This is a genomic window from Puniceicoccales bacterium (genome assembly GCA_031283585.1).
Classification (GTDB): Bacteria; Verrucomicrobiota; Verrucomicrobiia; order Opitutales; family LL51; genus JAIRTH01.
Genome location: JAITBP010000007.1, coordinates 1 through 57,671 on the forward strand (window position 1 = coordinate 1; position 57,671 = coordinate 57,671).

Consider the following 57,671-nt stretch of genomic DNA (forward strand, 5'->3'; position numbering starts at 1 on the left):
AACCAGCTGCCACGGTTAAGCCTCCAGTTGCTCCATCAACTACGCCATCACAGCCAGTTGCTAATCCAAGGCCCATAACCATCGATATTGTAAAAAATTTCGTTAGTAAGTGTACCTATGTCAATATAACCAATATAGAATGCGAGGAACTGAAAGAATGTGAAAAATCTATAAATGAAAATAAAGATGGCCCACAAATATTCAAGGCCACATTAAAAAATAATACTGAACCCTTTATTATAAAATCATCCAATTTCTCCAAGGGTGACAGTGGTTTTTTTGGATCAACGCGTATCATTGACGCTTTAAATAAACCAGGAAATGATATGAGAAATAGCGCAGATTATAAATATCCTACTAAGTTTGGGTTACTCAATAAAAGTAACCCTAACGACATCATTATTGTTAAGCTATATGAAAACATTGATAATTCTGATGCCGATCTTAACCCAAACTACGACACCGTGTTGCAGTTTATGCCCATGGCAAAAGGAAAACCTGTTTCCCGTATATTATATAATGAAGGCAATAATTTAAGTAACGAAAGCGTAGATACACTTATGAAAATTGGCAGAAAAATTGGTAGTGCCGTAGGCGCTATGCATAAAAACGAATTTAACCATGGTGATTTACACCTTGGTAACATATACTACGATGAGGTTAGCGACAGGATCAGTATAATAGATTTTGATACTTCTAGGAACGATGATATCAAAAGCCTCTTTTATGGATTATTTGGTGATCTTGAGGATAATAGAAATAAAAATTTTAATCCTACAGCATTCATTTGCGGGTTTCTAGATGAATATTCAAAAATAAATAAGCCCCTCAAATATGAGGCCTTATTTAATAGTGTTGGCAATACAACATTTCTTTTTGTCACTGCAATATATATTTGCACGCATAAATTCATTGCTCAGCCTAAATTTAAAAAAGATTCAATAGAATTTTATTCAAAAACCGGACCCGATGGTAAATATCCCTGTTTTAATGCTAGCCTTGCATATAAAATGTTATTCAAAATGGACTATAATTATGGCGATAAATTAGATTTTTTTAAAAAGCATAATGATGCCAATAGGAATAGTGTAGCATCGGCATTCTATTTTGGGCTGCAAATGGTGAATGCGATTGAACAGCGCAACCTAAGTATAGAAAAGACAATTGCGATATTAAATAGTATTGCTGCAAGAACATCCGCAACTGATATTAATAAATCCGATGTTATGGCAAAGCTGGTTAGTGATTTCATTAATCTGGCTAACAACTAATAGCATTAAAGATCAACGCTAAATTGGATGGGCCTCAACAGTCCATCCAAGTGCTTTATCAATCAATTTATAAAACAAGGACAAATACCTACAAATCTAGCAGCCTCTGGCGGAGAGAGAGGGATTCGAACCCTCGGTACTATTACTAGTACACAGCATTTCCAGTGCTGCACAATCGGCCGCTCTGTCATCTCTCCATTACCAGTAAACAAGTGAGGTTTTCAGCCAATGGGTCAACACGAAAACTCTCGAAATAAAAGTAATTAATATCAACCAAAAAATCCGTAAAATTATACAGAATAGGAATCGATAAGTACAAAGATAGCGCACTTAAGTACATTGCAATCAATGGGTTTCTTTAGGTATCCATCGGCACCATAACTCATACATCTACTGGCCATACTTTCAACGGTATAGCCGCTAATACATAAAAATGGTATTTTTTTAAAAAATCCTGTGGTCGAAAACCTATTTAAAAAGTCGAATCCATCAAAATTTTCCATAATCATATCGCATACAACAATGTCTGGCATTTCATTACTGAGACTAACCAGACCATCTTCACCACTTTCGGCCTTGACGACTTCGAATCCACTAAGTCTGAGAAACTTAGTTTGCGTATCTAGAAAAATTTTATCATCGTCTATAAATAAAACTTTGCTACTCGATTTCATCAGATGATACGATCTGATTGTATACAGGAATACGAACCGTAAATGTGGAACCAACGTTTTCTGAGGTTTTTAACGTCACCGTGCCTTTATGTAATGCAACACATTGCCTTATCATAAACAATCCTATGCCTATACCAGATCTATTGCCAATATTTGAACACCTATGAAACAGGTCGAATAAATGCTTAACCTCGTTTTTCGGAATGCCAATACCCTGATCTACCACTTCTATGCTAAGAACCCCATCACTAACGTCAATGTGCAACTCAACTTTTTTGTCGTCTTCGGAATATTTTAACGCATTGCTCAGCAAATTGGAGGCTATATGATATATCAACGTAGGATCGAGCACAAGGTTATATTTCTCGCCCACATTGCTTATCATCACCACACGATTGTTATCAGATACATTATCCACATCCCTTATTACATCATGGAGTAAGGCCACGATATCGACCAGTTTGGCATGAAACTTTATCTGATTGCTCTGCATCTTCCCGAGCAACAAGATGTCATCCATCATCTTGGTCATTCGAAGGATACAGTCAGATATATTTTTTAAACTCTCGTCGACCTCCTGCCTATTCAACCGATCTCTAAAATTAGCAATCAAGTCAGAAGACGCTTTTATAGTAGCCATCGGCGTACGGAATTCATGAGATATCAACCCAACAAAAGCACCTTTTGTCATGTTTGATTCGCGCTCTCTACCAAGATTACACTTGAGATTAGCCACGACCACGCACTGATATACAATAACAACTATGGCCAGAAAAAATAAAAATAAACAAAGATCGAACATACTACGTACCAACGATATATGAAATTAGAGATATCACCTGCTGATGGTTATCAAGGATAATATCCATGCTTAAAATCTTTAACATTTTTTAATCAAACACCGAACCAATAATACTCCGCATATAATTCTACCAGTAGCGATCAATAACCAACTATCTATCTATCTCTGTTCCAAAATCTTGAGAATATTACTTTGATCAGAAATACGCTCGATATATTTTTGTGAAAATTCGTCAAGCAAAATTTTTGTGTTATCCGGGGCATTTTTATTCCAGAACGGCCCCTCCATTCTGTATATATGCTCAATATCGACATTTCTGTTCCAAATCGGGTAATAAAATACCATGGTTACGGCATTTTCTGGCCAATTCCGCGGAACGATGCCAGGACAAATGTTCTGTTTCTGAACTTTACAGTCAAAGGAAACCAAGGTATCGATGGGAAGAGTGCCGTAATTATCGAAATCTAAGAACCTATCAATCAGAAACAATGAGTGATTTTTTAGCTGTTGATATTGCTTTCCGCTGGCCATTACATGATCAAGCCACCCGGGTAAAAAACCGAGTTTTATAGCTAGCTTTGAAACAAAAAATTCATCGCATAACTCAAAATACACCGAATAGTCCGAGTCGTTTTTCGCTCTAAAATTATCCACGTAGGCTTTCAGAATCCCGGCGAAGCCGCTTGTCAAGGCATCCAGGTCATTAAATCCTTTATTAAAAGTCGCATCCACAGTAATGACAACGACATCCTGTGGCTTGATACCGTGATCCCTTGTTTTACTCAGCATAATTTTTGGGACCAATTTACCCACCGGTTCACTTGTTCCATCCTCATGGACAAAGTTTATGCGTATGTCATTGCAGATCAAAGTACTTCTCGCAGCTTCCAGTTTTCTGATCAAACTCTCCGGAGAGGATTTGCTGTCTAGTCCATCTATCTCTGTGGCCAACAAACAGGATCTGGGCAAATCAACTTTCAGGTTGCTCATGTCCTTGAGCGCGTTATATAATACGGGCAAAATTTTTTTTTCTAAATTTTCTAAAGAATCCATCGAATCCATTACGGGCCACCCAGCTAGGAACTAATCATACAAAAATTAGAAGCCCGGTCAAGACTTTGTCCAGGCAAGGCATGGGGCAGCCAGGGAACTAACATTTCCATTGTATTCCCTAGAATCATCACTGGTTTTGCTCACCGAAACGGCTCTCCTTGGTCGGGATGACTGGATTCGAACCAGCGACCTCTACGTCCCGAACGTAGCGCTCTACCAGACTAAGCTACATCCCGAAACCAAAACATTTGGTGCCCGGGGCGGGACTCGAACCCGCACGTCCTTACGGACAAAGGATTTTAAGTCCTCAGCGTCTACCATTCCGCCACCCGGGCAATGCGCCGTGAATGATGAAAATTCATCGGCACTTGCAAGAATTTTCACAAACAAGTTTCGAATGGCTAACGCTTCCTCTCGAGAAAAGATTTGACCAGCTCATGACATTCCTCTGCCATGACATTGCCACGCACCATCGGCCGATGATTAATTTTATCGATCAAACCGAGATCCACAGCACCACCGAGGCATCCCATTTTTTTATCACCGAGGCCAAAAATCACCTCGCCAATCCTGGACATCACCACCGCACCGGAACACATTGGGCAGGGTTCCTTTGTCACATAAAGCTTGGTTTCATTAAGGCGCCAATCACCTATCACTTTGGCTGCCTGCGTAATAGCCAACATCTCCGCATGGGCAGTCGGATCCACAAGCCTGCACACATTATTGTGAGCCGAAGCGATCACCTGACCATTGAGAACTATCACCGCACCTATCGGAATCTCGTCCTCCTGCCAGGCCTCTATGGCTTCGTTGTAAGCCAACGACATAAAGTACACATCGTCTTTTTTAAGCTGGGATAAAAATTTTTTCTTAAAAGGGCAGTTTTCCATCACAATAGCAACGCCCCGATCCAACCTAAAACTATGACCGGGATATTAAAATGTATGAACGCCGGAATCGTCGTATCCCAGATGTGATCATGCTGGCCATCGGCGGCAAGACCCGAAGTTGCACCCAGCATCGTGTCCGACACCGGAGCGCCGGCATCACCGGTAATGCTTGCGGCAGCAACTATTGTAATGGTCGCTAAGGGACTGAATCCCATTTTCATACATAACGGTACATAGATGCTCGCGATGATTGGAACGGTGGAAAATGAAGAGCCGATACCCATGGTTATGAGCAGCCCGATCATCAACATACCAAACGAAACAACGGCCTTTCCGCCGGTTGAGCCAGCTGCAAGCCAATTTACCAACTCACCGATATCTCCTGTGGTTCGAATGACAGCGCTATAACCAGCCGCAGCTATCATTATAAATGCCATCATTGCCATCATCTTAAACCCTTGTGTAACAACATTATCGGCATCAACCCAATGGACAACACCGCCCACCGAAAAGACCAAAAAGCCAACCAAGGCACTGGCAATGGTACTCCTCGTATATAGCTGGATAATCAATGAAACAACCATCGCAATGACCGATACCAGGACATTTTTCAATGAACCCTCTTTTTCATTGGGACTACATCGGCTATCGTTCTTTATGACGTTGTATTCACGTGGCTTACAATACATCAGCCAGGATGAAATCAGACCAACAATCATACCCAACATCGGGAAAACCATACCAAGCATAAGCTCTTTCATCGACACATCCAGACCGTTCAGGTTGAGGTTATGGAGCAAAATATTATTCAAAAAAATGTGTCCAACTCCATAGGGCACAATCATATAGGCCACAATCAACCCAAAAGTTATAACGCAGGCCACCAGGCGGCGATCGATTTTTAACATTGAAAACACACCAAGCAATGGAGGTATCAATATCGGTATAAAAGCAATATGGACCGGAATGACATTTTTTGATAGAATCGACATCAGGCCGATGGCCACCAGCATGACTACTTTGAATTTTGTGCGCTCGGCGTCTTTCGAAGAAGCATTTTTTGTTTTTACCGACAGAATTATTTTATCCGCCAGCATCACCGGAATCCCGGAGTGGGCCACCGCCGCGGCAAATGCGCCTAGCATGGCATAACTCAGGGCTATTTTTGCCCCATCGCCAAGGCCATTTGAAAAAATTTCCAGGGTCTTTTCAAAGCTGAATCCATCCACCATTCCGCCTATTAACGCACTGGCAGTCAAAGAAATAACGACATTCACCCGGGCCATGCTAAGAATCAGAACCAGCATAACCGATAGAATGACGGCATTTGTCAAAATCATCAGCTGGACAGGAAGATTTTTGGCCCAAAAGTCAACCAGTTCCTTGACTATTACCTATTATAATATGAACCTTATCCCGCGAATACTGTCACAACCACCCAGTCCGCCTAGCCGGGAAAGGATCGCCCTGGTCTCGAAACTCAACTCGCTGCGAATCACACTGTTATCAACTTTCACGATCAGCGTACCATCGGGTAAAATCCTAACCGGAGAACAACAGCTAAAATATTTATTCCCGATAATAAAAGCCCAGCTATCCACTAAATTGTTATTTATTGACCTATTAGCGTGCTTCATGAACTTGGCACAGACACGCTTAAGTGCATTATAGACCAAGACCTCCTCACGAAAAAATGCCTGGGACTGATCCGTCGGTAGACCACGAAAATCGGCGATCAGATTGTTAATTTTCCTAGAAAATTTCATAAAATCACTGAAAAAATTTTATGGCTTTTCTCAGCCTGGCCAGAACATTTTTTTTCCCAAGGACGGATAGCAATCTGTAAAAGCTTGGGCCAATGGACCTTCCAGAAACAGCAAACCTTACCGTATGGATATAGTCACCGGTTTTAACATAATGGGTCTTCGCCAACGAACCTATGAGCTCCTCCAAATTTTCCTTGTAATACTCCGTTGTGTTTACAATACCATCGATCACTTCGCTTATCCTCTTCTCCGGATTGAACTTAACTAACTTTTCCCTGTCCGCATCATTAAATTTATAGTCATCAGAAAAGAAATAATTCACAAAATTTGCCAGCTCTTCAAAGGAACGAACCTTCTCCTGACAAATGGACAAAACATCAAAAACATATTCTCTATCAGTGGCTTTCGTAACAATGCCCTGGTCGAGCAGTATCTGGGCCCCCAGATCGCAAAACTCCTCCACCGGCATGGCCCTTATGTACTCTGAATTTATATGGGCCAGTTTTTTTTCATCAAACCTGGCATTGTTTTTATTGACGTCCTCCAGCCGGAATATTTTTATAATTTCTTCAATCGGAAGGATTTCCAGGTCATTCTTTGGAGCCCAACCTAGCAGACATAGATAATTTCTGAGCGCCGCCGGGAGGAACCTTCTTTTCTCATAGTCTTCAACCAGCGCACCCGCATCGCGCTTACTCATCTTCCCCTGGCCATGCTCCTTCAGAATCAACGGGATATGGGCAAAATGCGGAACCTCAGCGCCAAAAGCTTTAAAAAGCTCAAGGTGCTTGCTTGTGTTGGACAGATGATCCTCGCCACGGATCACGTGGGTAATCCGCATGTCTATGTCATCGACGACGTTAACAAAATGGAAAACCGGTGATCCGTCGGACCTGAAGATAACAAAATCCCTATCTTCTTTGCGGGTCACAGGTCCACGAATCAGATCATTTATGACCTGCGGCTCGCCGGAGATTTTGAAATAAATCGCTCCATCCTTGGTATAGGCGCGGCCACTCAGCCTGAGCTTCTCAAGGTATTTTTTGTATATTTCCCCCCGTTGGCTCTGGAAATAGGGGCCAAACTTCTCCACCGCCAGCGGGCCTTCGTCCCAGTTCAATCCCAGCCACCGCAGTCCGCTAAATATAACATCTACAGCTTCTTGCGTATCTCTGTCCGCATCGGTATCTTCTATTCTCAGCACAAAAGTGCCACCTGTATGCCTGGCATACAACCAGTTAAAAAGCGCCGTCCTGGCACCACCTATGTGCAAAAACCCCGTCGGACTCGGGGCAAACCTAACACGTACACTTTCCATCGATATGCGGCCAGAGTATGTATCGATATCTGCTCCATCGCAAGAAAATATATAATAATTATTGATATAATTTTACCAATTTGTTCTTAAAATCACAAAACTGCATATTGCGTTGAACCCATTCGCTGGCGGATTTTGACAGGGACTTGGTTTCGTAACTACTCATACTTACAAGTTCTTGCAGAACAGAATGCACATCCTCAGGCTTGGAAACAAGACGACAAAATCGCTCACCGGCCAGGTCCTGGTAGATATCATTCCCCTTTGATACCATCGCCGGAATGCCCCTTGCAAGAGCCTCGACCAGAGAATAGTTGAAGTTTTCATGCCGAGACAGCGAAATATAATAATCTGCCATCGCAAATATCTCCTCTTTCATCTCCAGGTCCGCAAAGCCGGTACACCGGACTTTAACACCGCACTTTTTGGCGATGGCCTTACACTGGTTAATCGATATATCATCCTCTGGTCCAACAAGAAACAAAACAACTTTCAGGGGAAGCCCGGCCAGAGATTTTATAACATCAATGGGGTTTTTGACCCTATTTAGCCGACCAAGGCACAATATAACCCTATGGCCTTTCTCGATCCCATAGCTAGCCCGAATTTTTTGCCTTTTTCTGCGCAACATCGCCCATTTACTTTCAAAAAACTCCGTTGGCCAGTACAAATCCGTGTAATTCGCATCCTGAAAAAATTTATTGGCATTGGTCCTTTCGGTCCTGGTCGCGCAGATCACATGCCTTGCGTTGGCCAGAAATTGCTTACCAAATATATTGAGCCACAGACTCTTACGCATACCTCTATGGGCCCTGACAACTTTATCCAAGGCCCCATGCAACACTATATTGTAGGGTATCCCATAGTTCTGGAACACCCTATAAACAAAATGACAATGAAACCTATACAGACAGTGGCAGGTGATAATTTTTGCCCTGTTTGCAACATACTCCTCGACTTCTGCCAACCTGGTTCTAGCCACCTGGGCAAATGCCCTGCCAAAGAAGTTGTCATTCGTCCTGACCTGATAAATCTCTTTGGCTATCAATTGGGACCTATCAAAGGAATTTTCTCTGGAAAACACTACAACCAAACCACCTAGCGCTGCGGTAAAATGATTCACGCTTGTGGTCAATCCACCATCATTGCGCGTAAGACCTACACCAACAGACACATGTTCAGCTGAATATATCACAATAATTTACAAATAGACCACATCCTAATGAAATAAGCAGATACAAAAACCGTTATCTTCTAGGCCCCATTGACTCATTTATTTCTAATCTAGTGCTGTTGATAATTAGGATCCTTTCTGCCGGTACTCCTAAGATACTCAAATGTATTTTCACTGCGGACTAAAGAGCGATCGGTACAAAGTGCGCCGGTATAACCATTCCTGGAGACTTCTCTCAATGCAACTCCCCAGTGGCTATTGGCCATGTCCAGACAAATAAATATTGGATGCCCTTCATTGATAATACTCCAAAGCTTAATATTGGCATCTACCCATTTGCCAAAAAACTCATTCCAGGCCTTTTCAAACCTAATTCTATTGGCATTTATACCTTTCCTTACTTTAGGCATGGCGGGTATATCATATATATTGGTCCAATTTTCGAAATATTCATCAAGAAAACTACTACGGGCATCATTGAATTCATCCATGTCACATCTAATGCCGGTTGCTCCATAAATTATATTTCCAAGTGGATATCTAGTTTCAAGCAGTCCAAACGATGTATCAGCGCTATATTGAACACCATTCCACTCATGATTAATACCTTGGGAAGTTTGTACACACTTAAAACAGTAACATGTTACTATCTTTTTGTTTTGACGATCGCTGTCGACAATACGACACCTATAAGCCATTCCATCGGTATCAAATACACACAACATGTCATCACCAATGACTGATGTAACTATCGGTCTATTTATCGCCATGGCAATGCGAGCACAAGGAGCCAATTGTGCTGATTCATCGCCATATCCGACCATACCATTATCTAACCAGTAATCGTAGTCTGCAGTCTTATAATCAGGAATATTTGGCCAAATAATCTTTCTTATCTCAAGCATATCCTCCCAGGCATAATAACCTTTTCGCGGGCTTCTACCGACGGCTATGGCCCAGTAGCCACAGTCGCCATAAGGTGGCACATCGTATATTGCCCGACCAAAATTTTCCACTAGTGGAGAATTTATGTGGGTATTATATCTATTGAATTTAGATGGAGCTTTCTCTAAGATTACCCCCCATTCATTAACATATGTTTTTTGATCATTTGGATCAGCATAGCCATTATAACCTAGCCCAATCAACAACAATAAAAATATACTCAATTTTTTAATAAAACCATTATTCATTTTAATTTTCCTTGTTTATTGTTGTATTTATTATGTAAAGTTTTAATAAAAGGAAAGAAAACTATATTCTTCTGCGTATAATTGATCGCCTCTTTTTGGCCTTACGCTTCCTGATGTCAATGCGACGGTTTTTTTTAGTTTTTTTTTTACGGATCAGCCCATCGCTTTTGTGCTTTTTGGGTTTAGATTTACCAAATCCTTTAGCTTTTTTTCCAAAAACCAACATATTACCATTGCGCCTTCTGCCTCTGACTCGACCAGTTGGGTTTCTGTCTGTCGTCTTTCTAAAGTCAGTTGGGTTAGCACTTTTGTGTTTTCTGATAACAATATGGTGGCCAGTTTTTAGATTACCACTATGAGGTCTCTCCACGGGGACTTTGACAATCGCAGTATCTAAAGTGGTTTTGTAATTACCATCGGAATCATTGCGTAAATTACTTCGTGGATTAAAAGCTGAGTTTATATTTCGATTTTTGTTAGGATCAATATTAATTTTGGTAAGTGATTCCAATTTATTTGTGGTGCGAATTGTCTTATTATCTGCACAAAGCAATCCGGTTTTGCCATTTATTGTAACTTCTTTTAATGCTGCCATCCAGTAAGCACCCTCAATGTAAATGAATATTGCATCTTCACTGCTGATGGCAGATTGTAACTTTTCATATATAGGTATTTGTTCTTTAAAAAACTTGACCCAGGCATCTAAAAAATCAGGATTAAAGTCAGAATCCTTACGATTGCCATTTTTTATAAATGTCTGATAGGCATAGTTAAGCAATGGGTCCATCAGGCTATATCCATTGCCATCGATTCCAGGTACAGTTTTTTTTGCTTCATTTGTTAACCACTTATCCAGAATTTCTCTGTCGAAAATTTTCTCACAGTGAAAAAAATAATCTGTAAAAATCCTGTTAATATCACAATACCTGGATTTACTGCCACCGTACAGCTTTTGAATTAATTCAATCTTCGCATTTGCATCAGAACTACTACATTTAACCCATTTTAAATTAGTAATCGGTCGCTGCCATTGGTCATATTTATAAAGAAAATTAACTATACGAACTTTACCATCAGGACAACATACATAACCTGTGACAGTATTATTAAAATTATTATAACCACCACTTATTGTACTTAAACAAATTATTGGCCTCTTAATATGTCTAGCAATGTCTATACAATCGGTGTTACCCAGCCAATAACTGTTAGGCGAGGTTATATTATCAGCTAGATCTGGATGAACAATATTTCTTATGCTAAGCATATCCTCCCAGGTATAGCGACCTTTTTTCGGGTCTTTAGCAATGGCTATGGACCAATATCCACAATCACCATAATGTAACACGTCGTATAGAGTCAGTCCAAGGCCCGATATGATAGACTCATGGTTGGACATTCTTTTACCACGTTCATTTAAAACCCTTTTATATTTGTTTCCATTTTTATCAGTGTATATGTCTGTCACATCTGGATCACCGTAGCCGTTACAGCCTAGGACGATCAATGACAGCAGCCATATATTTAGTTTCTTAATAACAAAGAATTTTTTACCTGCTCCCATCCTGTTTTGATTATATAAAAATTTTAGTAAAATAACAGAAATATATGCATATATTTACTTTTTATATATCCTATAATAATAATGAAATTACCGTATTATTCGTTTAGGAAAACGACTTCTGTGCCGGATAAGAATTTTTCTTTTTTTATTGGTTCTTCTTTTTTTTCTACTAATTCTTCTCTTTTTTCGAGTTCTTCTCTTGGCAATAAATTTTCTGACCCGACGACTTTTCCTAAATCTCGCATTCACTTTGCCATGGCTCCTACTGCGTTGCATAATTAGGTAACTACTACTGCCGGACTTACCGCTATAGCTGTATCTCGATGCAACTGGCCTAGGGAAGTAACCAGGTGGAAGTATTACCTCGAATTTATTCGATACGCGGCCTAAATTATTTGGCAACCCAACTATCCAGTGAGGTCTACCGCTGACAGTACCATTACTCGGTATGTGATGGATAAGTATTACAGGTCTACCGGTAAAATTTAGGGTTCTCACAGAAGTATATACGGCACCGATGTCATTTTTATCGTAGACTATTATGCTATCCTGATTATTACTATCCTTTAACCCTGAAATAGCTAGGGTTACCCCAAGTTGCTTTGCAATCTTTCCACAGCAAAAACTGGAAGAATTCAGCCCTGAATTGGAGCTATAACAATCCGTATCATCACTAAGATTTGGATAAACAATCTTTCTGATTGCCAGGGCATCGGTACGGCTACACCTACCAATAGATGGGTTTAATCCTAGGGCGATGGCATAATATCCACAGCCGCCCCACCCACCACCGGTTACGTCGTATAGAGTAAAATTGAGATGTCTAGCCAAGGGAGAATCGCCATAGGCACCAGTCCATTTCCCAATTTCTATAAAATAGCCCCGGCAGTCGGTATACACCAACGACACAATCGATACAAATACAAATGTAACAAGCCTTCTTGTTAGCAAACTTCACCTCATGGATTGGAGCATGCTTTTGGCCTATTATTCCGATGTCAATAGAAAAATTATATTAAAAACTTCACTGTTTTCTGTTTTTACCCAAAAGCGCCTTGGAACATTACTTTCGAGATGTTATAATCGATTACTTTATCTCCGGAAAAAAATCATTCTTCCTTTTCTTTTCTTGGGACATTTTCTTCTTTTGCGCCTCTTTTTTGCCTTTTTAACATTCTTATTTGGCTCAACCAAGCGGAGAATTGACCATCATAGGCTTCCATATCTATAATACTACCATGACAAATATCGGCGAATATCATGGTAAAAACCTACAATAAGAATGACTCCATTATAATACCCGTTTCAACATGATGAGGTCATTTCTTTTTTCTTTTTCGATTTCTAGATCTTTTTCGTTTATTTCTAGACTTTTTTTTGCTATTTTTAGCTCTGGTTAATCTATCTTTTACTCTATTATGGGTGGCATTTACGGTCGATTGACTAGATGACACCGACGATGAGGCATTCGATATACTAAGTACAGACGATGGTGGCTGGTGTTGCTGATTCAGAAATAATGAATTATCTGACGATTGCTTATTTGGTGGCAGATCATCCATTCTAGACTCCAATTTTTGCGATTGAGAATTATAATCTGAAATTTTAGAGTTGAGGGTTGGGCGTATAGATGATATTTGTGGTTGCACAGGTTTTTTTTTATTATTCAGTGCCACTACCCAATGGTCACCGACGTTATGAATAAATATAGCTCCGGGTCTGGCAACAATATCCTGGAGTTTGCTATTCTCCGTAATCTGGTGATTGAAAAAATCTTTCCAGGCCTGTTCAAGTTTTGCGTGAAGTGGTTTCCCTTTCTTGGCATTAACATTAGGTACTTCGTTATCATCGGGAAGTGGTGGCGCTACATCTATATTAACCCATTTGTTGAAAAATTTTTCAGTAAAATCTTCTATAACTTTGTCCCCTGCATTTACATTGTTACCATATAATGTTTCAATTAATTCGTATTTATTACCACGCAACCAGATATCATCAACAAAAGATTTCAAACAATTTACACCAACAAGCGGTTTTCCGGTTGCATCGGTTCCATTAACAAAAATACCTCCATGGACATTATCTGGTGTATATATACTTATAGTATTTGGATCAACTTTATATATACCCATAGTATTTGGACCAACTTTCATGATGGGGTTATTTTTATCAAGACCTGAACCAACTATCACCTTATCTATGCTTGGCGCAATGTCCATGCAATTAAATATATCCAGCCACAGAGAGCCATCATTAAAATCGTCTGGGTTATCAGGATGGACAATCTTCCTTATTTTAAGCATATCTTCCCTGGTATAGGTCCCTTTTTCCGGATCATTGCCAATGGCTATGGCCCAGTAGCCGCAGTTGCCATCGCCCAACGTATTATATAGTGTCAAACCAAGTTTGGCCACAAATGGAGAATTCTGATCACCATATTCTCTAGGCTCATAATCACCGTAGCCATCACTAACCCATGTCATGGCTAAAAAAAACGCAACCAGCGTAACCCTGTTAATTAATAAATGTTTCCACATAATCCATTCCTATCCTTTTAAAGCCAAAACCCATTGGTGGTTTCCCATTCCTATTGCCGAACACACCAACAAACAGCTGGATTATGTAACTTTATTAACAAATTACAATATTTATGTTGATATTCTTATTTTGCTAGACCTGCCTGGAGCCTTTTACTGACCTGGCAATAATCGGCTATGGTAACAGAATATCGATTGACAAATATGGTTATGTGATTTTAACGAATCAAATGGTTTTTTATGGAGATCGTTAAGATATTGACCTGGATTTCTGTTATAATTTCCCTGTGGGGCTCCTATTTGAACGCAACACTTAGGTTAAAGCTATGTTACGTATTGTGGTTGTTCAGCAACATTTTTCTGCTTATTCACAACGCGCTTATAAAAGAATACGCCCAGGCAACGATGTATACAATTTATCTGATGATAACATTTATTGGGATAAAAAATACGATAAAAGATGAAGGTTGGCTTTCTCCGCAACGGAAATGATATTTTTAACATTAGATTTTTGGTGCTAGTATCATCAGCAGGATTTTAGGACGATTTACCAGGCATCACTATCTAACCCATTATTTATGAAGAAATTTTATATAACTACCGCCATAGATTACGCCAATGGAAAGCCCCATTTGGGCCATGCCTACGAAAAAGTTTTGGCCGATGTGATAGCACGAACCCATAGGCTATTGGGAGATGATGTGCATTTTTTGACCGGATTGGATGAGCATGGTCAGAAAGTCCAACAAACCGCCGAGAAGAATGGCATGACTCCTCAGGAACTATGCGATGCAACGGCCATAGACTTCAGGTCGATGTGCCGAGAGCTATCGGTGCTGTATAACGACTATGTTCGCACTACCCAACCACGACACAAGGTCATTGTCAGTGAAATATTGCAAAAATTATTCGATGCCGGTGAGATATACAAAGCTGAATATAATGGCTATTACAGCACCGTAACCGAACAGTTTCTACACGAAAAAGATAAGGTCGATGGCGTTTGGCCAAAGGATGTGTTCGGTGATGTGATTGAGATGAGCGAGTCCAATTATTTTTTCAGGCTAGCTAGGCACAAAAAGTGGCTGATAGGCTACATAAATAATCATCCCGATTTTATTTTTCCCAGGTTCAGGGCCAAGCAAGTCCTCGAGTTTCTTTCGGACGAGGTAAACGATCTATGTATTTCTCGACCCAAAAGCAGGTTATCCTGGGGCATTTCCTTGCCCTTCGATGACCAATACGTGACCTATGTATGGTTTGATGCGTTGATAAACTACATTTCGGTAGTTGGTTACGGCACAAAGGACTTTGAAAGATACTGGCCCGTGGACTATCATATAATAGGCAAAGATATCCTTGTCCCGGCCCATGCCGTATACTGGCCAATAATGTTGCATGCACTGGATATTCCTATGCCTAAAACACTTTTAGCACACGGCTGGTGGACCTGCTCCGGGTCAAAGATGTCAAAAAGCATCGGAAATGTGATAAACCCAATGGAATACGCGAAAATATATGGACCGGATCCGGTTCGCTATTTTCTTATCCGCGAGATGAAAGTCGGTCAAGATAGCGATTTTTCTCATGATTTATTCATTTCCAGATACGAAAACGATCTGGGCAATGACCTGGGGAATCTGGTCAGCAGGATACTGAACATGGTTTCGCGTTACTGCGGTGGTGTGTGCCCGGAATATGATCAAGCCCAAGGACATGATGATGGCATGGCGTTGTTCTGGGAAGCCAGCCGGAATAAATTCATAGATCAATGCAGGGAACTGCAGTTTCATTCGGCCATAGAGGACGTGTTTGAGTTTATAAGAGCGACAAATCGATATATAGAAACCAGAGCACCCTGGAAGCTAGCAAAGTCCTCTGCCGACGGTGACAGAGTGGCGTTATTGTCGACGTTAGCCGTTGCAGCAGAATGTGTTAGAATCGCAGCTTCGGCTCTATATCCGATAATGCCGACCCTGGCCGATAAAATATTTCACCTGTTTGGTCTAACCCAGGAAAAATTCCAATGGAACAGTGCCTTACTGTTTGGTAATTCGTTGGCAGGCAATCGGTTTTCCGAAAGTGCCATACTATTTCCACGGATAGATCTACAGGAAAAAGCCTAGAAAAATCTAAAAAAATCTAGAAAAATTTAGAAAAAATATTTTTGTTTTAGGCTTTAGGAATCTTTTGCAAGCATTCTGTAGAACCTTACGTTTTCGTATTTTCCGAACCTTTTAACATAATCCACAGCTTCACCCTCAAAGATAAATCCGCATTTTTCTATCACGCGCCGTGAGCCGACGTTACGCGTCATATGGTTCACATCGAGCCGATGCAGTTTCATAACTTTGAAACAATAATCGATTACAAGGAGCACGGCCGAAGTACAGTAACCATTGCCCCAGTATGGCTTACCGATCCAATAATGGATTTCAGCCTTGTCATGATCCTTGAACAGAGTCAGACCAATGGTGCCGATGAAAACATTGGCCAGATCTATGGCCCAGTAAAAGGATTCACCGCACACCATCCTGTTATCTATGTGATTGATCCAAAACACTGCCATGTCCCGCGTGTAGGGATAGGGCGTATAGGTTAGTAGAAAAACGGTTTCCCTGTCGCTAAAATAGGTAGTGATGTCATCGATGTCATTGTGTGACAACGCTCTTAACCGGATATCTCCAGAAAAAAGCATAGGCGCTTTTTTCAGCCCATCGAAAGTCCCCATGACAAACTCACACTCCCATCATGAAGGCGGAATCCCCGGTTGTGGTTAGACTTCCTTGAGTTGTAACTCCTTGAGAAACATCATGTTCAGAAACAGTATACAGTTCAGGAAATTTTACCTTCCAGTGATCCATGGCATTTACAAAATTTTCAACAATCTTGTAAAACCTGTCTTCGTCCACAAAATCCATATCTATGCGATGGCTCAGCATTACCGTATTATCATCCGTCGACAGTCCCAGATTTGCGCCGGCCGTATCGCTCCAGAAGTGATTGCATTTCAACATCTCCATTAGCACAGCCGGGCTATCTTTAGATAGCATGCCGACGTAGGAAACCATCTCTATCTGATTCGAATCATGCAAAATGGAACACTTCATCATCAAATCTTCGTCGAACGCAAGATAGCATGAGCCTTCCTCATCTGGTTCCAAGCCCTCTAATTTCAATTGCTCCGCCAAATGGCCCACCATCCTCTTGAATTTAATTAAATCACCCATCCTGGTTTTAGGATATCTTCAGCTGATAATAAAACAATAATAAAATTTGTCAATCATCATTTTTTATGTCCCTTATTACCAATAGGCCGGTCCTGTCGACAAACGCTAACTTATTGCGGGCAAGGACGCCTGAGAACGCCATGGAAGCCGATACCATTGCGTTTTTGTGCAATATCGATCCTGGATTCAGGACAGAATTGCAACCGACCTGGGCATGATCACCGAGAATGGCGCCGAATTTCCTGAGGCCGGTGCTCTTTTCCAAAACATTTACGCACTTTTTATCCAGGCGAAGATTGGCCAAAACCGCGCCGGCTCCCAGATGGCAATAATTCCCAATGATCGAATCGCCGACATAATTAAAATGTGGGATCTGCACATAATCCATTAATATAGAATTCTTTAGCTCACAAGAGTTACCGATCACACATCCGCGGCCCAGGATTACATTGTCTCTTATGTACGCCCCAGGTCTCAGCTCGGTCCCCTCATCTATGAACACATTGTCACCCAGGGTCGCGAAATGTGGCAACCTGACGCTGGGATGGATATAGACATTACGGCCCAGTGAAACTCCACCGTAAACTCCCAAGGGCTGATTTGCTAAGTTCTTCTCCTCCAAGGCAATCTTTATCATCACGAGCCATTCCCAGGGGGCCTGATCCAGGGAAAAATATTCTCTGAAATGTCCAAAATTTTCTGGAAATTGGAAAAAATCTTTCGCTTTCATAGGATTATCTGACACCATAATTATCTTTGAATTTGACGACAACTTCCTTACCAAGAGTGAAATCAAGTTTGAGCAGCGGAAGTCTGTTGCTGACCTTCGGATCGGAAAGAACAAAATCGAGCTTTTTCAGCTGTTCTTTCAGGTCGTTATCACTAAAAATCACCTCGTTGGCAAAGCTGCAGCGTATTTTTATCCTCTGCCAGGGGACTGCCCGCTTTTTATCAATCTTATCGCAGGAAACGACTTCAAACTGCGAATATATGTTCGGATAGTCCTTTTCGGCCATGGACATAAGTGTTGCAATGCCATCGATCCCATTTGTACATTCATACTGGTCAGAGTGCTTGGCTTTCCTAATCATGGCACAGTCAAGATAGGGCAACCTGGCTATCATTTCCTTTGAATATCCCAGGGCATGAAACACAACACCTTCTGAATCAACAAACATTTGGTCTTTTGTAATCTTACCACTGTCCTTTTTTTGGACCAGCACGCGCAGAATTGGTCTACGCTCCTTGACATTAATTCTTATCGTATCTGGAAATGCTCTTTTTACTTCTACGTATTTTATCTGCCTGAATAGCTTCAACTTATCTCTAATCTCCAGGATATTTACATCCATGATATCCACATCTTTTTTCACAGAAACCACAGCGCTTGCCCAGTGGGCTGACAGAACGCCATCCGATAGGAAATCAATTTTTTTGACCGGCTGGCTAAATATGGCCTTTCTAATGTTTGGATAGCGTTCTGCCAGAAGGACATAGGCCACATAACCCAATCCGCTAAGAGTCAGAATAAGCAGCAGCCACAGAATCAATTTTCTAAGACTGCGCTTCAAATAACTGGATTTTTTACTAGGCCCACGCACGATCCTTTACATTACCTCTTGGACAACATTTTTAATGAAATTCCTGCCCTATCCAGGGCCGGTGTTATCATTTCGATACAGGTCTCTGTAAACGATAACCCCTTGCAAGCAGCGCTCTTAGGAAGCAAACTTGTGGTTGTCATGCCAGGAATTGTATTGACCTCAAGAAGGTTGAGCACGCCGTCACTGGAAAGTATAAAATCAACCCTGCCGAAGTCTCTGCAACCACAATTGGCATAGATTTTTTCGGCCCACTGAACGGCCAGGCTCGCCAGGTAACCATCCAATCTAGCTGGCACGGTATAATTGGTCATTCCATCCGTGTACTTGTGCTCATAGTCGTAAAATCCATCCTTCGGCGTTATCTCTATTATAGGCAAAGCCTTATGGCCAAGAATCGGCACCGTTAACTCACGACCATCGATGTGCTCCTCGGCAAACCAGTGGTCTTTTAAAATTTCATCACAACATGCCAGCCAATCGTTCTCTGAGAAGATCTTGTGGACTCCTACACTACTACCTTTCCCCACCGGTTTTACAACAAATGGCTTGGCCAAAAAAACATCAGCGAGCTCATCATATTTATACTCCCTGGGTTCAAGCCCAATGGATTTCGGCGTATTGATGCCGGACTCTATGGCCACAGACTTCGTCCGTAACTTATTCATACACAACGCACTAGAGTAAGAGTCGCTGCCAGCAAAATTAAATCCTCTTTCCTCCAGCAGGCGCTGCAGCTGGCCATCCTCACCAAATTCACCGTGCAAAACCGGGAAAATCACATCACCATTTGAATCCAATTCATCGGGGATTTCGTCCACATCCAACTGTATCTTTATGACATCAAGAACCGTTTTCAAGGCTAGATATACAGCCTGGCCGCCTCTCAGCGAAACTTCGCGCTCGGATGAGCTGTAACCACCACATAATACGGCTATTCTATCACATTTTCTCATTTTAGTTCACGGTCACTGTCCATGTCGACTATTCTAAAATTTTCCGCATGAAAAGCAGAATCTGCCCTGAAAATCAATTTTACATTATTGCTACGTTCGATGTCGATTAAAAATTTTTCGTAATGTTCGCGAAGGTATTTAACCACAGTTGGATGAACAAATATTCTTAGCTGTTTTAATCTATCCGAACTTCCATTTTTGAATTCGTGATTGAGCCGTTTCAAAATGCTGCCAAGTCTGCGCTGAATCTCCAAACTGATTGCCCTGGAAGATCTTATGAATCCTCTCCCGCTGCAATAAGGACAAGAATCTCTCAGGTCTCTGGCGGTGCTCTGGGCATGTCTCTGTCTGGATATTTGCATCAATCCAAAATGGGATATCGGCAATATCTGGGTCCGTTCCCTGTCCTTGCCAATCAACTCATACATAAGATCATAGAGTTTTTTCTTATCCCGCGGATTCTTCATGTCGACAAAATCCACGATTATCAGACCGCCGAGATTCCGAAGCCTGATTTGCCTCGCAATTTCTTTAGCAGCTTCGGCATTAACCTGATAGATAAAATTCTTATTTTCAGATTCATCGGATTTATCGGTTTTGTTGCGGTGAGCTCCGGTATTGACGTCAATGGCCGTCAGGGCTTCGACTTCTTCGATAACAATCTCTCCACCAGAATGTAACGGTACATATTTCATCATTGTCTGGTCGAGTTGTCTCTCGATATTGAATCTTTCGAAGATCGAGATGCCCTCGTCAAAATAATGAATTTTTTTCTTGGATCGCGACGAAATCGCTCCGACCAAATCCAGCATCTCATTGTAATCACTCTCATCGTCTATCATTACCCTATCTATATCGTCTGTAAGGAAATCGCGAACAGTACGTTCTATCAGCCCGGGCTCCTTATAGATCATCGCTGGACCAGAATTTTTCTTCATATTAGCCATAATCCCTTCCCATTTTTTCAGCAAAATGTGGATATCTCTTACAAAATACCGCATCTTTTTGCCCTCACCGGCCGTTCTGATTATCAGGCCCATGCCTTCGGGAATTCTCACCTTTCGCAAAATTTCCTTTAATCTCGATCTTTCGGCCTTGGATTCTATTTTTTTCGAGACGCCGTATTCACCGCTAAACGGCATCAACACTACGAAACGACCCGGTAGCGCAATATTCGTAGTAACCCGCGGTCCCTTTGTTCCGATCTGAGCTTTTATGACCTGGACCATTATTTCAGAACCAATCGGATACAACTTCGGAATATCGTTGGCTGTGATGGTTGCGCTCTTCGACTTGGCATTCTCGCGAACAATTTCCACCGACGAATCGGCCGCCGGGAGAGCATCCCAATAGTGCAAAAATGCATTTTTCTCTGTGCCTATATCCACAAAAGCTGCCTTCAGGCCTGATTCTAGGTTTTGAATCCTGCCTCTAAATATCGCACCGACCGAATTATCCACATCATCGTATTCAATCTCAAACTCTTGCAGCACACCGTCTTCTAGTAAAGCAACCCGTTTTTCCGCCGGGGATGAGCTGATAACAATTTCGCGAAAAACCTTATCTGATCGCGTAAAAGCTTTTATTATTTTTTGAATCAGTGATTGTTCTTTCGCCCTTGTAAGTGCATCGTTATTAAGGAATTCCTTTGATGGGCCGTTGTAAACTGGCTCCTCGGGTATCCTTTTCAATTCGGCTACTATATTTTCTTCATTAAACCTACCCATAATTTCTAATCATAACTCTTTCTAAACCTAAAAACGCTTTGCACGATGCCCTGTAATATGCTGCACACCAACATGAACGAGCCACCATAGCTTATGAATGGCAGCGGAATTCCGGTGATCGGCATCAGGCCAATGGTCATGCCCACGTTGATCAAAACATGGACCAACAGGATCACGCTGGCACCGACAGATAATAGCATGCCAAACCTGTCGCGAGACCTGGAAGCGATCCTAAAGCCATTGCCTATCAAGACAACATACAAAATTAAAATTATCAATCCACCCATAAACCCATATTCTTCGGCCAGGACCGAAAAGATAAAATCATTCGAAGCCACCGACCTGGGCAAATAACCGAGTTTTGCCTGGGTCCCATTTCCACAGCCCTTGCCCCAGAGGCCGCCGGATCCCACGGCAATCAAAGACTGCCTCAAATTCCAACTAATGCCAACACCTTTAGGATCAACAACATCCGGTGCAACAAACGAAATTATCCGATTCCTTTGATAATCCTTCAATGGCAAAATGGAACGAGATTCATACTTACCAATGGCCTCGTAGGGGTTTAATTTATTGCTATCCAAGAAGATGTGATAAGAATAGGCATCTGCTGCCACCAGTGCAATGACAAATAAAATGGAGCAAAAGATACTAATGAAAAACCTGATCGAAAGGTTCGAAATAAATAGCAACGAAAATGCCATCGGGAAAAACGTAAGTGACGACCCGAGATCTGGTTGTAATACAATCAGCAGCGTTGGCAAAGCCAGAATTAGACCGGCTTTCACCAGGGTTATCAGCGAATATTTCACCCGGCCGACGTTCGAACGCGCGAGTAAACTTGCCATCATTATGAGAGTCCCTATTTTGGCCGGTTCCGACGGCTGAAGCAAAATACCAACATTGATCCATCTCAACGAACCAAATCTACGCGCACCCAGCGGCGTCCATAGGGATAATAAAAGTATTATACAGCCACCGTATATCCAGTGAGCATTACGCATCAGGATGTTATAGTCCACGCAGGATATAAACGTGTAGACCAATAGGCCGATGATTATCCAAATAATTTGCATTTTAGCCAGCACAAAACTGCCGTTTTCGGCGGAACGTATCGCCAATACACCGATGGCCATCAGGCATATCATAGAAACAGGTGACACATAATCGGATCGATCGGTTGCCTTGTCAAAAAACAACCTGACGATGGATATGAATCTATCTTTTATCCCGTAAACTACTTTCATCGCTAACTATCTCCATACTGATAACATGTTTCCACGCATTACCTTAGAGAATTGAGTCGCATTCTAACTGAATTATCATAAACTTCGTCACCTAGTAAAATTTTGACGCCAGCTATCAATTGCTGATTTTCCCTGGCAATGAGATCAACCTTGCGACCTTTTATCGCGTCCACAGCACACTTTATTTTGTCTATCTCTTTCTCATCGCAGGTACCGGCATATTCGATTATCAACGTGTTGTCTTTGAAAGCCTTCTCGAGCAATTTAAAATATCTTGCCAACACGGTTTTCCTGTCGATGAACTCTGAAAGCACTGTGATAACAGCCCTGGCCCTGGCAAACGACAACCGATGATTACCGTCAAAAGACAGAGCAACGAGATTTTTGATCAACGCATCATTTGTTCTTTTTTGCATACAAAATGTCTTGCATCACACCGTTGGTTGCATTGACAAAATTATCTTTATCACTTTGAGAGAGAGCCTTTTCCAAAACCTTAGCCGCCACATCAATCACAAGATATTTCAGCTCATTTTTGGCACCTTCAATGACAGCATCCCGCTCGGCACTGATTTCGGCTTTAACCCTACTAACCATAGAATCTAGCCGGGCAGTCACCTCGGCCTGCTGCTGCGCGGAATAATCTTTGGCCTGCTGCTGGGCATTCACCATAATTGCCGAAGCTTCCATTTTTGCCTCACCTATGATCTTCTCGCGCTGACTGTTAAGATTTTCCAATTCCACTTTCATATCACTGGCATACTTCAATCCAGCCTCTATTTCGGCTCGGCGCGCATCCAGGGTTTTTACAATCGGACGAAAAGCGAAACGATAAAGAATAAATGTAACAAACAGAAAATTTACCCCTTGAATCAATAGCAGATGCCAATCTATGCCAAATTTACCAAAAATCGAGTCTGCGCCCATAGAAGCAAAACATACTGGCAACCCAATCGTCATAAAATGTCACATCTAACCACCAAGGGATTTTAGGATTATTATTAACACAACTACTTCTGAGAGAAGAACAAAGCATAAAACGCCACGGCTTCTGCCAGCGCCATTCCAAGGATTGATTGCACCAAAATTTTACCCGAAGCACCAGGATTTCGACTAACAGCTTCAACGGCTTTTGTGCCAATCATTGCAACACCAATCGCAGCGGCTGTACAGCCAAGCATACCAGTCAAGCCTTTACCACTTATTTCACCTATAACACCAACAACATCAACCAGCATATTTCATTCCTTTTACTAAACAATTAAATATCATAACTTATACCAAATCAATAGAATGCGGCTCATCTTCGTGATTGACAATCAATCCGATATAGACGGCCACAAGCAGAGTAAAAACAAAGGCTTGAATTAGTCCAACCAAAATTTCTAAAAAATAAAATGGCAACGGTAATAAATAGGCCAGGTACTTTATTAGGAACGAGATAACATTCGCCACACTGCCAAATGCCTTGGAAATCGTCGCAAATAGTTCCGTTTTCACAAAGCCGTCGTTCGTCAAAAACTCACTGAATGTGTACATGTTATGAAGCAAATTATCACCTCCAAACACATTACCATATAGCCTAAACGACAATGACACACCCCTGAAAAGCACCGAAATGCATTCTATGAGACCTACTCCGAAGAAGATAACGAACAAGAACGCATACATAAAGCCTGGAATACCTTCCTTTTCCGCTTTGTTTCCAAAAATATGACCATACAATCCATTAATGCCTACGTGTTTGATACACAAGTACATCCATGCCATTAACGAAATCAGGGCCATGGCCAACGTCGCATTCAAATCCGAATTTATTGGTCTCAAAATACCCAGATAAGAATCGCCAACCTTGTGCAAAATCGAACCGATTCCAGGAAATAAGCCACTCCAATTTTGCAGCAGGATAAAAACAAAATATCCAAACAGCAACGGGAAAACCTGCCTAAAAGCTTTTTTCCCCACAATCGGTTCCATAATCGATTGCAGTCCATCGAGTATTGTCTCAATCATTGCCTGACCAGCGCCGGGAATTAGCCCAGGTCTGGGCCCCACAAGCCACCTCACCAGCAATATTATCGCCAATGAAATAACCCAACTGGTAACTAGCGTGTCGGTTATGCCGGAGCCAAAAACAACTTCCGGAGCCGTGGATATGGACGACACTTCAGCAGCATTGCTATGGCCATCAGAAGCATAGGCAACGCCGCCTAGCCACATGCTAACCAAAACCATTGGCAATAACTTCACTATAGACACCATCAATCTGATTGCTGCTTTATGGAAAAATACTACTTTGTCCATAAAAATTAATCATAAAATTGACTATTGCTACCACTAATATATAATAGCCCACGTTATGTTTAGAGGAATAAATGAAAATGGTCTTAACTTTGCCCACGGCATTAACGCTATAAATGAAACCAATACAAATCGCGACTACTCCGCTTTATCGAACCCCATACCGTCAGATGAAGCAGCCGCTTCTGTACAAAACAGTACAACCATAATCTGCGATATGATAAATAACGAAAACGTGGACCCTGCGATTCTCCGCAATGAAATTTATAACATAGCTAACACAATCCAGGGCGCAATCATTGCTATAAAAAACAACGGCGGACGTTCCAGCATAGATTTCAACGGAAAACTAGACCTAATGAGTATCCAAAGCAATCTGATCAAGCTAACACCTTACCTTCAAAGCATCACAGACCCGGACTCAATTCTGATAAGCGAAAACAACAAAATAATTCTACGCAACATGTTGCACCCAACCAACGGCGGCTTAACTCTGGTTAGTGGCACATTACAAAGCATCCTAAATACCTTGTTCTAATCACTTTTTGTTCACAAAACTTTCCAAATATTTCCAAAACGAACCGCTGCCTTCCATTAACTGTTCCTCGGTAACAGGGAAACAAGATCTATAAAGAAAATCATTAAGTGTATGTTCGCCAAGTATATATCTACAATATATTAGCTCATCATCAATAATTTCGAAATAAATCCTGAGATCATCGATTCTACATCTATAAATATCTACGCCCTCCCTTCTAAATTTTCCGATTGCTGCATTTTTACTCAACGCTGGATTACCATCACACACTTCACCGATTTTGTCAATAAGTTTTAATTGAATTAATTTATCCAGTTTGCCGAACTCATTTAAGCTCTGATCGCTAAACGTAATTTGTTTCATAATAATGTGTTAGGTTCTTTTGTTTTGAAATTTTGAGCAATCAATTATCGTCATAGATATTATCAAGCACATCCAATATACAATGAAATTTTCACAGCCATGAATGAGCGAAACGTGACATAACATCGTAAACTAAAATGACCTATGAGTTTATTCCTAGCAAATTCTTTTGATGAAATTTTTTGCAGATTTTGTGAAAAATTACAAACAATCAATGGGTTAAATCCGCTGCCAGCCGCCATCGTCACAGCAGAAATAAGCGATTTGGATTTTCTCAAAAAAAAATTAGTAGAAAATGATATTTTGATAGCAAATTGTAAGTTTTTCACGCTTAGGCTGTTAGCTGAAGAGCTAACCAAAGTTTCCGATGAAAAACAAAAAAAACAAAAAAAACAAAAAATTGCGACCCGCGAAGATTTAGCAATGATTTGCCGCCATCTGGTCGAACCCATGCCAAACTGCGGCGAGAAATCCCTGCTCGAATCGGACATATACGGATTTTTGCAAGCTATGGACGACATTATATTCAACGACTATGGATTTTATATCTTTAATAATCAAAGACTTATATCCGTTGCCCGGGCATTTCACCTGGCAATAAAAAATAACAATATAGCCAGGCCCATCGATCATCTGAATGACCAAATTGCTGATATCTGTAAAAACAACCGTAAGATGTTCCAGCAGATGATGTTTTATGGCTTTCAATCCACCCATATCGATAAACTTGGCCTTATTAATGCCCTAAAAATTCTCGCCATTGACTCATCGTTTTTTTGCCTCGATGATGGAAATGATAATAGGGAATTTTTTTGGCTTGAGATGCTAGAAAAATCCTTCGGTGATGTTCAGTATATCCATACACATGAGGCAAATCGCAAACAATGTACAAAAATTACCCGGGCGGAAACACAGCTGGCCGAAGCCTTGGCTGTCCTGGATGAAGTGGAAAAAATCATATCATCCAACGAAATGGCTCACATCGGAATTGTGGCACCGCATCAAAATTGTCCTGTGGCAACTATCATCGGTAACTTCTTGGCTGATAAAAGGATTCCGCACTATAGCACCCTTCCGAATTTCGGGCAACTAGACAAAGAATCATCGATTTTACTTGGCTGGACAACATTTCAACAGGACCTGTCGGTAACATCATTGGTCGCATTTATGAGACAACTACTTGCAAATCATAAACTTGAATTCGATAGGTTTAATAAAGTCCTGGGCGAATTTTCAAAGGCCTTCGATCATACATTCTCCAAAAACTGCAAAACACTACTGGCGGTTATATCCCAGGACAACTCGTCCGAGTCCATAGATTTTTTTAAAAAATATCCACTGCTGGCAGACCGAGCGACTTTCCTAGATTTTTTCAAACGCACGGAAGAAGTTTTTCCAAAAGTTATTGCAGCTGAAGATGTTGCCATTGCTATGGCTTTCAAAGAACAAATCACCAGAGCCAACTTTTGCATAAGATTAAAAGCGTCCATCATGAACAAAAAATGCCAATCAAATGCCAGGCTCAAAAATAATGCAAAAATCTGGATTATTACTAGTCAACAGGCCGAAAAATACGCATTTTCCCACGGATTCATCCTGTCGGCCAATAGACAATCCTGGCTGACGGACCATGAAAACGTTTTCCTTGGCAACGAAGCAAAAAACGGGATAAATCCACTGGACAGGAAGATAACAACCGCTAAAACAATTACCGCCAGGAAAAAATATTTCCTCGATAATCTTCAAAGATTGGCCCCGAATATATTCATAACCGATCACAATAAAAATCTTCTAAGTGACTCGGCGCCAACACATATTTTCGAAAGCAACTCCGATGAACCTCAACTAAAAAATCCATCGGCAACATACTATTCCGAGTTAATCTACGGCGCCCAGCCAAAGCCATCGCCAGTCCAACTCGATCAGCTTAAACAGATTTACAACCTGCGAAGAAATGAAACCATCAAATTCGGTGAATATGATTACTCGTTGAATGGGAAGCAGTTAGGTAAATTCATAATTCCCTGTAAAGCCCTGGAGCGCGCAACCACACATCCGGTTGATGTTTGGAATGAAACTATACTGGGGGCAAAAAACACACAACACTTTGATCCAGATATAGATACGATTCGTCGCATGGTCGGCACACTGGTCCATAATCTGCTCGATTTTAGTTTCGCCAGAAATGTGCCACAAAAGGTACCTGGCAACGAAATGTTCCATAAGATCCTTAAGGCAAGGTTTTTTGGAATATACAATAGAATCAAAGCTTCCGCCGGAGCCATATCACCGCTCTACGAAAATATATTGAAAGATAGCCTACACATTGCCCTAAAATTGGCAAATAATGTTTCTAAAATCGGTCAAAACAAATGGTTCCTAAGTGAATACGCCATATCTGGGCAAGTTACTGTATCGGAATCACTTACAATAAATACCCAGGGTAGAATAGACCTTATCATCATCAACTCGCCTAGTTTCCCTAGCTCTGCCAATCACTGCGAACCCATTATCATTGACTATAAAACAGGCAACAATGAACCACTGGCTCCGACCAAATTTGGAAAAATCGACAATTTCTCGGGTGAAATTAATCTAACCGGATTGCAGTTAATACTATACGCCCTCGCCCTAGAATCGTTGGGTTGCCAAAATCCAGCCCTCATCACCCTTGCAGAAAATTTCACCGAAGAAGATATTTTCACTAACATCCACTCACTCAATGAATTTTCAAACATAAATACTGACCCGGTCATCCGAGCCATTAAAAATGTCGCCATCCTAGGTATCTTCGGTCAACAAAGATACAACAAATTCCTGAATAACAAATACAAACAGATCGCGCCAATTCAGATACCAAACGATATCATAAATAGGAGAGCTGCCCTCTAGCAAAGACGACTCTCTTAAAAATTTCCTACTTCCTAATAGTAGAAACTAATTTAATATATTAGACTTCATCAAACCCAACATCATCATCTTCTTCAGAGTACTCAAATTCATCAGTATCACCAGGATTCGGCTCAACTACAGGCAATGGTAAATCACCAAAAGCATTATAGGCAAATCCCAGTCCTTGAATCGATAGAATCGCTAATATAACAACTAATTTACTATTTTTCATAATATATATCTAACCTTTAAAATTATACATGTAACTTATACTTTTTTAATGTATTTGCAATAAAAATACAGTAGATGCAAAAAAGATTTCATCTGACAAACAAAATCAATCTAACGCTCCTTTTCATCGCTGGATTCAAGTTCAAATCCACCGAAAACATCACCAAGATTCGCAAAATTTTGTGAATTCTGAAGATTTTCATAGGCCCTTAGTTCGGTTTCCATGGCATCCTGATCATAGTTTGCAGCCTTTATAGACAATCCGATCCTACGCTCATTTTTATCAATTTTGATAACCCTTGCCGAAACCTCATCGCCAATCTGAAGTACATCTTTCACTTTTTCGATCCGGTCTTCGGAAACCTGGCTTATATGCACAAGACCATCGATGCTGTCATGTAACTCAATGAAAGCACCATAGGCTGTGATCTTGCTAACCTTGCCTTTGACCAAACTGCCTATTTTAAATACATCATCTATGTTTTCCCAGGGATCTTTTTCCAGCTGCTTGATCCCCAAAGCTATCTTCTGCTGATTTGTATCTATATCGATAACAATGGCATCAACCACATCGCCTTTTTTAAACACATCGCTTGGATGGACAATTTTTTTTGTCCAACTTATATCTGACACATGGATCATTCCATCGATACCGCTTTCCAATTCTACAAAAATTCCGTAATTGGTAATATTACGAATGGCGCCTCGCACATGTGCACCGATCGGATAGTTATGCTTAACCATCTCCCAGGGATTTTCTTCGAGCTGTCTGATGCCAAGAGCAATCTTACGGTTTTCTTTTTCTATTCCTACCACGACGGCCGAAATAATATCGCCAACTTTCATAACTTCGCTGGGCTTATTTATGCGTTTTGTCCAGGACATTTCTGTGATATGCACTAGACCTTCCACTCCCTGTTCCAATTCAACGAAGGCTCCATAGGGTACAAGATTAACAACCTTACCAGCCACTTTCGATCCTATTGGGTACTTATCCTCTATATTATCCCAAGGATTTGCTACGGTTTGCTTCATCCCTAGGGAAACCCTTTCGCGTTCTTTATCCACTTCGAGGACCATGACATCTATTTCTTCACCGACGGCCACGGCTTCGCTAGGGTGAGAAACCCTACCCCAGGATACATCGGTTATATGCAAAAGACCGTCCAGACCATCCAGATCAACGAACACACCATAGTCGGTGATATTTTTCACCACACCTCGGCGGATATCACCCACATTGATCTCTTCCAAAACCTTTTGGCGTTTTTCATGGCGGCCTTCTTCGAGCAATTCCCGGCGTGAGACAACCACATTTTTTCTTTTCTGGTTAATCTTAACGATTTTGAAGTCATAGGTTTGGCCGATATATTGATCCAGGTTTCTCGGGATCTGGATATCGATTTGCGATCCTGGGAGGAAAGCATCGATGCCTATGTTAACTATCAGCCCGCCTTTGGTTTTTGATTTTATTTTACCGGAAACAATTGAGCCTTCTGTACAATTCTCCAGTATAACCGCCCAGTTTCTTTTTTGCTGAGCCTTATCGTAGGAAATGATCGGGACACCTAATTTATCCTCGAGTTTTTCCAGATAAACTTCTATTTGGGCACCGACTTCCACATCAATGATATCATTGAATTCCGACACCGGGATTTTCCCATCGGTTTTGGTACCGATATCGACGGAGACAAAATCTTCACCTATCGATGTGATTAATGCATTTACAACACTGCCTTCGGCTAATTCCTTGACAGGACTATCGGCCAGAAGGGATTCCATCACGTTGGACATAATAAAAAATCTCTACTATTAGAGTTGGTTAATTGTTAATAAAACACTGCGATCCTAGCATTTGCTATGACCACTTCGCTGATGTTAGATTAGATTTTATTTTCCCTAGGCAAGCGAAATCGTCTACTTTGGCAAAGCTAGGTCATTTATAACCACAGAAATAAAAGCCCCAGACACTCTATTTATTGGGGCTGAGCATCTTTTAGTTTAAAGCGGCTTCAATATCATCAATGGTCCACTTAAGTTCTTGAATTCCATTCTCAACACGAGAACTGACTGAATATAAAATAGTTTGGGAAATTTTTGCGTTTTTAATTTCTGTAAATTTATCATTAATGGTTTTCAAGACATTTTCTGCATGGGCTTTAATTTCTTTTAATTTTTCTTTATCTTCCTCTGAAGAGTTTCCTCTATAGGCTGAAATCGCTGTTGAAGCTGCCATACTTATATTTAGTGGGTTATCTTTGCTGTTCGCATTAAGCAAGTTATCAAGATATGAATATGCGTTGTCGCCGTTAAGAATATCATTGTTGTTTTTTTCTATCTGCTTTTCTTCTGCTTCTTCTATTATCCTCAGCTCCTCTTCTTCCTTAGATGAAAGTTTATAATAATGTAATGCACTCTTCTCCTGTACAGACATTCCTTTTAGTATCTCATCATGTAATTTTTTCTCACCACGGGAAAGATTATTTACATTGAACCTTGGATCAAACATCTTTTCCCTTAAAGATGCTTTAATATCATCTGTATTTATTCCAACCCCTTTTATATCTATACCATCTTTTATTACAGCTTCTTTTATTTCTACATTAGCCTTTATTTCTGGTTCAGCCTTTACACTAGCCGCATTTAGGATGGCATCAGCCTTTTCCTTGCCGATGATTCCGGCCGCCTTATCAAATATGGCCTTTTCTTCATCACTAAAGCCCTTTCCTTTGGCTCCATTACACAAATTTTTTACCTGTATTTCTATCTCTTTAGTCAAATCATCCTTGTTTATCTTTGCTTTTGCAGTGTTTTGCGTGACTGCAACTGTATCAACAGTCCTCATAAATTTATTTGTAACATTTCCAATAGCATCTCCTATCCCACAAGAAGCTAAAGCCTTATCATAATCTATGGCATTAAACCTTCCTATTAATGTTTCTAATTTAGCACTAGCGTTTGTAGTAGACCTCACTGTTTTCCCATCGACCATATAACAGCATGTATCAACAATAAATTTATCATAGTTCTGTCCTACCGAATCTGGAATAAAGCAAATATCACACTCTGTAGCTTTCTTTGTATCACCATCCATCATTGCTTTGACATAGTATCCAGTAACTTTATCACCATTTTCTAGAGTAACAATCCTTTCCTCCAAAGTTCCTTCTCCAAATTTGCCCCTATCTAAAACAAATTTTTGGATTTCATCACGGGATCTATTATCCATACTAACAAACTTAGGGAACTCATCATCACGTATAAATTTCGCCAATTCATCCTTCTTAGCCCCAAACATAGCTGCATTACCATTAAGCAAAATGTCATGGCATTCTGTCTTTATTAATTTCTCTATCTTTCCAATGGTCTCTTTTATTTGAGCAGTTGGATTTTCAATGGCACTTAACTCTTTATATGTATTTGATAGCTGCTCCGCAATTTTCATTTTATTTTCGGTGGTTTTGACAGTGTTGTAGGTACTGATTAGCTCTTCGGTCGACATTGGGGCGACAATTGCTCCTTTTATTTTAACAATATTATTGACTATCGTATAGTTTAGTGATATTTTCCCACCGCTATCCTTAGTATAGATTCCGGCTTCAAAGGCTTTTGATAGGTCATTATCATCATTCGAAAGGGTTTTATATATTTCTGATAAACTAATTTTTATCGATGTTTTTTGTTCTTCGGTAGTATTATTATCCTTGTATTTTTTTATCAACTCATCTATATTTACATTATCTCCTATACCTTTATTAATACTAAAATTACCTTCTCCGGTAGTGTACTTTTTTAGCACACTCTCGGCATCCTTACTTATTTTTGCTTTTTCATCCGCATCCATTTTAAGTAGTGTATCTGCCATTTCCTTCTTGGTTATTTGTTTGCAACTCATATCACTAAGTTGATATCTCACCCCCCAGTTTTTATTGATATTAATTTTCGAAGCGATATTTGCGAAAAATCCTTTGACCTTGCTGGTCTGGATGGCTTTTACCTTCACTTTTATACCGCTGTCTAATTCTAGTTCAGTGGCTTTTCCTTCTCCTTTATGGCTTCTTACTTCCTTACCTATTTCTTTCAGCCGTGTGCTATAATCTTTATAATCTTGACCTTTGCTATAATCTTTATAGTTATAATCATTCATGTTCGATAATTTTATAATAATGCCTAGCTAAGTCAATCCAGTTTGATGGCTGCTTGTTAGTAATTTACTCCTATAGGATTGCGCCTGAAAAAATCTACCAGCGATGACCTATCACTAAAACCAATATCCTTTGGCCATTCAATTTAATTGCCAGTATCCTATATGATTTTGCACCGTCACATTCTAACCTTGTAATAGCTAGTACCCAGCAACAATCACAAAAATATGCCAGCTAATGACGACAGAGAAGTCATATGCATTATAACATACTATTAGATTGCTGTTGCTGGCTTTGTTGTTTTATCGTATCGGCATATAATTCCATACTCTTAAATTCTAGATTTGTATCTGAAATGTGTTTTAGTATAGCTCCTCTTAGTTCCTGTGGCTGTTTTTCTAACTGCTCTTGTAACTGGTTTTCTCCAGTCTTAGCATTTTCTCTCGGTAGAAATACCCCATGCGAAGTTCCATCACTGTTCACAGCGGTTGAACTGAGTTTGTTGTTAGCTACTCCTATAGAAAAATTAATTCCCATCAATTCTACTTTTATCATTTTTATATCTGTACTCTTTTTGCCAGAATCATTAATAGCTTCATTAGCGATATTACTTACTTGAGTCATTGTATCATCTAATTTCTTTATTATTTCTTTGTATTTCTCGTTCTGTTTGTCGGCAACCTCTTTGGGAATCTCCGTCATCTTCGTAGTCTCAGTACTAGAAAATTCTCCTCTATCCTTAAGATGCTTAAATGCGTTTTTTATTATATTGTTTCTATTAATTTCATCACATTCAATCATTGAACATTGTTCACCTACATTGGATTTACCGTCCAGGTAAAGATCCTTACCACCAACATTAATGCTTACTATAAACCTCTTATCAATGCGATTTTTATCATCAGCCATGATAACCTTAAATTTTACCACACCATAATCAGCCACAACGTCCATATTGGCCACTGGATTACCATTCCTTTTATCTAGAGCTATTTCTATATAGGAACCTTGATTTTTAGAGCTCAAGAAACTTGTAACAAACGCCATGTTGAGTTGATTTAATTTGCCTTTTTCGTATTCAGTAAGACCATTATTCATACAATTATCTGTATTGTGTGCTTCAGTTAACGTATTTTCTATGGTAGTTTTATTTGCTTCACTTACTTCATTTTTGATAGAATTCAGTTTCGCCATTATTTCTTTACTTGTCATTGGAGCAGTGGAAGTGCCATCCAGTTGATATCTCACGCCCCAGTTTCTCTCGAGGCCAATTTTCGAAAGTGTGTTTGCTAAAAATCCTTTAATTTTGCTGGTCTGGACAGCCTTGATAGATATTGATGGGCCATCAGCCAAATTTAACTTGCCTATGGCTCCATCACCTCTTACAAAGGTTTTGCCAATATCTCTCAGCTGTTTGCTATAATCTCCACCTCCTATTGGCGCACTCATGATAAATCCTCCATTATTATAATATAATGGTTAATTTTATTAGGCTGACCGGGCTGACCGTCTTCTATGTTCCTTCAATAGTTTTTCGGTAATTGTCTGGGTGGTATAAATAAATGCTCCAAGTAGTTTTTGGAACTTTGCCGAATCAATCGTTGATATCAAGGCATGGTAGGACAGAACGAAGAAGTTCGCAGATCTATCTATGGCCAATGTCGTGCCCACCGTCTCCACCTGAAATAAATTTAATGATAGAGCATAGTATAGCAGGCCGTCCGAATGAATCGGAACCTCGAACAACGGCGCATATATGAAAAATCTGTCGCTACCATCCGGTACCTCAAGAATAAATTCCATATCATTGAAAAAAAATTTACATCGTCCAGTCTCATCGATGGCAAATTTTTCGTTTTTTACGCTATTTATAGAATCAAGCCATGTTTGAACTATTTCACGAAATCTTGCATTTGTCATATTCAATCCTATTTAAGTACTTTAAACCTAACAACAAGACGCTTTCCAAGGCACTAGGCATATTACAATTCATCCCAACGGCCACGGCAGCGCTTTCTAGAGATTCTATGATTTTTATAAATATTGACAATAATTTATGGTTGTTATTCGAATAAAAAATTTTCGATAGCTCTATTTCCAGGGCAGAAAAAATCCGGTTCTGTGCTGACTTCCTTTGATCATCAACAGCCAGGGCATCATCCTCCATAAAAAAAGCACTGGCATCAATCATATCCTTTGCCACGGCCTCCAGAACTTCCTCAAGGCCATCAAGAATCAAATAGCAGTCGATTATCGCTGTTTCCAGCGATGATTGCCGGGCTATTAGCGACTTAATCCACCTTGAGACCTCCAGGAGCCATAGATCAAGGTGTTGGTTAGTAACAATGTTATGATTCTCTGGTAGGCGGATCAACCCACATCGGCTCAGCACCGTTGGCAGGAGACTAGAGTATTTTGTGGTGACCAGAAAAATTGATGAATCCATCGGCGGTTCCTCTAAAATCTTCAGCAAAACATTTGAGGAAGCCGCACCTAGCCGGTCAGCCTCATAGATAATCGCAACCTTTCTCTTCGAAGCATAGGGCGATTTCTGCAGCTCTGATATCAAATCCCTTAGCTGCTCGACCTTTATTAACCCGCCTTTGCCCAGGGGTCTAATCTCGAACAGATCAGGGTTATTGCGACATCCGGCCGAGAGCAAATTCTCAGCGATTTGTCTGGAAGCCACCATGGCAGAATACATATCTTCACCCTGGATTATCACTGCCTGGGCCAGCCGATCCAGATCGATGGGGATTATATTTCCTCTAACCGCCAGGTTAAAAAAATTTCTTTGTGATTTCATTCATTATATTTTTACCAAGCACAGCCGGCTCAACCGAAGCATCGACAACGGCAAATCTATCATCCGTCTTCGCGATCTCGAGATATTTTTTTCTCACCAATGAAAAAAACTCCAAACTCTCCGTTTCTATTCGATCCAAATGCCTATTTCTTTTACTCAGGCGCGCCAAGCTCAACCTGGGATCCAGATCCAGGATTATCGTCATATCTGGTACGCAATTTCCTACGGCAAAAGAATTTAACATTTCGATAATTGACATTGGTAGGTTTCTAGCGGAACCCTGGTAGGCAATGGTGGAATCGAAGAACCTGTCACAGACAACCCAGGTACCTTTACCAAGGGCTGGAACGATCACCTCCCGGACCAATTGGGCTCTACTGGCTTCAAAGAGTAATAACTCCGTTTCTGGGAACATATTATGACACTCCTCGTCGTATTGTAACAAATTCCTAATCTTTTCACTGATCTTCGTACATCCCGGTTCCCGGAGAGTCAGCACATCCATGGCACGGGCAGATAACTCCTTTGAAATGAAAGCCATCTGGGTCGACTTACCGGTACCTTCTATCCCCTCGAGAGTTATGAATTTTCCATGAAACCGCATAGGTGGTAACCAATTGGCTAAATCCAAGGCGTCTTCAATTAAAAAACATCGATATGACTTAACTTTCTAATTCCCAAAGAGATATAATACAAAGCAAAAAATATATCGATCCGGTAGATCCGGCTTGACTACATCGAATTTGAACGATCACCGGGATAATTTGTCGGCCATGGTTAATAATAATATTGCCACTAATAAATCCATAGATAGAACTAGGTCTACTATGAATAAGTTATTGATAATAAGCATGTTATGTATAATTATTTCCGGTCCAACTGTCTCCGGATTTTCATTTCAAAACAAATGCTATAGGATAGAAACTAAAAGTGATATGGATAAAATGTATGATATTGTGGATAATCCAGATATGGATAATATGACCAAGGCCCAAATACTGGTCTATGCCTATCGAGAATATGTAAATAGCAATGAGTATACAAACAAAAAGACGTCCATGTACTTCCCCTATTTCAATTTTGGTGAACCTAGAAATTATAAAACAACCTATATGAGTAATCTAAGACCCATTAGCCAAAACAATAATTATATACTAACGGATAATAAAATTATCGACGAAATTGCCGAAAAGATTTCTACCCATGGATTATGGAAACCTGCCAGCAACAAAAGGAATAACAATAAAGAACGTAAAGACAAACAAAACAAACAGGTAGATCAAGCGCCCAAAACAGTAGACAGCCAACCAGAACATGAGGGTTTTTCGTCCTTAGGTGATGATTTATGGTTTTAAATAAGGATTTCTGGTTTTTGCAACACAAATAACATTGACCTGATAGGCTATAAGCTTAGAATAAACCTGGCGATGAACAGGTTGTGGATGTGGATGATTTTGATATGGATGGGACTATCTGTTGGTGATGTTTTGGCGGTCAACATAAATGGGAAAGAGTACATCGTCAACAACGCCAATACGATGAAAGAAATATATGGAGTTGTGCAGAAAGAATCGAAAAAAACCTATAGCGAAAAAGCCAAATATATGGTAGAGGCCTTCAGAGAATATACTGGGCATCATCCAGAGGAGCATAATGGCTACTGGCTGTTTTTTGATAGTGATATAATAATATATGATCATAACCTAGATGACGATCGTATTATAGGTGAAGTTGCGAAGGCAATGGAAAATTATGATAACCATAGAATATATACTATCTCTACAGGTTACATTGATCCAAAATCTAAACCTAGACGCAGAAAACGTCCTGCGAGATCTAAAAATAAAAGACCTGTGGCAAAACGGATGTAAAATTTATATTGTCTAATCCATCGTTTTCTATTACAATAAATCACATTTTTGCAAAAAAAATGATAAAAATTTTAATCAAAGGAACCAGAGTTATAATCTGCTGGATATTGCTCCATCACCAGGCCTTCGCATTTGAGCTCAATGGTGTGATCTATCGTCGGGTTAGGAATATAGAGGATGTGAAAAACATGTACGCTGTTGCATCCAGTCAAAGCAACTACAAGGATGCTGCTACCGTATTAGTTGAATCCATTCGCGAGTATATGAACAATGTCACATGTGACCATGACATCGATCTACTTCCATATTTTGACAACAAGATAAAACACCGCAATTATCTATATGGAAATAAAATTATCGGTAAACTTACTAAAGAAATGGCTAGAAAAAAATTTACGCTTAATCAACCTTTTTCCTACAAAATTGAGTCATCCCGCGTACTATTAAGACTCGGTGAAAAAAACGAAAAAAGTAAAAAAGCTGAAAAAATTGAAAAAACTGAAAAAGCTGAAAAAAATTCTAAATACCAAAACGTAATAAAAAGAAAAAGAAGAACTATCCCTTGGCCTAGTGATTTATAAGGCAAAACTGGTGGGAGATAGTGGACTCGAACCACCGACCCCCTGCGTGTGAAGCAGGTGCTCTAACCAGCTGAGCTAATCCCCCAGCAACTAATATGGCCAATGCATAAAAGCTAAAAACATTGTCAATCGCAAATGGTTTTGTAGTCCAAAAATCATCTGTCGATGTATCAATTTGTCCATCAAGAATTAATTATAAATGTAAAAAAAATATAAAATCATTGCTTGACCTATTTTGCTATAACGCAAAAATAGATTCAAGTATTATGAAAAACAGAATTATTACAATTGGATTAGTAGGCGCCATTGGATCCCAGGTTTTTCTTGGAAATCTGTACTCCGGTCAAAATGGTGACGAAAATATTAATGACGATACAATCGCACAAATAAACATGGATCAAAACATAGAACCGAATATAAATCAAGATGGTCAACAGGAACACGATATTCAAAATGTCGACGATGTGTTAAATTTCATCGAAAATAACAAACACAATTTCGATGCTATAGTTAATCTATTTAATAGCGTTTCTGATTGCTACGCAAGGGGAGTAAGTCAGGGTAATACCGACGATACCAATTTACTACATGCTTGGATTATCTATAAACAAGGGTCAACAAATGAACCTGAACGTTCAATTTTAGATGAATTATGGGAGAATTTTAAAAGAAACCTTGGAGGTAAGGCCATAGAAATACCGATGAGAATAGTAGATCTTCAACTGGCTAAACAGATCGACGAGAAAGACCCTATTTTTTTATTATCCCTCGCATGGGCGATAGACGATATATTGCGTAATTTAATCGAATTCACCGAAGAAGAAACTATCCCATATGAAACCAAACAGCGTATAATCTCAGATATAATTAGCATATTAGCGTTGCTAGCGGACAATGGCTATCCTATTTATAGGGTTATTAATAGCATTGGAGATCCAGAACTTTCCGCTATGATAATAGAAAGATTAAAAGATAGTTACATTGGAGATACTGCAGCAACTGAGGAATCTGAAGTAAAAGAAGCTACTGAGGAATCTAAATCCCAGGAAAACACTGCAGCAACTGAGGAACCTGAAGTAAAAGAAGCAACTGAGGAACCTGAATCCCAGGAAAATACTGCAGCAACTGAGGAATCTGAAGTAAAAGAAGCAACTGAGGAATCTGAATCCCAGGAAAATACTGAAGCTACCGATAATTCCGATGAATCCTACATTGCGCACACCAGTGACACTGCCAACGACGACTAATATGGTTCTTCATATCCAGAAAAAGGTATCCTGTAGAACCGAAATTTCATGAGGATTACCTGACTGTGCCTTACAACCAGGTTTGTCAAGGCACAACCAAAGTATACTGGTTGCAAAGCAAAAATTCAAACAACCTGGTTCAATAACCAGGCAGAGATAAAAATCGGACAATGTCACAAAAATATGCCTCCGGTCATAACATGGTAAATAAAACCATTCACGATATTTTGCCAGCCCACCCGGCTGTTTAACCAAATTCACAGCTAACAGTCTTGCCCATAGACAAAAAAATCCCTTTTGCTAACTGGTGAGGCTGACCGTGGATAGGATTAGGTCCGTTAATCCACAAAAAATACCGACGAAGCCGGATGATAGATAAATCAATAAGTTAGTGTTGATTTTTATCCTATCATTCATTCCATATAGCTCAAAATCAAATGGGTACTCTAGACATACGACAATCCATTGTCTGCTATTTATTGTTTGTTTTATCCATCAGTATCCATGAGTTTTCTCATGCATTTGTCGCCTATCTGTTCGGAGATTCCACAGCGAAGACCTATGGGAGGATGACACTGAACCCGTTGGCTCACCTAGACCTAATAGGCACAGTCCTCATACCATTGACCATGATGATAGTTCCCTGTAACATCGCCATTGTGGGTTGGGGTAGGCCGGTTCCAGTGGATATTCGCAACTTTAAGTACAGAACCATTGGCGATATCTGCACCAATTTGGCTGGGCCTTTTTCAAACCTAATTGTGGCAACTTTTCTTATGATCATTAATTGTTCACCCTGGTTTTGTCATAACAATGTGGTCCGGCATTTACTTGCCATTGCGGCTTGCATGAATATATCCTTGGCGATTTTTAACCTACTGCCGCTGCCGCCACTGGATGGTTCGTGTCTATTAAAATATGTGACAAATATGAGTGAAGAGGCTTTTTTGATGATATCCCAATGGTCCTATATTATCATGCTGGTCTTGATAAATTTGCCGCAATTTCGACATCTTCTATTTAACGCCATAAACTACACATTTTATGGAATTGGTTATCTTAGTTGTAAAATCGTAGGTACCACAGAAGATATGTTGTTTTCCTTCATAAAGTAAACAAACAGACCATGACTAAAGCAAAGTTAAAGTTACCACAATATTTGGTGGCCGAGTATCCATTTGATAACAATTTTTTCGAGGATGAAAATGGCCATAAATTACACTATGTGGATGAAGGCAAAGGTGATGTTGTGCTTATGCTCCATGGCAATCCAACCTGGTCCTATTACTATAGAAATTTAATAAAATCTCTGGCCAACGAGTTTCGGTGCGTTGCCCTTGATCATCTGGGCTGCGGCCTATCTGACAAACCCCAGGACTATAACTACTGTCTGGCAAACCACATAAAGAACGCACGCCGGCTGGCCGAAAGTCTCGACTTTGGCAAATTTCACCTGGTGATGCACGACTGGGGCTGCGCCATAGGCATGGCTCTGGCCGAAAGGTGGCCTGAGCGAATCATAAGCATTACCGTAATGAACGGAGCCGCGTTCCTATCCAAAAAGATACCGAAGCGAATAAATTTTTGCAGGGTGTCTCCGATTGCTAAGTTTCTTGTGCTTGGCCTGAATGCGTTTGCGCTGGGTTCCAGTTACATGTCCGTTAACTATCCAATGAGCAATAACATACGGCGCGGATACCTCTATCCCTATGATTCCTGGGAAAACCGAATTGCCCTGCTGCGGTTCGTGCAGGACATACCCATGGATCGTGACCATAAATCCTGGGAAACCCTGGCAAAAATAGACGATAACCTGGATATTCTTGGCCAGAAGAAATCACTTATCCTATGGGGCCAGAAGGACTTCTGTTTCACCGGCACATTTCTCAGGACCTGGACCGATGTTTTTGAAAATGCGCATGTGATAAAACTGGAGGACTGCGGCCACTATGTCCTCGAAGACGCCAAAACCCTGGGAACTGAAACTATAAAGAATTTTCTATCAAGTACATGTAAACCAAACATAGTCATGTACAGCTAGGCCAAAAATCACAATTGGCAGAAAGTTTCGATAAAAACCTGGGGCAAAGAAAATGATTTGCCCAGCTCGCTGGCCAGGGCCATAATTCCAAAACGTTCCGTTGCGTAATGTCCACATACGTAAACGTTTAGCCCATGTTCATAGGCCTGGGAATAGCCATGTTGTTTGCACTCGCCGGTTATAAACGTATCGATGCCAAAATCGCCCAAAGAAGGGATTGCCTGGCCTCCACCACCGGAAATTATGGCAAGTTTTTTTACCATCGATGGGCCAAATTCCATCCGGATCACCCGGGCAAATTTATTTGTTAATCTACCGGCAAGCTCTTCTCTATCAATGGGATCATTCACAACAGCAGCAATTTTCACCTCATGAAAACCCAGGGATTCAAAACTCGAAACGGTCAGTCCAAGCTCCCGGGCCAGAATGGCATTATTCCCAATCTCCGGGTGAGCGTCCAACGGCAAGTGTGCGCTATAAACCGCCATGTCGCTATCTATCAACGCCTTATATTTTGCATAGACCTCATCAACGACCGGCGTTGACCTGGACCAGAATAGGCCGTGGTGGGCCAACAACAGGTCCGCACCGGCTTCCCTGGCCAGGCAGATTGACTCCAGCGAGGCGTCCACCGCAGCAGCCACCTTGGAAACCCTTCCAGAATTCGCAAATTGTAACCCATTAAATGCGTTGGGATAGTCGAAGGTTTCTTTGACATTAAGCCTTTTATTGCAATAGGTTACGACTTCATCCAGAGTTACATTCACAGCCTCTGAAGCTTCATAATTAGACAAAACATTGCAAACGAATAAATAGCGTCGGCGAAAAACATCCAACCATCACAGGGGCCGCAAAATCCATAGAGCGCAACCCAGTAAATGAATATCAACATCTTCCTGGCCGGACACATAAGAAACAACAGGTTAATCGCCAGCGAGGCAAACTGGGCATTGACCAAAAATCGGAATCCAGTGGCTCTAGAATACAGGCTGCCAACGATCACCGCCATAAAAATTCCGCCAATTTTTCCAAAAATCTCGACGGATACTAGGAAAGCAAATGGGCAAAACATAAACGCCCTTAGCCCAAACCCATAGCCGATAAAATTTGCCAAGTCCTCGGCCAGCAAAGCCATGGCCAACGCCAACAAATACATCAGTGGCCGACCACTTCTGGGCCTCGTATTAGCCTCGCCGTAAAGCGGTATGGAACTGCCATGCCTTATTCCCAGCATAATCTAACGTTGTTTCACAAAAATCATCACCTCACGCAAGTCTTTCAATGCCATAGGGATTTCGCACTCTGCATCGAAGTAAACACCGTTGCCACGGATTTTTTTTGTCAGACTGCAAACAAATAAATTTCCAGGAAAATTGGAACTCAACTCGCAGCTAACCACCCGGGTTTCCCTGGCATCAAATAAATCCTGCGGAAGATCGGAAAGCTTTCCAACTCTTTTAAGCCCAACGTGTTTCGTTCCACAAAAAACAAATGGCCGCGGATCCTCGCCCAGCTTGACAGCCATCCTAAAATTTGGGCTGCTAATAAGCTCCACCACCGCCTTATTCTTAAAAACCTCTGAAATTTTTCCTCCAACGCCACCGGCATAACCCACTCCGTCACCGACACTTAGGCCATCCACCTCGCCTTTATTTATCCAGAGCCGATCCCACCAGGCCGAAATGTCCCGGCCAATCACCTCGGCATAAACCACCTGGTATTTCTCCGGAGCTTTCATCTCAAGCAGCCCACGCAACCTGGCATTCTCCGCCTCTAACTCAGCGCATTTATTTTTGAATTCATCGTGATCCAGATTTTTATTGTATAAATCCAGTGAAAGGCCAACCAACTCATCCTTCGATAGCAGTTGAATTCTGAGCGGATCCAACAGCCAATCCAGCTTCGAGGTGAGGCAAACCGGCCAGGTCCTCGGACTCAGCAAACCATTGACATCGAAGCTGAAAAGAGATGAAAGGATTCGGCCGATGACCAAGCAAATTGCAATAACTCCAATGATACTGCACAGCCTGCGAACCTCACTCTTCATCTAACCAAAGACCCAGATCTTGCAGCACAGTACCCGTACCATTCGCGACGGCACTCAGCGGATCATCGGAAACGACGACTGGCAACCCGGTGGCATTACTTATCGCCACATTTAACCGCCGAATCATCGATCCACCGCCGGCGAGAACTATGCCCCGGTCGACCAGATCCGCCGACAATTCCGGTGGACATTTCTCCAGTGCCGCCTTCACCACTTCGACAATACCTCGGACAGAACCAGTTATGGCATCGCGGACCTCCTGCGAAGTTATCTTTATTGTGCGCGGAAGACCAATGATAGCGTCCCGGCCCTTGATCAACATATCAAGCTCGTCATCCAGCGGCGCCGCCGAACCAATCTTGATTTTTATGTCCTCGGCCGTCCTCTCGCCGATTATCAAATTGTACATTTTTTTGACATAGGCAATGATTGAATCGTCAATTTCATCGCCACCAATACGAATGCTTTGGGAAAATACAACGCCACTGAGCGACAAAATCGCAACCTCGGTGGTACCGCCGCCGATGTCAACAATCATACTCGCCGCCGGTTCATCTATGGGTAACCCAACTCCAATTGCCGCTGCCACAGGCTCTTGTAACAACAAAACATCCCGGGCTCCGGCATGAATGGCCGACTCCTTTACGGCCCGGCGTTCGACTTCGGTTATGCCCGATGGCACTGCAACTACAACCCGCGGAGGTATAAACTTAACGCTAGGCGATGCCTTGTTTATAAAATAACGCAGCATGGCTTCGGTGACATCAAAGTCGGCAATTACACCATCCTTCATAGGCCTTATGGCAGTGATATTGCCAGGAGTTCGGCCAAGCATACGCTTTGCTTCGAGACCAACGGCCCGGACTCGCCGCGAATTCGTATACACAGCCACCACACTCGGCTCTCTTATTATAATACCACGATCTTTGGCAAAAACAAGGGTATTAGCGGTTCCCAGGTCAATACCAATATCATGGGACAGAAATCCAAGCATTCTTCCAATGTTGTTTTTAAATTTTTGCAACAACCTCATCTATATAACTGTCAAGCAAAACAAATGCCTAGGACTATACAAAGTATTTTTGTTACTTTGCAAACATATTTATTAAATAAATCAGGAAACACACGGTGCAAACAAAATGGTGCTCAGAAAGGGACTCGAACCCTTACGCCCTGCGGCACCAGATCCTAAGTCTGGCGTGTCTGCCAATTCCACCACCTGAGCCTCCACCGGCCCTGAACCCTAAATTCGAACAGGGTTTTGTCGATAAAAAATTACTAAAGTCGACGTTCATTGTTATGACATAGGCCCTGGCGATGGAATTATATCTTCTACCAGGGCAATGACATCACTGACATTAACCCGGGATATGTCCACCACCGAAGCTGGATCATTGGATTTCTTTAAAATTTTTACCTGACCATCAAAAATTGGGCCCGTGCGCAGAGGGTTTGTCGGGCCATAGATCACCAGCACCGGGCATCCGGCCATGTTTGCCAGGTGAATTCCGCCGGTATCGTTGCCGATGGCCAGGGAGCAGGTGGCCAGTAGCTCCAGACATTCTATCAGCGAAGTCTTTCCAGCTAAATCTGTTACCGCACTACATCCGGAAAAATTATCTTTTATTGACCTGGTAATCTGCGCATCACCATCGGTGCCGATCAGCAAAATTTCATAGTCACAATGATTTTTTAACAATTCATCTATCAATTCGCACCATTTCCTAATCGGCCACCTTTTTTCCGGAAAATTTTCACTGCCACAGATCAACGCAATTTTTTTGGTTTTTGATCGATTATTTACCAATGGTGCCCTGGACACATGAGCGTTAAGTCCCATTGATTCGAAGAACTTTTGAATCACCAGCCGCTGATGAACGGATTCCGAATTCAGATCACTTGGCGGTTCCCAACACTCTGTTAGCAACGGCCGAATCCTGGGACGGTGGCCAATTCCAAAGATCCCTGGGCAGCCAATTATTCTCGCCTCCAGATCTCCGCGAAATGAATTTGTCAAAAGAATATAAAAATCCGGAAATAATTTTCTATGGTGAAAAAATTTACAAAAATACCAATACCAAAAACCCTTCTCTGGCAATGGAATATAGCCATCGCCAACGGAAAGATGTTTCAACAATTCGCAGAACTGTTTTTTGGCAATTATTGTAAGATAAGCATCTCTGCGAGAACGAGATACAGCTTTTACTACCGGCAGGGCCATCAGCACATCGCCAAGCCAGTTAGGAAACCTGATAAAAATCCGAGTTTTCCTCTCCAGTAAAGGCAAATCATCGATCCGCTTGGCCGAAACGTGCAAAAAACCACCGCCATCGTACTGGCTGCGCCACCGGTTATGCATCCAAAGCCAATCGGCACAAACCTCATCATCGGAGGCCAGGGTTTTCTCCAGCCAACGATTCATTGCAAAGGCCACCGGATTAGTACTATCAATTTGCAAATCAAGCTCTTGCAGACTACTTACAGCTTTCCACAATCCGGTCCTTCTGGGAAACAAAACGAAGACTCTGGCATTGAATTTTCGGTGAAAAATATCCGGCAACCCGGTACTGGATGCAATTCTTCCAAAAAATGTGGTCAACAGACCATTTTTCCCTGCATTTTGGTCAAACAACAGCCCAAGGATGCCGGCATTCCTGAGTATTTCCTTCGCCCGGAGCAACCCATTTTTTCTCGACAGCAGCCTGAAGCCAAACCTCTCTCTCCGATGTTTTATATAGGCTTCGACGTCCGGATTAGGAAAAGATCTGTACAGCACGCCGATTTTTGATGGATCCAGGCCAGGCAAATGCAGTGGTAAAGTTGTAACCGCCTCCAGGCATGAAAAATGCGGGACAAGTATTATGGTTGCCGCGTTTTTTTTTGAATAATTTTCGGCAAAATCCCTAACGGAAGAATCAATGGTAAAGCTCCTTTTTACCCTTTGCTCCGAAAACCACCGGCCGGCTATGGCCAGAAAGCCGAGCTCTATCATCCTGGCACAGCTAGTCTTAGCGATGTTTTTTTTCCAGGGAAAATTTTTATTAGGAAACGCATGGTCAAGGTTCGAGAGCAAAATCCTCCGCCGCCGATGGTAAAAATAGTAAACAAGCCGGCCACAAATCCAACAAACAAACGACACCAGCCATCCGGGCATTGCAGCCCCCAGGACTCCGACAAATCCTAATAAAAATCTGATTACCATCAGCTGGAAAGTTTCTTGAACAGCAGCGCCACATTCTGACCACCAAACCCGGAATTTTCACTTATGGCCACATTTATCTCCTTACTAAGTGCTTTATTTGGAACATAGTTAAGATCGCATTCCGGATCTGGAAATTCATAGTTTATCGTCGGTGGAATCCTGCCTGTCTGAATTGCTTTTACGCATACAATGGCCTCCACGCCGCCGGTTGCACCAAGCAAATGGCCGGTCATGCTCTTGGTTGAGCTTATCGGGATATTATTTGCCCGGTCACCAAAAACAGACTTCAGCGCCACGGTCTCGTATTTATCGTTGTATTTGGTCGACGTCCCGTGGGCATTTATATAATCGATATCCTTTTTAGACACAGCAGCTTCACGCATCACGACCTCTAGACATTCGGCCAGTCCAGCACCGGCGGGATGTGGAGCGGTTACATGAAAAGCATCGCTGCTGCAGTGATAACCGGCCAGCTCGCAGTATATTTTTGCCCCACGATTTTTTGCATGATCCAAAGTCTCAAGAACCAACATTCCTGCACCTTCACCCATCACAAACCCGTCTCTTTTGGCATCAAAAGGCCGACTGGCGCCGGTAGGGTTATCGTTAAACCCACTGCTCATGGCTTTCATCGAGCAAAACCCAGCAAAACCAAGGGCATTGAGGGCCGCCTCACTCCCTCCGGCAACCATAACATCGGCCTTGCCAAGTTTCATTATATTGTAAGCCTCTCCTATGGAATTAGCTCCGGAAGCACAGGCCGTCACCACCGATAGATTTGGTCCCATAAATCCCAGCTCTATGGCCACAACCCCCGAGGCCATATTGCATATCAATGACGGTATCATAAACGGCGAAACCTTGTTATGACCCAGCTGGTGAAATTTTCCAGCCTGGACCTCTATGGTGGTCATCCCGCCGATACCAGACCCGATCATCACGCCGGCCCTGGGTTTTTCATCCTCACCTAGAGATAATTTAGCGTCGTCCATTGCCCTGTGGGCAGCCGCAACGGCGAAATGCACAAAGCGATCATTTCTTTTAACATCCTTATGGTCCAGGTATTCATCCGGATTGAAGTCGACAATCTCTCCGCCGATTCGACAGGTGAACGGCGACGTATCGAAGGATTCTATTGCTTTTATGCCACTACGCCCCTTCAGCAACGAATCCCAGAACGAATCGACGTTTACCCCAAGCGATGTAATTACACCTAAGCCTGTCACAACCACTCGCACGTCATCAACAGACTTCGAACAACGTTCCAACACCTGAAACCTACTCTGTGTTTAATCTACTTTCTATATAATTCACAACATCCTTAACAGTTTGTAACCCTTCAGCGTCAGATTCTGGAATTTCGCCCTGCAATTCTGTCTTAAACTCGTCTTCAAAAGCCATTATCAGCTCCACTGTATCTAGAGAATCTGCTCCAAGATCGTCAAGAAATGATGCCTGGGGGACGACTTTATCCTCGCTAACACCAAGCTGATTAATAATAATATTTTTAACCCGTTGCTCTACAGTCTCATCAGCCATATTTTTTTATTTTGTAATTAAAATTAAAATATTCGAATGAAACGAATAGCTAGGATAAAAATTTTTCAAGTCAAGCGACTTCTTGCTATATATTATAAAACAAGAATGTATTCATAAAATTACGTAAAACAATTCAACTTTTCTTGACAAGAACTGCGCTATTCTAAGCCTACTGGCCATTCGCTCAGGTGGTGGAATTGGCAGACACGCTGTCTTCAGGCGGCAGTGCCGCAAGGCATAGGGGTTCGACTCCCCTCTTGAGCACCAATCATAGAAAAACGGAAAAATGGAAAAACCAAAAGGCAATGAACTGATAGATGAAGTACTTCGTTCGGCGGATTTGAGCGACCGAGCCTGGATGTTTTTGAACAAATACAAAAAACAAATTATCATTTGGACCACAGCATGTTGTGTGGTTTTGGCCACCCTAGGATTTTCTGTTGTTATATATAACAGCGAGATCGAGGCCATGCAAAATGCATTCACGAAACTGGAAACCGATGAGCAAAAACTGGCATTTGCGAAAAAATACAAATCAAAACAACTTGGTGGAATTGTGTTTATGGAACTTGCCGACCGGGCCTATAGAGCCGGAGACTTTGAAACCGCTGCCGGAATGTACAATGATGCCCGGGTTAGTCTAGGAAAGTCAATACCAGGTGGAAGAGCTGAGATCGGATATTCCATGGCGTTGCTAAGGGCTGGCAAAACCGACCTGGCGAAGCAAAGTTTACTGAAACTATCTCAGGAATCTTCTATGCCACAGGGCGCTAAAGCAGAAGCTCTTATGCTGTTAGCAAGACTGTTTTGTAGCCATAACGATAGGAAAAACGCCAACGCGGTAATAGAACAGGTAGCGTCAGGAAATTTTAGTAAAAATTGGAAAACCCGAGCAAAAGACCTTCGCCGTGAAATGGAAATATAGCGGAACAGCGAAACAATGGAACAGAGAAGCGTTTAAAAAATATGAGCCCAGGCGCGAAGTTACAATTTGCCGATTCTCAAAATAGTTCTAATATGTTGTATTGGAGCAAGATAGGTGTTCCTGACCCTTTCATTGCATTCGAAATCGAGGGTAAAAGAACCGCGGTGGTTAATCCACTGGAACTGGAAAATATGAGGCAAAATTCATCCTTCGATGAAATAATAAATATCGATGATATTTTAGGGTTAGGCAAAAATTGTGACCCGGCAAAAGTGATAAAAACCATCGGTGTCAGGTACGATGTGTCCAGTTGGTCTGTGCCCTATAATTTTCCGGTCGGCCTTTGGAAAAAACTCGAGGCCGAGGGTGTTAATCTGTCCATCTGTACCCGGGAGTGTTTCATCGAAGAACGTACTATAAAATCTTCCGCAGAAATCGATTACATAAAAGAAGCCTGTGAAATAACGGCCGAAGGGTTGGCATTGGCCCAATCGATCATCGCCGACTCAACCATAGCCAGCGATGGTACACTGACATCCAGCGGCCACAGGTTGACATCGGACTATGTAAGAAGAGAAATCGAAATAGGCTGTGCAAAAAACGGAGCTGTGGCTCAAAACACCATAGTCTCCTGTGGCAGGCATTCGGCCCAGCCACACAATGTGGGTAAGGGTCCTTTGCTGGCCAACGAATTCATAGTTGTTGACATATTTCCAAGGGTCAGGGCCACCGGTTACCATGGCGATATGACCAGGACATTTATCAAAGGAACACCGTCCGATTCCCAGGTCAACCTATACAATGCTGTTAAAAAATCTCAGGCCAGCAGCGTCGAAATGGTAAAGGCCGGTGTGCTAGGTAGCGATATACATGCCAACAACCTGACCCTATTCTCCGAGCTTGGATTCAGCACGGATACCGCCACAGCAGAGGGATTTTTCCATGGCACCGGCCACGGTCTTGGCCTGGACATTCACGAATTCCCTGGTGTCGGAAATACAAAGACCGTCCTGCAAAATGGCATGGTCATAACCCTAGAACCGGGACTGTATTATAAAGATATAGGTGGCGTCAGGCTGGAAGATGTGGTAGTGGTCAGAGAAACCGGCTGCGAAATGCTGTCAAATTTTAACTATAATTGGGTGTTATAATGTCATTTTTCAAAAAAGATCCCAGACAAAACCTGATTTCTTCGATGAAATCCCTGCATGTGGTGGCTAAAAAGATATACAATTACCGTCGGGATTTGCTAGCAAATGACCAACTGGAGATACTGAGAACCATAATAACCAACCTGTCTCGCATCAGGAAAAAGAGCGACAAAGAGCTTGATAATATTCAGATAGAATATAAGTCTGGATTGCCATCACTTGTCAAAAATACATCCAAAAAAAAACAAGAAGATGACACAGAACATGATATCACCAATCCAAAACCCAGGTCGAACCCTACTTCTATCAAAGAAGCCATGCTATTAAAAAGAAAGAAAAGTAACGATGAACTCGATGATATCTATTTAAAATACCATGAAAAATTGCAGCTAATCGGTGGAGACATATTTCCCCAAGGCTTTCTGGCAGAAAATGCCGAGGTGATGATGTTCGCAGCTATCCTAGCTCTTGGAATCCGAACATTTTTTTTCCAACCATTTAAAATTCCAACGAATTCCATGTTCCCGACCTATGCCGGCATGACCTTCGAATTGGCAGATAAAAAGTTAAGCAAAATTGAGCGACTCAAGAGGTTTATTACCCTGGGGGCAGTTAGGTACTCGATGAAAGCCAAATCCTCCGGGACCATATATATTCCGTTGATGGAGAGGTCAAAAAACAAAGCTCGCAACGAATACAACGGGCTAGTCAATTACGATATAGTTGACACACGAAAATGGTTCGGCCTTCTGCCGACAAAAGTGCGCCAATACACTTTCATCGTAGGCGACAGTCCGACCTCTCTGACAGTTCCCCAGGATTTTTCCCTCGACGACGTTGTGCTAGAAGTGTTTTTTGGAAAAGGCGCTACGATTGATGATATCACATCCAGCGTTGGCAAAAGTGCCATCACCACGATCAATGGGCATGTGTATCTAAGCACAGGCAGTACAAAGCGAGCCGGCGAAGATGTGTTGTCCTTCGACATATTGACCGGTGATATGTTGATAGTCAACAAGTTCATATACAACTTTCGACTCCCAAAAGCCGGCGATCCGGTGATTTTTAAGACCGAAAAAATAAAAGATCTTGGCAGCAAATATTACATCAAGCGCCTGGTGGGCACGCCGGGTGATACGCTGAGCATCGATGGCACAACTCTTCTGCGAAACGGGATGGCGATATCAGGGTCTAGTGCCTTCAAAAACAATCAGTTAAAGCTAAACGGCTACCCGGGCTATGTCCCGAAAGGAAATCTGGCCAATGCCCGGGAAGTTATGATTCCACAGAAAAATTATTTTGTCCTGGGAGACAACTCTCCAAACAGCCTGGATAGCCGATTCTGGGGCTTTGTACCGAACAAAGAAATCGTCGGCCGGGCAACCTTCATAATGTATCCGTTCACACACCGCTGGGGACCGGCCAAATGACCAGGTGGTGTTGCCTATGTGCTTATGATGGAACAGGTTTTGATGGATGGCAAAGCCAACCAAATCAGAACACCATCCAGGATAGCATAGAGCGTAGGCTTTTCGATATTTTCAAAAAACCTGTCAGGGTGTTTGGCAGCGGCAGGACCGATGCCGGCGTCCATGCAAATAACCAAGTCTTTCATTTCGATGCGGATTGGAATCATTGTCCAAAAAAGTTACTGCAGGCCATGGGCTCTGGAATCCCCAGGAGCATTCAAATAAAATCCGTCCAGGAAACCAATAATGATTTCCATGCCCAATTCTCCGTCACAAAAAAAAGATATCTATATCATCTACGGGAAGGATTAGCTAACCCGTTCGAGTATAAATTCTTATGGGAATTAAAAAACAGAAAACCTGATATCCAAAAAATGAATGAGCTAGGGCAGGAATTGATTGGCACCCATGATTTTGCGGCTTTCAGTGCCAAAAGAGGAGACGGCACAGCCGAATGTACCGTGAGAACAATATATTCGCTATCATTCAGGCGCACAGATAATTACCTAACATTTTTTACCGAAGCCAATGGATATTTATACAAAATGGTCAGGACTCTGGTCGGAACAATGGTGGAAGTCGGGACTGGTGCACTGGCCAAAGATTATGTGCTGGAATGCTTTAGAACCAGACGACGGAAGGAAAAAATAGTAACTGCACCGCCCACCGGGTTATTTTTAGACAAAGTCTTTTATTAATAGCCTGGACCATTATACCGCGTGTTTTACTTGATTCCAGATAAAAAATTTATCCAATTACCGAAACCGCAAGCATATATGGAAGAAGGTTCATTGATAAAGGATTTGGCAATTGTCGTTGCTTCGGCCGGGACCCTGGGCATGTTATTTCATTTCCTACGGCTACCGTTACTACTTGGATACATAGTAAGTGGATTTATCATCGGGCCTCATTTTTTGCCCACACCGTTTGTTACGGATGAATATACTATACGCCAACTTAGCGAACTTGGAGTAATATTTTTGATGTTCTACGTTGGTATTGAATTCGATCTGGAAAAGCTAAAACGAGCCGTTGGTGCAGCACTTTTGGCCGTGTTATCGCAGACTATCTGCATGGTACTCATCGGGATACTGATAGCTCCGCTGTTCGGTTGGTCAGGACTAAATGGCATATTTCTCGGCGCTCTGCTGGCTATCACCTCAACCATGGTGACGATCCCTATGCTCAAGGAGCAGAACGCGATGAGTAAAAATTTTGCTCAGCTCACCCTGGGAATTCTCATATTGGAAGATATCGTTGCGATACTTTTACTGGTAATATTGTCTGGTATAGGCATAACCGGCTACCTCGAATGGGAGGCTGTGGGCCGGGTAACTTTTTTGGTCGGGGTTTTCGTGGTGATGGTTTTCGTGGTCGGTAAGATTTTCGCTTCGAAGCTCATAAAAGTTATGCGCCGGGTTACGGCACCGGAACTTTTTGTATTGGTAATAATAGGTTTTGCCCTGGGCCTTGGTGAACTGGCGAACAAATTCCACTTTTCCGTGGAACTGGGCGCCTTTTTAGCCGGATCGATACTGTCCCAATCGTCCATTTCAAAGAAAATCGAGCACATAATCGAACCATTTCGCGATATTTTTAGCTCGATATTTTTTGCCACCATAGGGATGATGATCGATCCGGGAGCCATAGTCTCGCATTTGCCGCAGATCCTGGTAATTTCGTTTATAGTTTTGTTCGCCAAGTCGATCGCCTGTTGGTTTGGACTGTTTGCGTCTGGTGAAAAGCCGGATGTAGCCTTCCAATCCGCCACCTACATATCTCAGATCGGAGAGTTTAGCTTCATCATTGCAGCGATGGGCCAAAAAACCAGAATGACGGATCCGGCGCTGGTATCCATGGCCGTTGGCGTATCGTTACTTACGATTATCGGTTCAACTATTATGATAAAACACCACAAAACACTCTATGCGTCTATTGCTAAAAGAACCCCAGAATTTTTGAAACATATCGGTGTTTTTTACCATAACCTATTGCATGTCATAAGCTTAGAGATCGAAAAAAATGCGCTCATAAAAATCCTACGCCGACCGATTTTACAAATAATATGGTACTTTTTTCTTCTCACAGGCTTGATGTTTTTGGCCTACTACGCATCCTATCTCATTGGAAATTATAAGCTTGGATTCTTAGAGCAGTATAAACAACAGGTTGTAGTCGCCATATGGATAGCAGCCGCCTTCGTGACCATGCCGGTTTTCATTGGTGCTGTCAAGAACATTAATTTGATCATAGCGTCCATCACCGACGAGGCCCTGGCGTCGTTGGAAACCAATCTAGCCAAGGGCAGCCGGACTGTTAACTTCATCCAATCGATCGTGTTAGCGATCTCACTACTCCTGTTCAGTGGCATATTTTTGTCCGTTGCTTCCAATTACCTTCCCACCGGGACTTCGCTAATCGTTTTTGTACTATTGTCCGGCGCGCTATGTATCTTCTTCTGGCGCAAACTGATGTCAGCCAATAATAGATTCGAAGTCATGTTCATGGACACATTTAATACCGAGGTACAGAACAAGGATGACGAGTTGCGGGAGAGTACTTTACAGAAAATTAAGGAAAAATATCCCTGGGACGTGCAGATCAGGAACTATAAGATCAAGAAAAACAGTCAGCTTGTCGGCGTTAGGATCATCGATTCCAAACTTAGAGAACAAACCGGCGCGACCATTGTGGCCGTAACACGCGGCGGCTATACATGTTACTCGCCAAACCCATACAGCACGATGTTTCCTGACGACAATGTGCTGCTGCTGGGCGAAAAACACCAAATCAACGACGCCATTGAGCTGTTAGAAAAGACACAAGATGATATGGAAGAACATGTTGTAAAACAGAAATTTGCCATAGAAACGGTTTGCATCGGTATCACTAGTAACATGATCGGCCAAAGCATCGGTGACACAGGTATTCGTGGAAAATTTGGCGTGAATATCGTTGGCATTCAACGTCGTAGCGAAAAAATAGTGACACCTTCGCGGAATATGGTTCTTGAAGAGAACGACATCCTGGTTCTGGCCGGCACCGATAGCGCAATCACAAAGGTCCTGGAGTATTTTCAAATAAGCACGTAACTCTTTTCATGAAAAGACTATACAATACATCTTCTCCGGCGAAACGTAGGTATTTCCCATATAGTTGATCAGTTTCATGGTTCTGGTCGAATTGATTTTGATAAAAAATAGTATCAGACTATCATCGAGGGGGTTAGGTGCCTTATAGGCGTCTCGTTCGCTGAAACTTATTATTACCCTATCATACTCTCTCCTAACCTCTTGCAGGTATTCAAAAGCCCGCTCATTAAAACTCGAACCACTTTTACTTAGAATGAGCACGTCGGACCTCTCGTCGATGGCCCCGATATGGCCGACAACCCCATCTATTTCTTTATAAACCAGGCGCTTGCCAAGAATCGTTATCGGCCTATCAGTGACAACTAGAACGTTGCCTCCCAATGACATAAAACTACTTGTCAGCCATGACAGTCCACCAGGCTGGCCGACCACATTGACAGCATCCAGGCCATGATTTTTTAGCTCACTGTCAATCCTAATTGCCAGGGCGGCCATGGCGGCCTCGATCTCCCGCTGATTGGCCATTCTTATGAATCCAAGCATATTGCCGCCGAACAACTTGTGTATATCTTCCCTGGTTCTAATCCTATCGTCAAAAATTTCTGCCACAACAATGTACAAAAGGCCAAACATCAGGCCAAGTAACAGAAAAACAGAAATTTCCAGCTTAAAATTTGGCCAAACAGGTCGGTCAGGAGGTAGGGCTCGATCAATAACTATGACGTTAGGCATCAAGAGGTTAAGTTGCGCAATCTGCTCATGCAACCGGCTATTAATTGTATTGTATAGGTTGAGGGCCACCGTCAGATCTCGCAGTAAAGAATTATATTCCACCGCGACTCTACTCAATTCGATTATCTCCGACTCTTTTTGCTTAAGTTTTTCAGAGAGAAGCTGATACTCTCTCTTGGCCTTTGTCTTTTTAGAGCCAATACCGTCGATCACAAAGGCCATGGCCGAATCGAGTTCCGATTGCAATTGCTTTAGCTTGCTATTTTCGCAAACTATAATTGGGTGGTTATCTCCGTATTTTTCAGCCAATGACGAGACTTCGGCCCGCTGCTTTGACAGGTTCGAAAGGACATTTTCGACATAGCTATTCGAACAGACAAAAGGCAGCGTCATCAACTGCTTCCCCTTTTTCCTGTACTCCTCAATCAGCAGGCAAGAATTCTTAAACAGGTCATATTCTAACCTCTTGTTTACCAAAGCATTATTTATCACAGCCAGTTGCTGATGCGCCACATCATCCTTCGAATCCAACGAAATCGCACCACAGGTTTCGCGATATTTAGACAGCCTACGTTCTTGATCTTCAATGACTTTTCGCTGGGCACTGATTTTATCGGTGAGATCGGTTATGGATTTTAGAATCACGTCTCGCTCGGTTTTGATCGAAAAATCACAGAAAAAATCTGCGAACTTGTTCGCCATCATTGCCGCCACCGTCGAGGAACAATGGCTGAATGAAATGTTAACAATGTAGCTCTTACGCAACAGGTTAACCTTCCTACGTTCCAATATAAACTCACCGACATCGGCCTCATCAATCCAGGTCCAGTTTTTGAAATATGGGGAAAGCAGATCTTTTCTATCCTGACAGTCCAGCGATCCCAGAATCGATAGAAGCAAGCTCTTGGCACTAAACATGTTAAGCTGAGTATTCACATCTTCAAAATCCTTAACTTCGTTTTTTGTCAGCTCTTTGTAACCTAAAGCATTGGGTGATTCATGCAAAATCTGAACTATGGCCATAGCTTCGTAAGTCTTTTTCTGGAAAGACATTACGATTACTCCGCCTATTAAAACCGTAAGAAAAATAATTAAAAAAATGCCCTTCCTTCGCGCCAACACGCCACGGCATTTTAAGATAAACCTAAAAATATCTGCCCTTACAGTGCCCGAATTTTTCTCATCCTGCCCCATCACATCCTAGGGCAGGATATAATAACCCTGCTGCGTAATACAACATTTTGTTGCGTTGTAACTTAAAAAACAGCTCTAATTTTTCGTAGATGGATCAGCTAGTCTACTACCGAACAAAACCCGCCACTGGGAAAGCTCCATCCAGGCATTTTGCCTCTTTATAGCATCTCTAATCTCTTCATCGCTATGGCTACCCAGCGGCCGGTAAGGAATCCCATGTAGTGTCCTGGTAGCTAAATCGCATATACCATCGCTAAATACCACGGCAGCATAACCATAACCTTCTTTTATCGAATTC

General features: G+C 41.8%; 57 protein-coding genes and 6 tRNA genes (1 of these 63 running past the window's edge). 17 read left to right on the plus strand and 46 right to left on the minus strand.

What is annotated here, in order from left to right; genetic code table 11:
• A partial coding sequence (locus LBB20_01850; protein ID MDR2735567.1) for a hypothetical protein occupies nt 1–1,271 on the plus strand: 1,271 nt, incomplete at its 5' end.
• 107 nt (nt 1,272–1,378) lie between these two features.
• On the opposite strand, the gene LBB20_01855 is transcribed toward LBB20_01850, so the two are convergent.
• The 16 genes from LBB20_01855 to LBB20_01930 all read right to left on the minus strand — a co-directional run bounded on the left by LBB20_01855 (nt 1,379) and on the right by LBB20_01930 (nt 14,191).
• Nucleotides 1,379–1,468, minus strand: a tRNA-Ser gene (locus LBB20_01855).
• 93 nt (nt 1,469–1,561) lie between these two features.
• Nucleotides 1,562–1,945 (minus strand): response regulator, encoded by a 384-nt coding sequence (locus LBB20_01860; GenBank protein MDR2735568.1) that lies wholly within the window; start codon nt 1,943–1,945, stop codon nt 1,562–1,564.
• The gene (locus tag LBB20_01865; GenBank protein ID MDR2735569.1) at nt 1,932–2,747 is read right to left on the minus strand and encodes a HAMP domain-containing histidine kinase; all 816 of its coding nucleotides are present in this window, start codon (nt 2,745–2,747) and stop codon (nt 1,932–1,934) included. Before LBB20_01865 ends, LBB20_01860 begins: the two co-directional genes overlap by 14 nt.
• A 159-nt stretch (nt 2,748–2,906) precedes the next feature.
• Nucleotides 2,907–3,800, minus strand: coding sequence for a hypothetical protein (locus LBB20_01870; GenBank protein ID MDR2735570.1), 894 nt, complete (start codon nt 3,798–3,800; stop codon nt 2,907–2,909).
• A gap of 159 nt (nt 3,801–3,959) precedes the next feature.
• Nucleotides 3,960–4,036, minus strand: a tRNA-Pro gene (locus LBB20_01875).
• A 13-nt stretch (nt 4,037–4,049) separates the two neighbouring features.
• Nucleotides 4,050–4,135 (minus strand) — tRNA-Leu (locus tag LBB20_01880).
• A gap of 66 nt (nt 4,136–4,201) precedes the next feature.
• Nucleotides 4,202–4,693, minus strand: coding sequence for a nucleoside deaminase (locus tag LBB20_01885; protein MDR2735571.1), 492 nt, complete (start codon nt 4,691–4,693; stop codon nt 4,202–4,204).
• Nucleotides 4,693–6,033, minus strand: a complete 1,341-nt coding sequence (locus LBB20_01890; protein MDR2735572.1) for a hypothetical protein — start codon at nt 6,031–6,033, stop codon at nt 4,693–4,695. Before LBB20_01890 ends, LBB20_01885 begins: the two co-directional genes overlap by 1 nt.
• 57 nt (nt 6,034–6,090) lie before the next feature.
• A complete protein-coding gene (locus LBB20_01895; GenBank protein MDR2735573.1) occupies nt 6,091–6,459 on the minus strand; it encodes a DUF721 domain-containing protein in 369 nt (122 codons plus the stop codon).
• Between the two features lie 4 nt (nt 6,460–6,463).
• Entirely contained in the window at nt 6,464–7,777 is a 1,314-nt protein-coding gene (locus LBB20_01900) for a glutamate--tRNA ligase (GenBank protein MDR2735574.1), read from the minus strand.
• Nucleotides 7,778–7,835: 58 nt separating this feature from the next.
• Nucleotides 7,836–8,951 (minus strand): glycosyltransferase family 4 protein, encoded by a 1,116-nt coding sequence (locus tag LBB20_01905; protein MDR2735575.1) that lies wholly within the window; start codon nt 8,949–8,951, stop codon nt 7,836–7,838.
• 110 nt (nt 8,952–9,061) lie between these two features.
• On the minus strand, nt 9,062–10,144 hold the full coding sequence (locus LBB20_01910) for a hypothetical protein (protein ID MDR2735576.1): 1,083 nt from the start codon (nt 10,142–10,144) through the stop codon (nt 9,062–9,064).
• A gap of 61 nt (nt 10,145–10,205) precedes the next feature.
• On the minus strand, nt 10,206–11,708 hold the full coding sequence (locus tag LBB20_01915; protein ID MDR2735577.1) for a hypothetical protein: 1,503 nt from the start codon (nt 11,706–11,708) through the stop codon (nt 10,206–10,208).
• A gap of 87 nt (nt 11,709–11,795) precedes the next feature.
• A complete protein-coding gene (locus LBB20_01920; protein ID MDR2735578.1) occupies nt 11,796–12,617 on the minus strand; it encodes a hypothetical protein in 822 nt (273 codons plus the stop codon).
• A 200-nt stretch (nt 12,618–12,817) separates the two neighbouring features.
• A complete protein-coding gene (locus LBB20_01925) occupies nt 12,818–12,970 on the minus strand; it encodes a hypothetical protein (GenBank protein ID MDR2735579.1) in 153 nt (50 codons plus the stop codon).
• A gap of 57 nt (nt 12,971–13,027) precedes the next feature.
• On the minus strand, nt 13,028–14,191 hold the full coding sequence (locus tag LBB20_01930) for a hypothetical protein (protein MDR2735580.1): 1,164 nt from the start codon (nt 14,189–14,191) through the stop codon (nt 13,028–13,030).
• A 294-nt stretch (nt 14,192–14,485) separates the two neighbouring features.
• On the opposite strand from LBB20_01930, the gene LBB20_01935 reads away from it, so the two are divergent.
• Both LBB20_01935 and metG read left to right on the plus strand, forming a co-directional pair.
• A complete protein-coding gene (locus LBB20_01935; protein MDR2735581.1) occupies nt 14,486–14,737 on the plus strand; it encodes a hypothetical protein in 252 nt (83 codons plus the stop codon).
• 53 nt (nt 14,738–14,790) lie between these two features.
• Nucleotides 14,791–16,371, plus strand: coding sequence for a methionine--tRNA ligase (metG, locus tag LBB20_01940; protein ID MDR2735582.1), 1,581 nt, complete (start codon nt 14,791–14,793; stop codon nt 16,369–16,371).
• Nucleotides 16,372–16,424: 53 nt separating this feature from the next.
• On the opposite strand, the gene LBB20_01945 is transcribed toward metG, so the two are convergent.
• Genes LBB20_01945 through LBB20_01995 form a run of 11 tightly spaced genes read right to left on the minus strand, consistent with a single transcriptional unit; the run spans nt 16,425 to nt 25,310 of the window.
• Entirely contained in the window at nt 16,425–16,976 is a 552-nt protein-coding gene (locus LBB20_01945) for a GNAT family N-acetyltransferase (protein MDR2735583.1), read from the minus strand.
• 7 nt (nt 16,977–16,983) lie between these two features.
• Nucleotides 16,984–17,475 carry a type III secretion system chaperone gene (locus LBB20_01950; protein ID MDR2735584.1) on the minus strand — a complete coding sequence of 164 codons (492 nt, stop codon included), beginning with the start codon at nt 17,473–17,475 and terminating at the stop codon, nt 16,984–16,986.
• Nucleotides 17,476–17,524: 49 nt separating this feature from the next.
• A complete protein-coding gene (locus LBB20_01955; GenBank protein ID MDR2735585.1) occupies nt 17,525–18,205 on the minus strand; it encodes a UDP-N-acetylglucosamine diphosphorylase in 681 nt (226 codons plus the stop codon).
• A 4-nt stretch (nt 18,206–18,209) separates the two neighbouring features.
• Nucleotides 18,210–19,076, minus strand: coding sequence for an FtsQ-type POTRA domain-containing protein (locus LBB20_01960; GenBank protein ID MDR2735586.1), 867 nt, complete (start codon nt 19,074–19,076; stop codon nt 18,210–18,212).
• A gap of 11 nt (nt 19,077–19,087) precedes the next feature.
• The gene (locus LBB20_01965; protein ID MDR2735587.1) at nt 19,088–20,032 is read right to left on the minus strand and encodes a D-alanine--D-alanine ligase; all 945 of its coding nucleotides are present in this window, start codon (nt 20,030–20,032) and stop codon (nt 19,088–19,090) included.
• Complete coding sequence (locus tag LBB20_01970; GenBank protein MDR2735588.1) at nt 20,029–21,759, minus strand: Rne/Rng family ribonuclease; 1,731 nt, start codon at nt 21,757–21,759, stop codon at nt 20,029–20,031. The genes LBB20_01965 and LBB20_01970 overlap by 4 nt, the downstream gene beginning before the upstream one ends.
• Before the next feature lie 5 nt (nt 21,760–21,764).
• A complete protein-coding gene (rodA, locus tag LBB20_01975) occupies nt 21,765–23,006 on the minus strand; it encodes a rod shape-determining protein RodA (protein MDR2735589.1) in 1,242 nt (413 codons plus the stop codon).
• 38 nt (nt 23,007–23,044) lie between these two features.
• Nucleotides 23,045–23,422: a F0F1 ATP synthase subunit delta gene (locus tag LBB20_01980; protein ID MDR2735590.1), complete on the minus strand. Its 378-nt coding sequence runs from the start codon at nt 23,420–23,422 to the stop codon at nt 23,045–23,047.
• A complete protein-coding gene (gene atpF / locus LBB20_01985) occupies nt 23,403–23,966 on the minus strand; it encodes a F0F1 ATP synthase subunit B (protein ID MDR2735591.1) in 564 nt (187 codons plus the stop codon). The genes LBB20_01980 and atpF overlap by 20 nt, the downstream gene beginning before the upstream one ends.
• A 50-nt stretch (nt 23,967–24,016) precedes the next feature.
• Nucleotides 24,017–24,244 (minus strand): ATP synthase F0 subunit C, encoded by a 228-nt coding sequence (locus LBB20_01990; GenBank protein MDR2735592.1) that lies wholly within the window; start codon nt 24,242–24,244, stop codon nt 24,017–24,019.
• Between the two features lie 37 nt (nt 24,245–24,281).
• Nucleotides 24,282–25,310, minus strand: coding sequence for a F0F1 ATP synthase subunit A (locus tag LBB20_01995; protein ID MDR2735593.1), 1,029 nt, complete (start codon nt 25,308–25,310; stop codon nt 24,282–24,284).
• 55 nt (nt 25,311–25,365) lie between these two features.
• On the opposite strand from LBB20_01995, the gene LBB20_02000 reads away from it, so the two are divergent.
• Nucleotides 25,366–25,845, plus strand: a complete 480-nt coding sequence (locus tag LBB20_02000) for a hypothetical protein (protein MDR2735594.1) — start codon at nt 25,366–25,368, stop codon at nt 25,843–25,845.
• Here LBB20_02000 and LBB20_02005 read toward each other — a convergent pair whose 3' ends face one another.
• Nucleotides 25,846–26,208 carry a type II toxin-antitoxin system RelE/ParE family toxin gene (locus tag LBB20_02005; GenBank protein MDR2735595.1) on the minus strand — a complete coding sequence of 121 codons (363 nt, stop codon included), beginning with the start codon at nt 26,206–26,208 and terminating at the stop codon, nt 25,846–25,848.
• A gap of 144 nt (nt 26,209–26,352) precedes the next feature.
• Between LBB20_02005 and LBB20_02010 the strand changes: the two genes are divergently transcribed.
• Entirely contained in the window at nt 26,353–29,100 is a 2,748-nt protein-coding gene (locus tag LBB20_02010) for a PD-(D/E)XK nuclease family protein (GenBank protein ID MDR2735596.1), read from the plus strand.
• Between the two features lie 58 nt (nt 29,101–29,158).
• Here the strand turns inward: LBB20_02010 and LBB20_02015 are convergent, their stop codons facing one another.
• The 7 genes from LBB20_02015 to tmk all read right to left on the minus strand — a co-directional run bounded on the left by LBB20_02015 (nt 29,159) and on the right by tmk (nt 36,886).
• Nucleotides 29,159–29,332 (minus strand): hypothetical protein, encoded by a 174-nt coding sequence (locus LBB20_02015; GenBank protein ID MDR2735597.1) that lies wholly within the window; start codon nt 29,330–29,332, stop codon nt 29,159–29,161.
• A gap of 110 nt (nt 29,333–29,442) precedes the next feature.
• Nucleotides 29,443–31,125: a 30S ribosomal protein S1 gene (locus LBB20_02020; GenBank protein MDR2735598.1), complete on the minus strand. Its 1,683-nt coding sequence runs from the start codon at nt 31,123–31,125 to the stop codon at nt 29,443–29,445.
• Nucleotides 31,126–31,327: 202 nt separating this feature from the next.
• On the minus strand, nt 31,328–33,478 hold the full coding sequence (locus LBB20_02025) for a hypothetical protein (protein ID MDR2735599.1): 2,151 nt from the start codon (nt 33,476–33,478) through the stop codon (nt 31,328–31,330).
• 259 nt (nt 33,479–33,737) lie between these two features.
• Entirely contained in the window at nt 33,738–34,925 is a 1,188-nt protein-coding gene (locus tag LBB20_02030) for a hypothetical protein (protein ID MDR2735600.1), read from the minus strand.
• Between the two features lie 39 nt (nt 34,926–34,964).
• Nucleotides 34,965–35,396, minus strand: a complete 432-nt coding sequence (locus LBB20_02035) for a CesT family type III secretion system chaperone (GenBank protein ID MDR2735601.1) — start codon at nt 35,394–35,396, stop codon at nt 34,965–34,967.
• A complete protein-coding gene (locus LBB20_02040) occupies nt 35,374–36,282 on the minus strand; it encodes a hypothetical protein (GenBank protein ID MDR2735602.1) in 909 nt (302 codons plus the stop codon). Before LBB20_02040 ends, LBB20_02035 begins: the two co-directional genes overlap by 23 nt.
• Complete coding sequence (gene tmk, locus LBB20_02045; GenBank protein ID MDR2735603.1) at nt 36,257–36,886, minus strand: dTMP kinase; 630 nt, start codon at nt 36,884–36,886, stop codon at nt 36,257–36,259. The genes LBB20_02040 and tmk overlap by 26 nt, the downstream gene beginning before the upstream one ends.
• A 223-nt stretch (nt 36,887–37,109) precedes the next feature.
• On the opposite strand from tmk, the gene LBB20_02050 reads away from it, so the two are divergent.
• The 3 genes from LBB20_02050 (at nt 37,110) to LBB20_02060 (ending at nt 38,734) form a co-directional block, all read left to right on the plus strand.
• Nucleotides 37,110–37,637, plus strand: a complete 528-nt coding sequence (locus tag LBB20_02050) for a hypothetical protein (GenBank protein MDR2735604.1) — start codon at nt 37,110–37,112, stop codon at nt 37,635–37,637.
• A gap of 72 nt (nt 37,638–37,709) precedes the next feature.
• Complete coding sequence (locus tag LBB20_02055) at nt 37,710–38,153, plus strand: hypothetical protein (GenBank protein MDR2735605.1); 444 nt, start codon at nt 37,710–37,712, stop codon at nt 38,151–38,153.
• A 59-nt stretch (nt 38,154–38,212) separates the two neighbouring features.
• Complete coding sequence (locus tag LBB20_02060; protein ID MDR2735606.1) at nt 38,213–38,734, plus strand: hypothetical protein; 522 nt, start codon at nt 38,213–38,215, stop codon at nt 38,732–38,734.
• Nucleotides 38,735–38,742: 8 nt separating this feature from the next.
• On the opposite strand, the gene LBB20_02065 is transcribed toward LBB20_02060, so the two are convergent.
• Nucleotides 38,743–38,819, minus strand: a tRNA-Val gene (locus tag LBB20_02065).
• Between the two features lie 181 nt (nt 38,820–39,000).
• On the opposite strand from LBB20_02065, the gene LBB20_02070 reads away from it, so the two are divergent.
• The 3 genes from LBB20_02070 to LBB20_02080 all read left to right on the plus strand — a co-directional run bounded on the left by LBB20_02070 (nt 39,001) and on the right by LBB20_02080 (nt 42,022).
• Nucleotides 39,001–39,981: a hypothetical protein gene (locus LBB20_02070; protein ID MDR2735607.1), complete on the plus strand. Its 981-nt coding sequence runs from the start codon at nt 39,001–39,003 to the stop codon at nt 39,979–39,981.
• 437 nt (nt 39,982–40,418) lie between these two features.
• Entirely contained in the window at nt 40,419–41,096 is a 678-nt protein-coding gene (locus tag LBB20_02075) for a site-2 protease family protein (protein MDR2735608.1), read from the plus strand.
• An 11-nt stretch (nt 41,097–41,107) separates the two neighbouring features.
• The gene (locus LBB20_02080; protein ID MDR2735609.1) at nt 41,108–42,022 is read left to right on the plus strand and encodes an alpha/beta fold hydrolase; all 915 of its coding nucleotides are present in this window, start codon (nt 41,108–41,110) and stop codon (nt 42,020–42,022) included.
• A gap of 8 nt (nt 42,023–42,030) precedes the next feature.
• On the opposite strand, the gene LBB20_02085 is transcribed toward LBB20_02080, so the two are convergent.
• The 8 genes from LBB20_02085 to LBB20_02120 form a co-directional block, all read right to left on the minus strand.
• The gene (locus LBB20_02085) at nt 42,031–42,789 is read right to left on the minus strand and encodes a Nif3-like dinuclear metal center hexameric protein (GenBank protein ID MDR2735610.1); all 759 of its coding nucleotides are present in this window, start codon (nt 42,787–42,789) and stop codon (nt 42,031–42,033) included.
• Nucleotides 42,786–43,256, minus strand: a complete 471-nt coding sequence (locus tag LBB20_02090; GenBank protein MDR2735611.1) for a hypothetical protein — start codon at nt 43,254–43,256, stop codon at nt 42,786–42,788. The genes LBB20_02085 and LBB20_02090 overlap by 4 nt, the downstream gene beginning before the upstream one ends.
• A 3-nt stretch (nt 43,257–43,259) precedes the next feature.
• Nucleotides 43,260–44,069, minus strand: a complete 810-nt coding sequence (locus tag LBB20_02095; GenBank protein ID MDR2735612.1) for a hypothetical protein — start codon at nt 44,067–44,069, stop codon at nt 43,260–43,262.
• The gene (locus LBB20_02100) at nt 44,059–45,063 is read right to left on the minus strand and encodes a rod shape-determining protein (GenBank protein ID MDR2735613.1); all 1,005 of its coding nucleotides are present in this window, start codon (nt 45,061–45,063) and stop codon (nt 44,059–44,061) included. Before LBB20_02100 ends, LBB20_02095 begins: the two co-directional genes overlap by 11 nt.
• A 146-nt stretch (nt 45,064–45,209) precedes the next feature.
• Nucleotides 45,210–45,294, minus strand: a tRNA-Leu gene (locus LBB20_02105).
• A gap of 72 nt (nt 45,295–45,366) precedes the next feature.
• Entirely contained in the window at nt 45,367–47,271 is a 1,905-nt protein-coding gene (locus LBB20_02110) for a hypothetical protein (GenBank protein MDR2735614.1), read from the minus strand.
• Nucleotides 47,271–48,542 (minus strand): beta-ketoacyl-ACP synthase II, encoded by a 1,272-nt coding sequence (gene fabF, locus LBB20_02115; GenBank protein ID MDR2735615.1) that lies wholly within the window; start codon nt 48,540–48,542, stop codon nt 47,271–47,273. The genes LBB20_02110 and fabF overlap by 1 nt, the downstream gene beginning before the upstream one ends.
• Before the next feature lie 7 nt (nt 48,543–48,549).
• The gene (locus LBB20_02120; protein MDR2735616.1) at nt 48,550–48,810 is read right to left on the minus strand and encodes an acyl carrier protein; all 261 of its coding nucleotides are present in this window, start codon (nt 48,808–48,810) and stop codon (nt 48,550–48,552) included.
• Nucleotides 48,811–48,992: 182 nt separating this feature from the next.
• Between LBB20_02120 and LBB20_02125 the strand changes: the two genes are divergently transcribed.
• The 6 genes from LBB20_02125 (at nt 48,993) to LBB20_02150 (ending at nt 55,447) form a co-directional block, all read left to right on the plus strand.
• Nucleotides 48,993–49,077, plus strand: a tRNA-Leu gene (locus tag LBB20_02125).
• A gap of 19 nt (nt 49,078–49,096) precedes the next feature.
• Nucleotides 49,097–49,735 carry a hypothetical protein gene (locus tag LBB20_02130; protein MDR2735617.1) on the plus strand — a complete coding sequence of 213 codons (639 nt, stop codon included), beginning with the start codon at nt 49,097–49,099 and terminating at the stop codon, nt 49,733–49,735.
• Nucleotides 49,736–49,776: 41 nt separating this feature from the next.
• Nucleotides 49,777–50,886, plus strand: coding sequence for a Xaa-Pro peptidase family protein (locus LBB20_02135; GenBank protein ID MDR2735618.1), 1,110 nt, complete (start codon nt 49,777–49,779; stop codon nt 50,884–50,886).
• Nucleotides 50,874–52,316, plus strand: a complete 1,443-nt coding sequence (lepB, locus tag LBB20_02140) for a signal peptidase I (protein MDR2735619.1) — start codon at nt 50,874–50,876, stop codon at nt 52,314–52,316. Before LBB20_02135 ends, lepB begins: the two co-directional genes overlap by 13 nt.
• Nucleotides 52,313–53,053, plus strand: coding sequence for a tRNA pseudouridine(38-40) synthase TruA (gene truA, locus LBB20_02145; protein MDR2735620.1), 741 nt, complete (start codon nt 52,313–52,315; stop codon nt 53,051–53,053). The genes lepB and truA overlap by 4 nt, the downstream gene beginning before the upstream one ends.
• Before the next feature lie 78 nt (nt 53,054–53,131).
• Nucleotides 53,132–55,447: a cation:proton antiporter gene (locus LBB20_02150; protein ID MDR2735621.1), complete on the plus strand. Its 2,316-nt coding sequence runs from the start codon at nt 53,132–53,134 to the stop codon at nt 55,445–55,447.
• A gap of 6 nt (nt 55,448–55,453) precedes the next feature.
• Here LBB20_02150 and LBB20_02155 read toward each other — a convergent pair whose 3' ends face one another.
• Both LBB20_02155 and LBB20_02160 read right to left on the minus strand, forming a co-directional pair.
• Entirely contained in the window at nt 55,454–57,373 is a 1,920-nt protein-coding gene (locus tag LBB20_02155) for a hypothetical protein (protein MDR2735622.1), read from the minus strand.
• Between the two features lie 75 nt (nt 57,374–57,448).
• Nucleotides 57,449–57,671, minus strand: partial view of a sulfatase-like hydrolase/transferase gene (locus LBB20_02160; protein MDR2735623.1) — the end only. It continues 1,787 nt past the right edge of the window; the window shows 223 of its 2,010 coding nt (coding positions 1,788–2,010); its start codon lies beyond the right edge, outside the window — the gene reads right to left on this strand; it ends in the stop codon at nt 57,449–57,451.

What these genes read in the sequence shown, in the direction of transcription:
- LBB20_01860 (MDR2735568.1), bottom strand. Translation starts at nt 1,945, where the DNA reads ATGAAATCGAGTAGCAAAGTTTTATTTATAGACGATGATAAAATTTTT.
- LBB20_01865 (MDR2735569.1), bottom strand. Translation starts at nt 2,747, where the DNA reads ATGTTCGATCTTTGTTTATTTTTATTTTTTCTGGCCATAGTTGTTATT.
- LBB20_01870 (MDR2735570.1), bottom strand. Translation starts at nt 3,800, where the DNA reads ATGGATTCTTTAGAAAATTTAGAAAAAAAAATTTTGCCCGTATTATAT.
- LBB20_01885 (MDR2735571.1), bottom strand. Translation starts at nt 4,693, where the DNA reads ATGGAAAACTGCCCTTTTAAGAAAAAATTTTTATCCCAGCTTAAAAAA.
- LBB20_01890 (MDR2735572.1), bottom strand. Translation starts at nt 6,033, where the DNA reads ATGATTTTGACAAATGCCGTCATTCTATCGGTTATGCTGGTTCTGATT.
- LBB20_01895 (MDR2735573.1), bottom strand. Translation starts at nt 6,459, where the DNA reads ATGAAATTTTCTAGGAAAATTAACAATCTGATCGCCGATTTTCGTGGT.
- LBB20_01900 (MDR2735574.1), bottom strand. Translation starts at nt 7,777, where the DNA reads ATGGAAAGTGTACGTGTTAGGTTTGCCCCGAGTCCGACGGGGTTTTTG.
- LBB20_01910 (MDR2735576.1), bottom strand. Translation starts at nt 10,144, where the DNA reads ATGAATAATGGTTTTATTAAAAAATTGAGTATATTTTTATTGTTGTTG.
- LBB20_01915 (MDR2735577.1), bottom strand. Translation starts at nt 11,708, where the DNA reads ATGGGAGCAGGTAAAAAATTCTTTGTTATTAAGAAACTAAATATATGG.
- LBB20_01925 (MDR2735579.1), bottom strand. Translation starts at nt 12,970, where the DNA reads ATGATATTCGCCGATATTTGTCATGGTAGTATTATAGATATGGAAGCC.
- LBB20_01930 (MDR2735580.1), bottom strand. Translation starts at nt 14,191, where the DNA reads ATGACATGGGTTAGTGATGGCTACGGTGATTATGAGCCTAGAGAATAT.
- LBB20_01935 (MDR2735581.1), top strand. Translation starts at nt 14,486, where the DNA reads ATGGAGATCGTTAAGATATTGACCTGGATTTCTGTTATAATTTCCCTG.
- LBB20_01945 (MDR2735583.1), bottom strand. Translation starts at nt 16,976, where the DNA reads ATGGGGACTTTCGATGGGCTGAAAAAAGCGCCTATGCTTTTTTCTGGA.
- LBB20_01950 (MDR2735584.1), bottom strand. Translation starts at nt 17,475, where the DNA reads ATGGGTGATTTAATTAAATTCAAGAGGATGGTGGGCCATTTGGCGGAG.
- LBB20_01955 (MDR2735585.1), bottom strand. Translation starts at nt 18,205, where the DNA reads ATGAAAGCGAAAGATTTTTTCCAATTTCCAGAAAATTTTGGACATTTC.
- LBB20_01965 (MDR2735587.1), bottom strand. Translation starts at nt 20,032, where the DNA reads ATGAGAAAATGTGATAGAATAGCCGTATTATGTGGTGGTTACAGCTCA.
- LBB20_01970 (MDR2735588.1), bottom strand. Translation starts at nt 21,759, where the DNA reads ATGGGTAGGTTTAATGAAGAAAATATAGTAGCCGAATTGAAAAGGATA.
- rodA (MDR2735589.1), bottom strand. Translation starts at nt 23,006, where the DNA reads ATGAAAGTAGTTTACGGGATAAAAGATAGATTCATATCCATCGTCAGG.
- LBB20_01980 (MDR2735590.1), bottom strand. Translation starts at nt 23,422, where the DNA reads ATGCAAAAAAGAACAAATGATGCGTTGATCAAAAATCTCGTTGCTCTG.
- atpF (MDR2735591.1), bottom strand. Translation starts at nt 23,966, where the DNA reads ATGACGATTGGGTTGCCAGTATGTTTTGCTTCTATGGGCGCAGACTCG.
- LBB20_01990 (MDR2735592.1), bottom strand. Translation starts at nt 24,244, where the DNA reads ATGCTGGTTGATGTTGTTGGTGTTATAGGTGAAATAAGTGGTAAAGGC.
- LBB20_01995 (MDR2735593.1), bottom strand. Translation starts at nt 25,310, where the DNA reads ATGGACAAAGTAGTATTTTTCCATAAAGCAGCAATCAGATTGATGGTG.
- LBB20_02000 (MDR2735594.1), top strand. Translation starts at nt 25,366, where the DNA reads ATGTTTAGAGGAATAAATGAAAATGGTCTTAACTTTGCCCACGGCATT.
- LBB20_02005 (MDR2735595.1), bottom strand. Translation starts at nt 26,208, where the DNA reads ATGAAACAAATTACGTTTAGCGATCAGAGCTTAAATGAGTTCGGCAAA.
- LBB20_02010 (MDR2735596.1), top strand. Translation starts at nt 26,353, where the DNA reads ATGAGTTTATTCCTAGCAAATTCTTTTGATGAAATTTTTTGCAGATTT.
- LBB20_02015 (MDR2735597.1), bottom strand. Translation starts at nt 29,332, where the DNA reads ATGAAAAATAGTAAATTAGTTGTTATATTAGCGATTCTATCGATTCAA.
- LBB20_02020 (MDR2735598.1), bottom strand. Translation starts at nt 31,125, where the DNA reads ATGTCCAACGTGATGGAATCCCTTCTGGCCGATAGTCCTGTCAAGGAA.
- LBB20_02025 (MDR2735599.1), bottom strand. Translation starts at nt 33,478, where the DNA reads ATGAATGATTATAACTATAAAGATTATAGCAAAGGTCAAGATTATAAA.
- LBB20_02030 (MDR2735600.1), bottom strand. Translation starts at nt 34,925, where the DNA reads ATGAGTGCGCCAATAGGAGGTGGAGATTATAGCAAACAGCTGAGAGAT.
- LBB20_02035 (MDR2735601.1), bottom strand. Translation starts at nt 35,396, where the DNA reads ATGACAAATGCAAGATTTCGTGAAATAGTTCAAACATGGCTTGATTCT.
- LBB20_02040 (MDR2735602.1), bottom strand. Translation starts at nt 36,282, where the DNA reads ATGAAATCACAAAGAAATTTTTTTAACCTGGCGGTTAGAGGAAATATA.
- tmk (MDR2735603.1), bottom strand. Translation starts at nt 36,886, where the DNA reads ATGCGGTTTCATGGAAAATTCATAACTCTCGAGGGGATAGAAGGTACC.
- LBB20_02050 (MDR2735604.1), top strand. Translation starts at nt 37,110, where the DNA reads ATGAATAAGTTATTGATAATAAGCATGTTATGTATAATTATTTCCGGT.
- LBB20_02055 (MDR2735605.1), top strand. Translation starts at nt 37,710, where the DNA reads ATGAACAGGTTGTGGATGTGGATGATTTTGATATGGATGGGACTATCT.
- LBB20_02060 (MDR2735606.1), top strand. Translation starts at nt 38,213, where the DNA reads ATGATAAAAATTTTAATCAAAGGAACCAGAGTTATAATCTGCTGGATA.
- LBB20_02070 (MDR2735607.1), top strand. Translation starts at nt 39,001, where the DNA reads ATGAAAAACAGAATTATTACAATTGGATTAGTAGGCGCCATTGGATCC.
- LBB20_02075 (MDR2735608.1), top strand. Translation starts at nt 40,419, where the DNA reads ATGGGTACTCTAGACATACGACAATCCATTGTCTGCTATTTATTGTTT.
- LBB20_02080 (MDR2735609.1), top strand. Translation starts at nt 41,108, where the DNA reads ATGACTAAAGCAAAGTTAAAGTTACCACAATATTTGGTGGCCGAGTAT.
- LBB20_02090 (MDR2735611.1), bottom strand. Translation starts at nt 43,256, where the DNA reads ATGCTGGGAATAAGGCATGGCAGTTCCATACCGCTTTACGGCGAGGCT.
- LBB20_02095 (MDR2735612.1), bottom strand. Translation starts at nt 44,069, where the DNA reads ATGAAGAGTGAGGTTCGCAGGCTGTGCAGTATCATTGGAGTTATTGCA.
- LBB20_02100 (MDR2735613.1), bottom strand. Translation starts at nt 45,063, where the DNA reads ATGCTTGGATTTCTGTCCCATGATATTGGTATTGACCTGGGAACCGCT.
- LBB20_02110 (MDR2735614.1), bottom strand. Translation starts at nt 47,271, where the DNA reads ATGGTAATCAGATTTTTATTAGGATTTGTCGGAGTCCTGGGGGCTGCA.
- LBB20_02120 (MDR2735616.1), bottom strand. Translation starts at nt 48,810, where the DNA reads ATGGCTGATGAGACTGTAGAGCAACGGGTTAAAAATATTATTATTAAT.
- LBB20_02130 (MDR2735617.1), top strand. Translation starts at nt 49,097, where the DNA reads ATGGAAAAACCAAAAGGCAATGAACTGATAGATGAAGTACTTCGTTCG.
- LBB20_02135 (MDR2735618.1), top strand. Translation starts at nt 49,777, where the DNA reads ATGAGCCCAGGCGCGAAGTTACAATTTGCCGATTCTCAAAATAGTTCT.
- truA (MDR2735620.1), top strand. Translation starts at nt 52,313, where the DNA reads ATGACCAGGTGGTGTTGCCTATGTGCTTATGATGGAACAGGTTTTGAT.
- LBB20_02150 (MDR2735621.1), top strand. Translation starts at nt 53,132, where the DNA reads ATGGAAGAAGGTTCATTGATAAAGGATTTGGCAATTGTCGTTGCTTCG.
- LBB20_02155 (MDR2735622.1), bottom strand. Translation starts at nt 57,373, where the DNA reads ATGGGGCAGGATGAGAAAAATTCGGGCACTGTAAGGGCAGATATTTTT.